Source organism: Terrabacter aeriphilus (genome assembly GCF_039542985.1).
GTDB classification, from domain to species: Bacteria; Actinomycetota; Actinomycetes; order Actinomycetales; family Dermatophilaceae; genus Terrabacter; species Terrabacter aeriphilus.
This window is the reverse complement of sequence record NZ_BAABIW010000016.1, coordinates 225,891-275,080: the sequence shown is the minus strand read 5'-3', so window position 1 is coordinate 275,080 and position 49,190 is coordinate 225,891. Positions and strand designations below refer to the sequence as shown.

General features: G+C 73.1%; 40 protein-coding genes and 1 tRNA gene (1 of these 41 only partly in view). 28 read left to right on the top strand and 13 right to left on the bottom strand.

The genetic code is table 11. The annotated features are described in order from the left end of the window. Window positions 1-68: 68 nt before the first annotated feature. From ABD979_RS13025 to ABD979_RS13010, 4 genes are all read left to right on the top strand, one after another. Window positions 69-164 (top strand) — tRNA-Sec (locus ABD979_RS13025). Between the two features lie 38 nt (window positions 165-202). Then, window positions 203-1,516, top strand: coding sequence for an L-seryl-tRNA(Sec) selenium transferase (gene selA / locus ABD979_RS13020; RefSeq protein ID WP_345507911.1), 1,314 nt, complete (start codon window positions 203-205; stop codon window positions 1,514-1,516). A 3-nt stretch (window positions 1,517-1,519) separates the two neighbouring features. Then, window positions 1,520-3,289, top strand: coding sequence for a selenocysteine-specific translation elongation factor (gene selB, locus ABD979_RS13015; protein WP_345507910.1), 1,770 nt, complete (start codon window positions 1,520-1,522; stop codon window positions 3,287-3,289). A 168-nt stretch (window positions 3,290-3,457) separates the two neighbouring features. Next, window positions 3,458-3,619 (top strand): hypothetical protein, encoded by a 162-nt coding sequence (locus tag ABD979_RS13010; RefSeq protein ID WP_345507909.1) that lies wholly within the window; start codon window positions 3,458-3,460, stop codon window positions 3,617-3,619. Between the two features lie 124 nt (window positions 3,620-3,743). On the opposite strand, the gene ABD979_RS13005 is transcribed toward ABD979_RS13010, so the two are convergent. Next, window positions 3,744-5,408, bottom strand: coding sequence for a serine/threonine-protein kinase (locus tag ABD979_RS13005; RefSeq protein ID WP_345507908.1), 1,665 nt, complete (start codon window positions 5,406-5,408; stop codon window positions 3,744-3,746). Between the two features lie 181 nt (window positions 5,409-5,589). Here ABD979_RS13005 and ABD979_RS13000 point away from each other — a divergent pair, with 181 nt between their 5' ends. Further along, window positions 5,590-6,591 (top strand): YihY/virulence factor BrkB family protein, encoded by a 1,002-nt coding sequence (locus ABD979_RS13000; RefSeq protein WP_345507907.1) that lies wholly within the window; start codon window positions 5,590-5,592, stop codon window positions 6,589-6,591. 110 nt (window positions 6,592-6,701) lie between these two features. Then, window positions 6,702-8,039, top strand: coding sequence for an FUSC family protein (locus ABD979_RS12995; RefSeq protein WP_345507906.1), 1,338 nt, complete (start codon window positions 6,702-6,704; stop codon window positions 8,037-8,039). A 14-nt stretch (window positions 8,040-8,053) separates the two neighbouring features. Here the strand turns inward: ABD979_RS12995 and ABD979_RS12990 are convergent, their stop codons facing one another. Beyond that, window positions 8,054-9,829, bottom strand: coding sequence for a hypothetical protein (locus ABD979_RS12990; protein WP_345507905.1), 1,776 nt, complete (start codon window positions 9,827-9,829; stop codon window positions 8,054-8,056). Between the two features lie 88 nt (window positions 9,830-9,917). On the opposite strand from ABD979_RS12990, the gene ABD979_RS12985 reads away from it, so the two are divergent. Genes ABD979_RS12985 through ABD979_RS12975 form a run of 3 tightly spaced genes read left to right on the top strand, consistent with a single transcriptional unit; the run spans window position 9,918 to window position 12,956 of the window. After that, complete coding sequence (locus ABD979_RS12985) at window positions 9,918-10,571, top strand: MBL fold metallo-hydrolase (protein ID WP_345507904.1); 654 nt, start codon at window positions 9,918-9,920, stop codon at window positions 10,569-10,571. A 34-nt stretch (window positions 10,572-10,605) separates the two neighbouring features. Next, on the top strand, window positions 10,606-11,412 hold the full coding sequence (locus tag ABD979_RS12980; protein ID WP_345507903.1) for an ABC transporter ATP-binding protein: 807 nt from the start codon (window positions 10,606-10,608) through the stop codon (window positions 11,410-11,412). Continuing rightward, window positions 11,388-12,956: a hypothetical protein gene (locus tag ABD979_RS12975; RefSeq protein ID WP_345507902.1), complete on the top strand. Its 1,569-nt coding sequence runs from the start codon at window positions 11,388-11,390 to the stop codon at window positions 12,954-12,956. The genes ABD979_RS12980 and ABD979_RS12975 overlap by 25 nt, the downstream gene beginning before the upstream one ends. 78 nt (window positions 12,957-13,034) lie before the next feature. Here the strand turns inward: ABD979_RS12975 and ppgK are convergent, their stop codons facing one another. Beyond that, a complete protein-coding gene (gene ppgK, locus ABD979_RS12970) occupies window positions 13,035-13,793 on the bottom strand; it encodes a polyphosphate--glucose phosphotransferase (protein ID WP_345507901.1) in 759 nt (252 codons plus the stop codon). Between the two features lie 108 nt (window positions 13,794-13,901). Next, entirely contained in the window at window positions 13,902-14,783 is an 882-nt protein-coding gene (gene map / locus ABD979_RS12965; RefSeq protein WP_345507900.1) for a type I methionyl aminopeptidase, read from the bottom strand. 79 nt (window positions 14,784-14,862) lie between these two features. On the opposite strand from map, the gene ABD979_RS12960 reads away from it, so the two are divergent. Next, on the top strand, window positions 14,863-15,066 hold the full coding sequence (locus ABD979_RS12960) for a methionine aminopeptidase (protein ID WP_345507899.1): 204 nt from the start codon (window positions 14,863-14,865) through the stop codon (window positions 15,064-15,066). A 111-nt stretch (window positions 15,067-15,177) separates the two neighbouring features. Here ABD979_RS12960 and panB read toward each other — a convergent pair whose 3' ends face one another. Continuing rightward, entirely contained in the window at window positions 15,178-16,059 is an 882-nt protein-coding gene (gene panB / locus ABD979_RS12955; RefSeq protein ID WP_345507898.1) for a 3-methyl-2-oxobutanoate hydroxymethyltransferase, read from the bottom strand. Window positions 16,060-16,432: 373 nt separating this feature from the next. Between panB and ABD979_RS12950 the strand changes: the two genes are divergently transcribed. From ABD979_RS12950 to ABD979_RS12935, 4 genes are all read left to right on the top strand, one after another. Beyond that, the gene (locus ABD979_RS12950) at window positions 16,433-18,727 is read left to right on the top strand and encodes an immune inhibitor A domain-containing protein (protein WP_345507897.1); all 2,295 of its coding nucleotides are present in this window, start codon (window positions 16,433-16,435) and stop codon (window positions 18,725-18,727) included. A gap of 204 nt (window positions 18,728-18,931) precedes the next feature. After that, window positions 18,932-20,269, top strand: a complete 1,338-nt coding sequence (locus ABD979_RS12945) for a glutamine synthetase family protein (RefSeq protein WP_345507896.1) — start codon at window positions 18,932-18,934, stop codon at window positions 20,267-20,269. Between the two features lie 26 nt (window positions 20,270-20,295). After that, a complete protein-coding gene (locus ABD979_RS12940; RefSeq protein WP_345507895.1) occupies window positions 20,296-23,328 on the top strand; it encodes a bifunctional [glutamine synthetase] adenylyltransferase/[glutamine synthetase]-adenylyl-L-tyrosine phosphorylase in 3,033 nt (1,010 codons plus the stop codon). Further along, complete coding sequence (locus tag ABD979_RS12935) at window positions 23,325-24,599, top strand: MFS transporter (protein ID WP_345507894.1); 1,275 nt, start codon at window positions 23,325-23,327, stop codon at window positions 24,597-24,599. Before ABD979_RS12940 ends, ABD979_RS12935 begins: the two co-directional genes overlap by 4 nt. A gap of 158 nt (window positions 24,600-24,757) precedes the next feature. Here ABD979_RS12935 and ABD979_RS12930 read toward each other — a convergent pair whose 3' ends face one another. Further along, window positions 24,758-25,744 (bottom strand): peptidoglycan-binding domain-containing protein, encoded by a 987-nt coding sequence (locus tag ABD979_RS12930; protein ID WP_345507893.1) that lies wholly within the window; start codon window positions 25,742-25,744, stop codon window positions 24,758-24,760. 268 nt (window positions 25,745-26,012) lie between these two features. Beyond that, window positions 26,013-26,471, bottom strand: a complete 459-nt coding sequence (locus ABD979_RS12925; RefSeq protein WP_345507892.1) for a DUF1810 domain-containing protein — start codon at window positions 26,469-26,471, stop codon at window positions 26,013-26,015. Window positions 26,472-26,688: 217 nt separating this feature from the next. Here ABD979_RS12925 and ABD979_RS12920 point away from each other — a divergent pair, with 217 nt between their 5' ends. After that, on the top strand, window positions 26,689-26,961 hold the full coding sequence (locus ABD979_RS12920) for a hypothetical protein (protein ID WP_345507891.1): 273 nt from the start codon (window positions 26,689-26,691) through the stop codon (window positions 26,959-26,961). Window positions 26,962-27,095: 134 nt separating this feature from the next. Here the strand turns inward: ABD979_RS12920 and ABD979_RS12915 are convergent, their stop codons facing one another. Then, entirely contained in the window at window positions 27,096-27,893 is a 798-nt protein-coding gene (locus ABD979_RS12915; RefSeq protein ID WP_345507890.1) for a DeoR/GlpR family DNA-binding transcription regulator, read from the bottom strand. Between the two features lie 120 nt (window positions 27,894-28,013). On the opposite strand from ABD979_RS12915, the gene ABD979_RS12910 reads away from it, so the two are divergent. From ABD979_RS12910 to ABD979_RS12855, 12 genes are all read left to right on the top strand, one after another. Then, window positions 28,014-28,955 carry a PfkB family carbohydrate kinase gene (locus ABD979_RS12910; protein WP_345507889.1) on the top strand — a complete coding sequence of 314 codons (942 nt, stop codon included), beginning with the start codon at window positions 28,014-28,016 and terminating at the stop codon, window positions 28,953-28,955. A gap of 49 nt (window positions 28,956-29,004) precedes the next feature. Beyond that, window positions 29,005-29,925 (top strand): aldolase, encoded by a 921-nt coding sequence (locus ABD979_RS12905; protein ID WP_345507888.1) that lies wholly within the window; start codon window positions 29,005-29,007, stop codon window positions 29,923-29,925. After that, window positions 29,922-31,388, top strand: coding sequence for a hypothetical protein (locus tag ABD979_RS12900; protein WP_345507887.1), 1,467 nt, complete (start codon window positions 29,922-29,924; stop codon window positions 31,386-31,388). The genes ABD979_RS12905 and ABD979_RS12900 overlap by 4 nt, the downstream gene beginning before the upstream one ends. 33 nt (window positions 31,389-31,421) lie before the next feature. Beyond that, a complete protein-coding gene (locus tag ABD979_RS12895) occupies window positions 31,422-32,750 on the top strand; it encodes an ABC transporter substrate-binding protein (protein WP_345507886.1) in 1,329 nt (442 codons plus the stop codon). 1 nt (window position 32,751) lies between these two features. Further along, complete coding sequence (locus ABD979_RS12890; protein WP_345507885.1) at window positions 32,752-33,705, top strand: carbohydrate ABC transporter permease; 954 nt, start codon at window positions 32,752-32,754, stop codon at window positions 33,703-33,705. Between the two features lie 10 nt (window positions 33,706-33,715). Beyond that, entirely contained in the window at window positions 33,716-34,531 is an 816-nt protein-coding gene (locus ABD979_RS12885) for a carbohydrate ABC transporter permease (RefSeq protein WP_345507884.1), read from the top strand. 3 nt (window positions 34,532-34,534) lie between these two features. Further along, window positions 34,535-36,811, top strand: coding sequence for a glycoside hydrolase family 31 protein (locus tag ABD979_RS12880; RefSeq protein ID WP_345507883.1), 2,277 nt, complete (start codon window positions 34,535-34,537; stop codon window positions 36,809-36,811). After that, complete coding sequence (locus tag ABD979_RS12875) at window positions 36,804-37,931, top strand: M24 family metallopeptidase (RefSeq protein ID WP_345507882.1); 1,128 nt, start codon at window positions 36,804-36,806, stop codon at window positions 37,929-37,931. Before ABD979_RS12880 ends, ABD979_RS12875 begins: the two co-directional genes overlap by 8 nt. A 104-nt stretch (window positions 37,932-38,035) precedes the next feature. Then, window positions 38,036-39,463: an NAD-dependent succinate-semialdehyde dehydrogenase gene (locus tag ABD979_RS12870; protein WP_345507881.1), complete on the top strand. Its 1,428-nt coding sequence runs from the start codon at window positions 38,036-38,038 to the stop codon at window positions 39,461-39,463. Window positions 39,464-39,482: 19 nt separating this feature from the next. Continuing rightward, window positions 39,483-40,208 carry a TSUP family transporter gene (locus ABD979_RS12865; RefSeq protein ID WP_345507880.1) on the top strand — a complete coding sequence of 242 codons (726 nt, stop codon included), beginning with the start codon at window positions 39,483-39,485 and terminating at the stop codon, window positions 40,206-40,208. After that, window positions 40,202-41,872 (top strand): glycerol kinase GlpK, encoded by a 1,671-nt coding sequence (gene glpK, locus ABD979_RS12860; RefSeq protein WP_345507879.1) that lies wholly within the window; start codon window positions 40,202-40,204, stop codon window positions 41,870-41,872. The genes ABD979_RS12865 and glpK overlap by 7 nt, the downstream gene beginning before the upstream one ends. Beyond that, window positions 41,869-43,578 carry a glycerol-3-phosphate dehydrogenase/oxidase gene (locus tag ABD979_RS12855; RefSeq protein WP_345507878.1) on the top strand — a complete coding sequence of 570 codons (1,710 nt, stop codon included), beginning with the start codon at window positions 41,869-41,871 and terminating at the stop codon, window positions 43,576-43,578. The genes glpK and ABD979_RS12855 overlap by 4 nt, the downstream gene beginning before the upstream one ends. Before the next feature lie 233 nt (window positions 43,579-43,811). On the opposite strand, the gene glnA is transcribed toward ABD979_RS12855, so the two are convergent. Further along, a complete protein-coding gene (gene glnA / locus ABD979_RS12850) occupies window positions 43,812-45,236 on the bottom strand; it encodes a type I glutamate--ammonia ligase (RefSeq protein WP_345507877.1) in 1,425 nt (474 codons plus the stop codon). A 207-nt stretch (window positions 45,237-45,443) separates the two neighbouring features. Between glnA and ABD979_RS12845 the strand changes: the two genes are divergently transcribed. After that, window positions 45,444-45,926, top strand: a complete 483-nt coding sequence (locus ABD979_RS12845; protein WP_345507876.1) for an RDD family protein — start codon at window positions 45,444-45,446, stop codon at window positions 45,924-45,926. Between the two features lie 91 nt (window positions 45,927-46,017). On the opposite strand, the gene ABD979_RS12840 is transcribed toward ABD979_RS12845, so the two are convergent. From ABD979_RS12840 to ABD979_RS12825, 4 genes are all read right to left on the bottom strand, one after another. Then, window positions 46,018-46,755: a DUF4191 domain-containing protein gene (locus ABD979_RS12840; RefSeq protein WP_345507875.1), complete on the bottom strand. Its 738-nt coding sequence runs from the start codon at window positions 46,753-46,755 to the stop codon at window positions 46,018-46,020. A 5-nt stretch (window positions 46,756-46,760) separates the two neighbouring features. Then, window positions 46,761-47,786 carry a lipoyl synthase gene (lipA, locus tag ABD979_RS12835; protein ID WP_345507873.1) on the bottom strand — a complete coding sequence of 342 codons (1,026 nt, stop codon included), beginning with the start codon at window positions 47,784-47,786 and terminating at the stop codon, window positions 46,761-46,763. A 107-nt stretch (window positions 47,787-47,893) separates the two neighbouring features. Further along, the gene (locus tag ABD979_RS12830) at window positions 47,894-48,970 is read right to left on the bottom strand and encodes an ABC transporter permease subunit (protein ID WP_345507872.1); all 1,077 of its coding nucleotides are present in this window, start codon (window positions 48,968-48,970) and stop codon (window positions 47,894-47,896) included. Further along, window positions 48,967-49,190, bottom strand: the 3' end of a protein-coding gene (locus ABD979_RS12825) for an ABC transporter ATP-binding protein (RefSeq protein WP_345507871.1). 739 nt of this gene lie beyond the right edge of the window; the window shows 224 of its 963 coding nt (coding positions 740-963); the start codon falls outside the window, past its right edge — the gene reads right to left on this strand; the stop codon is at window positions 48,967-48,969. Before ABD979_RS12825 ends, ABD979_RS12830 begins: the two co-directional genes overlap by 4 nt.

The window sequence follows — 49,190 nt, the reverse complement described above, 5'->3', positions numbered from 1 at the left end:
GGGGGGGGGGGGCGGCCCCGGGCCGGGTGGGCGCGGCCCGCGCGCGGCCACTGGGTACGGTGGCGCGTGGAGGTGTCAGGGTTCCTGGTGGTCCCCCCGGTCTTCAAAACCGGTGAGACCGAGCATCTCGGTCTGGCGGGTTCGATTCCCGTCCACCTCCGCCAAGCGCACCCGTACGACTCGCCCGAGGAGGTGGCCCGGCGTGGCCGAGGACGACCCGCGTCGCCGCATCCCCCGCACCGACCGGCTGCTCGAGACGCCGGCCCTCGCGGACGCCGTCGCCCGCCTGGGCGAGGCCACCGTCAAGCAGGCCGTCTCGAGCGCACAGGCCCGGGCCCGTGCGGGGGAGATCGCGCCCGAGGACGTCGCCCGCGTCGCCGAGGCCGGCCTTCCCGGACGCGCCACGAGCCTGCGCCCGCTCCTCAACGCCACCGGGGTCGTGGTGCACACGAACATCGGCCGCGCCCCACTCTCCGCGGCCGCGGTCGACGCGCTCGTGGCGGCCTCCGGCTACGTGGACGTCGAGTACGACACGGCCACCGGCGATCGCGCCCGGCGGGGTCGCGGCACCCTCGCGGCCCTGCGTGCGGCCGTGCCGGCGGCGGGTGACGCCCTCGTCGTCAACAACGGGGCGGCGGCGCTCGTCCTCGCGACGACGGCGCTGGCCGCCGGTCGCGAGGTGGTCGTGAGCCGCGGCGAGATGGTCGAGATCGGCGACGGTTTCAGGCTGCCCGACCTCATCGCCAGCACCGGCGCGCGGCTGCGCGAGGTCGGCACGACGAACCGGACGACGGCGCGGGACTACGCCGAGGCCGTGGGACCGGACACCGGCTGCATCCTCAAGGTGCACCCGAGCAACTTCCGTGTCGAGGGCTTCACCTCGGCGGCCGAGGTGCCCGAGCTCGTCGGGCTCGGCGTGCCTGTCGTCGTCGACATCGGCAGCGGGCTGCTCGCCCCGGACCCGCGGCTGCCCGACGAGCCGGATGCCGCCACGGCCCTCGGGCGCGGCGCCACCCTCGTCACGGCGAGCGGCGACAAGCTGCTCGGCGGCCCGCAGGCCGGTCTCGTGCTCGGTGAGGCCACGGTCGTCGAGCGGCTGCGCCGGCACCCGCTCGCACGGGCCCTGCGCGTCGACAAGCTGGCACTCGCCGCGCTCGAGGCGACGGTGCGTGGCCCCCGTCCTCCCGTCACGGCATACCTGCACGCGGACGCCGACGCGGTGCGCGCCCGTACCGAGCGCCTCGCCGACCGGCTCGGCGTGCGTGTCGTGCCCGTCGTCGGCGCGGTCGGCGGGGGCGGCGCGCCGGGCCTCGAGCTGCCGGGGTGCGCGCTCGAGCTGCCCGAGGGGTGCGCCGTGCGGCTGCGTCGGGGCGACCCGGGCGTGGTCGCCCGCCTCGAGGGGGGGCGCTGCCTCGTCGACCTGCGCTGCGTGCCGCCGCACGAGGACGAGGTGCTGGCCGGCGCCCTGGAGCGGGCGCTCTCCGACAGCCTGCGGCCCACCGGCGGGGACGGCTGAGCCGTGCACGTCCTCGCGACCGCCGGGCACGTCGACCACGGCAAGTCGGCGCTCGTGCGCGCCCTCACCGGCATCGAGCCGGACCGCTGGGAGGAGGAGCACCGGCGGGGGATGACGATCGACCTCGGCTACGCGTGGACGACGCTGCCGTCCGGGGCCGAGCTCGCGTTCGTCGACGTGCCCGGCCACCAGCGCTTCCTCGGCAACATGCTCGCCGGCCTCGGCCCCGCCCCGGCCGTGCTCGTCGTCGTCGCCGCGGACGAGGGCTGGCGCGAGCAGTCCACCGAGCACCTCGCGGCGATCGACGCGCTTGAGCTGCGCCACGGCCTGGTCGTCGTGACCCGCAGCGACCTCGCCGACCCGGGCCCGGCGGCCGCCGACGCCCGCGCCCGGGTGGCGCGCTCGAGCCTCGGCGACGTCGAGGTCGTGACGACCTCGGCCCGCACCGGGGCGGGGCTCGACCGGCTGCGGGAGGCGCTCGACGGTCTCGTCGCCGGCCTCCCGGCACCGGACACGGCGGCGCGCGTGCGTCTCTGGGTCGACCGGTCGTTCACGATCCGGGGGGCCGGCACCGTCGTCACGGGCACCCTCTCGGAGGGCACGATCACCACGGGCGACGAGCTCCAGGTGGGAGGCCAGGTCGTGCGGGTGCGCGGGCTGCAGTCGCTCGAGCAGCCGAGGGATGCCGTGCCCGCCGTCGCGCGCGTGGCCGTCAACCTGCGCGGGGTCGGCCCCGACGCCGTCGGCCGGGGCACGGCCCTGCTGACGCCCGGCGCCTGGCCGCTCACCTCGACGGTCGACGTGCGCCTGCGCGGCAGCGTGGCCACCGACCTGCCCGGCCACCTCCTGCTGCACGTCGGCACGACCACCGTCGAGGTGGGCGTGCGCCCGCTCGGCGGTGACGCCGCACGGCTGACCCTGACACGGCCGCTGCCGCTGGGGGCCGGTGACCGCGCCATCCTCCGAGACCCGGGTCTGCGACGGATGGCGGGCGGTGTGCTCGTCGTCGACACCGACCCGCCCGCCCTGACGCGGCGCGGTGCTGCCGTGCAGCGGGGCGAGCGCCTCGCGACCGAGACGGGCCGGCTCGACCTCGCCCGGGAGGTCGGGCGCCGGGGGGCGATGCGGCGCACGGATGCCGTGGCCCTCGGCATCCGCCTCGACGGCCCGGTCCCTCCGCCCGTGCGGGAGGCGGGGGACTGGCTCGTCGACCCCGCCTGCTGGCAGGGGTGGGAGTCCGCGCTGCGGACCGCCCTCGAGGCGCGCGCCGTCGCCGACCCGCTCGACCCCACCCTGTCGCTCGAGGCCGCCCGGTCGGCGGCGGGTCTGCCCGACCGGGCGCTCGTCGCGCCGGTGGCGACGGGTGCCGGTCTCGAGGTCGACGGAGGCCGGGTGTGGCTGCCCGGGGTGCGGGCCTCGCTCGGACCCGCCGCGGAGGGCGGCCTGCGAGGCGTCGAGGCCCGGCTGCGGGAGCACCCGTTCGCCGCGCCCGAGAAGGGCGAGCTCGCACAGGCCTCCCTGGGCGCCCGGGAGGTGGCCGCCGCCGTCGCCGCCGGACGGCTGCTGCGGCTCGCCGACGACGTGCTCCTGCTGCCCTCGGGGCCCGCGCAGGCCATGCGCGTGCTGGCCGGGTTGCCGCAGCCCTTCACGACGAGCGAGGCGCGCCAGGCGCTCGCCACGACCCGCAGGGTCGTCATCCCGCTCCTCGAGCACCTGGACGCGCGCGGCTGGACCCGTCGCACCGACGGGTCGCACCGCGAGGTGCGACGGTGAGCGACGTCGCGGGGCTGAACCCCCTGAAATCCCTGTTTTAGGTAAAGAAAGGACAAGTCGGACCTGCCGGGCTCCGCGCGGTGCTATTTCTGTTCCTGCAGCCCCCCAGCCGCACCCCCCACACCGGCTCGCGCCGACGCGCCGGTGGCTACCAGCAGGGAGATGAGCATGAGCGCAGTGCCCCAGGGTGACGACAACGGTGCCACGATCGGGATGACCCTGAGCGAGCGTGCCGTCGTGCTCCAGCGCCTCGTCGAGGCGTGCACGACCCGCACGGTGGCCCCCACCGGCATGCACGAGCCGGCCTGGGTGCTCCAGGGCGCGCACTGAGCCGACGGGAACCGCCGGCCCCGAGTTGGGGCCCGCGGGCCCGGGCATCGTGCGGGCCCACAGAGGTGGCCCACGGAGCTGGCCCACGGAGCTGGCCCACGGAGGTGGCCCTCAGTGGTGGCCCTCAGAGCTGCCGGCTGCTCCGCACGGTCGAGGCGTCGATCTTGAGCAGACCGCCCTCGTCGACGAAGCGGTAGGTCGTGCGTTCCTCGAAGCGCCGCCCGTCGCGGAACTCGTAGCGGATCGTCGCCTGCGCCGTGCCGGGGGCGGACCCACTCGCCTGGCGCACGTCGACGGATCGCACCGAGCCCCAGAAGGACTCGTAGGTGCCACGGTCTCGCGCGGTCGTCGAGCGGTAGCGGTCGCTGAGGCGTGACCACCCGGCCCCCGTGTCGCCGGGCAGCAGCGCGTAGTAGTCGCGCACCGCGCCCGCGAGGTCGGAGTCCGACGTGGGCGAGCCCCCGGCATCCGTGCTCGACGGCGCGGGTGAGGTCGGCTCACCAGCGGTGGTGGTCGTCCCCGATGGGGTCGCGGGCGGCGTGGTCGGGGACGTCGCCGGTGGCGCCTTCGACGCAGCGCCGGCGGGCGTGCGCGACGGCGTGGCCGACGGCGTCCTCGCCGGGGTCGTCGCGGAGGGTGCGGACGAGGTCGGCGCCGCACCGGCCCTCGACGGGCCGGCACCGGGCTCGTCGCCGCCGACGAGCGAGTAGCCGAGCACGCCGAGACCGCCTGCGAGGATCACGGCGAGGGCCGCGACCGGCGCCCGCCGGCGTCGCCGCGGCGCACCACCGGACGGGTCGGGGCCGGGCGGGGTGGCCACCGGCATCGCGCCTGTGGCGCCGGCGGCGGGTGGGGTGACCGGCGTGACCGGGGGGACGGGGGCGGCCGCACGCGTCACCGCGATGGCCTCGGTGGCCGCGCCGGCTGAGGTGGTTGCGGTGCCAGCGGTGGTCGACGGGGTCGCTCCGGCTGCAGCCGCCACGGCCGCGAGCTCGCGTGCCGCCTGCTGCATCGACGGGCGGTCCTCGGGGCTGGCGGCGAGCATCCGCAGGAGCACCGGGGCGAGCGGGCCGTCGGTCGGCGGGGTGATGGCCCCGGAGGCGACCCGGTGCAGCAGCGCCATGGCGTTCGCGGCCGTGCCGAAGGGCGGCTCGCCCTCGGTGGCGGCATACACCGTCGCGCCGAGCGAGAACACGTCGGAGGCCGGGCTCGACGACGCTCCGCGCGCCACCTCGGGGGCGAGGTAGGCGGGGGTGCCGGTCACCATGCCGGTCGAGGTGAGCGAGGCGTCGCCGAGCGCGTGCGAGATGCCGAAGTCGGTGATCCGGGCCGTGCCGTCCTCGGCGATGAGCACGTTGCCGGGCTTGACGTCGCGGTGCACGATGTCGGCCCGGTGGGCCGCCGCGAGGGCCGAGGCGACCTGGCTGCCGACGCGGGCGGCCTCCGTCGGGGGGAGGGGTCCCTCGTCGGCCAGCAGCTGCTGCAGGCTGCGCGAGGGGAGGTACTGCATGACGAGGCAGGGGCGCCCGTCGTGGTCGACGACGTCGAAGACCGGCACGGCGTTGGGGTGGTGCAGGCGCGCGGTGATCCGGGCCTCGCGCAGGGCCCGCTCGTGGGCGACCTCGGCCTCCGCCTCGGGCAGGCCGGCGAGCGAGTGCAGCTGCTTGACCGCGACGGCCCGGCTCAGCCGCTCGTCCCAGGCGTGCCACACGTGGCCCATGCCGCCGGAGCCGATGCGACCCAGCAGCCGATACCGGCCGGCGATGACCTGTGCGGGGTCGGTGCCCATCGGTCGCACTCCCTTCGGTCCCCGAGTCGGATCGCCGGGCGTCTGCCCGCACGAGCGTCCATCCTGCCACCGCCGAGGGGCGCCGGCCGCCAGGGCCTGCACCGTCGCGGGCCGCGAAGGGTGGCGCCGACCGCCCCGCTGCTCGTGGTGTGGCTGACCACCGCGAGGGTATGCGTGGGGCATGGCCCCGACACCGCACCCCTCCCGCGAAGCGGCTCCCGACAGCCCGACCGACCTGCCCAGGGACTCGCTCGTGGCGGTGCTGAAGCGCGCCAGGGCGGAGTTCAAGCGTGACAACCTGACCGACCTCGCGGCGTCGCTCACCTACTACGGGGTGCTGTCGCTCGCTCCGGCGCTCGTCGTGCTCGTCTCGGCGCTGGGCCTGCTCGGGCGCGACGCGACGGCCGAGGTCGTCGACCAGGTGCAGGCCGTGGCCCCCGGCTCGAGCGCCGACTTCGTGCGCACCCTCGTGACCCAGGCCCAGTCGAACCGCACCGGCGCCGGGATCGGGGCCGTCCTCGGCCTGCTCGTGGCGCTCTGGTCGGCCTCCGGCTACGTCTCCGCCTTCATGCGGGCCTCCAACGTCATCTACGACATCCCCGAGGGGCGTCCGATCTGGAAGACCATCCCGATCAGGGTCGGCGTCACGCTGCTCGCCGTGATCGTCATGGTCGTGAGCGCCGTCATCGTCGTCGTCAGCGGCCCGGTGGCGCAGCAGGTCGGTGGGCTCGTCGGCGCCGGCGACACCACGCTGCTCGTGTGGAGCGTGCTCAAGTGGCCCGTGCTGCTCGTGCTCGTCTCGGTGCTCTTCGCCGTGCTCTTCTGGGCGAGCCCCAACGCCAAGCAGGGCGGGGTGCGCTGGGTGAGCCCGGGCGGCGTCATCGCCGTCCTGCTCTGGCTCGTCGTGTCGGCGGTCTTCGCCGTCTACGTCGCGACCTTCTCGTCCTACGACAAGACGTACGGCTCGCTCGCCGGCGTCGTCGTCTTCCTCGTCTGGCTGTGGCTGACCAACATCGCCATCCTGCTCGGAGCGGAGGTCAACGCCGAGCTCGACCGCAGCCGGGCCATCGCCGAGGGCATGCCCGAGGACCTCGAACCGTTCGCCGAGCCGCGTGACACCCGGGCCATGGACGAGGAGGACCGCCGCGCGGCCGAGGTGGCCGCCGAACGGCGCTCCGGCTGAGGGCCGCCCCCGGCGCCGGGACGGCTCCCGGCCCACAGCCGCTCACCGAGAAACCCCCACGACCCTTCCAGAACCCATCCCACGACCGACCGGACGCGACCCCTCTCGCCATGACCCCCGCACCCACGCCCCCACCCCCGCCGACGCCGACCTCGGCGTCCGCCCCCGCCGCGACGCCGGCCCCGGCGCCGACCTCCCCGACGCTGCGCCGATGGCGCGACGACACGCGGACGCGGCTCGTCGCCCTGCGCACGGCGGCCACGCGGCCGGGTCCCGAGCGCGACGCCCTGATGCTCCTCGTCAAGGCGGCCGTCGCCACGGTGCTGGCCTGGCAGTTCGCGCTGCGGGTGCTGCACAGCCCCGTGCCGTTCTACGCCCCGATGGCCGCCCTGCTCGTCGTCGACCGCACGCTCGTGCGCTCGCTGTCGGCGAGCGTGCAGCGCATCGCCGCCGTCGTGCTCGGGCTCAGCGTCGCGTGGGTCGTCGCGACCGTCGTCGGGGTCACGTGGTGGACGGTCGCGCCGGTGCTGCTCGTGGCGCTCGTCATCGGACGGTGGTCGCGCCTCGGCGACCACGGCATCCAGGTGCCCACGATGGTCCTGCTCGCGCTCATCACGGCCAAGGGCACCGACGAGCAGTTCACGGTGCTCACCATCGTCGAGACGGTGGCGGGAGGCGTGATCGGTGTCGTGGTCAACGCGGTGGTCCTCGCACCCCTGCACCTCACGCAGCCCCGCCAGCGGGTGCGGGCGCTGACGCGCCAGGCCGCCGAGCTGCTCGAGGCCATGGCGCAGGGGCTCTCCGGCGACTGGGACGAGGAGCTCGCCGGCCGGTGGCACCGCTCGGCCGACGAGATCGCCGAGCGCGCCCCGCTCGTGCTCGACGACGTGCGCACGGGCCGGGAGAGCACCCGCTTCAACCCGCGCGACAACCTCCGGCCGGCCGACGTCGACTGGGACGGCTACGAACGGACCGTGACCGCCGTGCGCCGCACGGTGTGGCACGTCACGGGCATCGGTCGCACGCTCGTCGACGCCGCGCGGGAGGGGCACCGCCGGCCCGCGCCGTCACCCGACTTCCTCGCGCGCTACGCCGACGCGCTCGGCTCCATGGGGCTCGCCGTGCACCAGCTCGGGCGCCACGACGACGACTCCCGTCGAGCCTTCCGGGAGGCCCTGGCCGACGCCCTCGAGGTGCTCGGGGAGCTCGGCGAGCAGGTGCGCGCGACGCCGTTCGACGACACCGAGCAGTGGACCGTCTACGGCGCGCTGCTCAGCGACTCGGTGCGGGCCGTGCACGAGCTCGAGCTCGCGGGGGAGTCGGCCGTCGTGCCCGCCGCGGCCGCGCCCGTGCGCCTCCCACCGACGTCGTCGACCCTCTGGGGCCGCGTGCGCCGACTCCGGTCGCACCGGCGCCCGGCCGGGACGCCGCGCCGTCGCCCCGGCTGAGGCGGGGGCACGCCTCAGGGCCGGAGGGCGTCCTTGAGGTTGACGACGAGGATCAGCACCGCTGCGCCGACGAGGGTCCAGTACGTCACGGGCTGCCAGCTGCCGGCGAACGCCACCGCGAGCGCGACGAGGCCGACGACGACGGCGACGCGGACGGCATACGCGAGGAAGTAGCCGCGGGCGAACGCCTCGACACCGAGGAGGGTCGCGAGCAGCACGACCGCGCCGAGCGGTCGGTCGGTCATCCCCGGCTTGAAGAGGCCGGCGACGAGGTAGAGCACGATCGGCGTGCTGACGACGGCCCAGGCGCCGAGGAGGCGGTCGCGTGAACGCTCGCTCGCCCCGATCGGCGTGCGTCGGTGCGAGAGGTGCGCGTGGGGCGACGGCGTGGGCAGGCCGTCGCGGAGCACGCGCTCCATGCGCGCGCGCTCGTCGCGGAGTCGCACGGCGTCGAGCCGCAGGGTCGTCAGCTCGTCCTCCGCGGGGCGCAGTCGGCGCACGTCGGGGCTGTCGGGGCCGAGGCCCGCCGCCCGTGTCGCGAGGTCGCGCGCCAGCTCGTCGGAGCGCGATGCCATGACGGCCAGCTGGCCGTCGATGTCGCCGATGCGCTCGGCGACGAGCGTCGCCTCGGCGTCGGGGCCGGGGGCGACCTTGGCGAGGGCGGCCCACCCGACGGGGTCCCCCCACGAGGCGCGCACCGTGGCGGACCGCTCGTAGCGCGGGCCGGCCGGGCCGCGCTCACCACCGAGGCGGTCCTTGGTGTCGTGACCCCAGAGGCCCCGGTAGTCCCGCACCCAGGGGGTGTCGTCGTCGACGACGACGGGGTGCCACTCCCGGTCGGTGCCGGGCCCGATCGCCGCACCGTCGCCCCGCGCGTAGTCGATGTAGGGGATGCCGAGCCCGCTGCCCTGCGCGGCCCGGCCCCACGGCGCGAGCAGCTTGGCGGCGCGTCGCACGGCCGGGATGATCCCGCCCCACGAGGGAGGCACGACGGTGATGAGGTAGTCGCCGGGCAGGTAGGCGCCGGAGTGCGAACCGGCTCCCGCGTGGACGACGGGATGTCGGCCCGCCACCCGCTCGAGGTCCGGGTCGTCCCACCGGCGCCGCAGGTCGTCGCCGGTCTCGTCGTGCGCGCTGAAGACGACCCATCGCGCCGGCGGCAGGCCGTCGTCCTCGACCGCACCGCTGCCGTCGAGGAAGACCGTCACCTGCTCCCAGTCGCCCTCGTGCTCGTTGACGCCCGAGAAGCCGGAGCGCCAGTTGTTGAAGGCGTAGAAGAACCAGTACTGGCAGACCACCCAGCCGGCGCCGCGCACGACGCGGCCGTAGTAGGTGGGCCGCTCGGGGTGCAGGTGCGCCTCCTGCACCGCGTAGGCGGCCGCCGCGCTGCCGCCCGGCACCGAGCCGCGCAGGAGGAGGGAGAGGCGGCTCAGGGTGTCGACCATGCGGCCGAGGAGGCCGACCTGCGCGAGCCGGCTGCCGGCGTGGAAGCTCGGCCGGGCGCCGGGCAGCAGCTGGCGCAGGCGGTCGAGCCAGGTGCTCGGCCCGGCGATGCCCGACAGCGAGAGCCCGGGCCCGTCGTGCCGCGCCCCGAGCGCGGCGAGCAGGTCGAGGTCGAGGGTGCCGGGGCTCGCCAGCACGGAGGTCGTGCCCGCCTCGTCACGCACGAGGCTCGCGTGGGCGACGAAGGCGTCGACGGCGACCGGCACGAAGTACTCGCCCTTCGTGAGGCGCACGACCGGCTCGTGCGCCCGCAGCAGGGTGAGGTCGTCAGGTCCGGCACCGTCCACGCGTCGTCCTCCGATGCGCCCCGGGCGGCGCCGGTCGCGCCGCGTCCTGCTCGCGAGTCTGTCACCGCACTCGTGGTTAGGTGGAGGCATGCGCGTGACTCACCTCGGACATGCCTGCCTGCTCGTCGAGCTGGCCGACCGCCGCGTCCTGCTCGACCCCGGCTCCTTCTCGTCGGGCTTCGAGCAGCTGCGTGACCTCGACGCGGTGCTCGTCACCCACAACCACGCCGACCACTTCGACCCCGAGCGGGTGGCGGCGCTGCTGCGCGACAACCCGCGGGCGAGCGTGCACACCGACCCGCTGACGGCCGAGAAGCTGCGCGGAGAGGGGCTGGAGGCGGTGCCGACCCGACACGGCGAGGACTTCGCGGTCGGTGACGTCACGGTGTCGCCCGTCGGCGAGCTGCACGCGTTCAACCACCCGGACATGCCGCGCATCCCCAACGTCGGGGTCGTGCTCCGGGCGGCGGGCGAGCCCTCCATCTTCCACCCCGGTGACGCCTACGACGGGGAGCCCGGGGCGGTCGACGTGCTCGCCCACCCGCTGAGCGCCCCGTGGGCCGCGAGCCGCGACTCGATCGCCTTCGTCTCCCGCATCGCCCCCAAGGTCTTCATCCCGATCCACGACGCCCTGCTGAGCGAGGTGGGGCACCGGATGTATGCCGGCCACGTCGAGCAGTTCTCCGGCGTGGATGGACTGACCTACGTGCCGCTGCGCGACGCGGAGTCGGCGACGTTCTGACGTCCCATCCATCGACGGGACCAACGGGGGAACCATGACTGAGATGACGGATCTACCTGCGCCGCAGGGTGTTCCGACCGATGGGCCCGCCATCGCGGTGCGTGGGCTCGGCAAGCGCTTCGGCGAGGTCATCGCCGTCAAGGGCATCGACCTCGACGTCCCGAGGGGGTCGTTCTTCGGTCTCGTGGGGCCGAACGGCGCCGGCAAGACGACGACGCTGTCGATGGTCACGGGCCTGCTGCGACCCGACGCGGGCCAGGCCTTCGTGCTCGGCCACGACGTGTGGGCCGATCCCCTCGCCGCCAAGCGGCTGCTCGGCGTGCTGCCCGACGGCCTCAAGCTCTTCGACCGCCTCACCGGCATCCAGCTCATCACGTATGCCGGCCTGCTGCGCGGTCTCTCGCGTGACCTCGCCGCCGAGCGGGCCACCGAGCTCGTGGCGGCCCTCGGCCTCACGGAGGCGCAGGGCAAGCTCGTCGTCGACTACTCGGCGGGCATGACGAAGAAGGTGACCCTCGCGACGGCGCTCGTCCACGCGCCGCGCGTGCTCGTGCTCGACGAGCCCTTCGAGGCGGTCGACCCGGTCTCCGCGGCGACGATCCGGCGCATCCTCGCCGGCTTCGTCGACTCCGGCGGCACGGTCGTGCTCTCGAGCCACGTCATGGACCTCGTCGAGCGCATCTGCTCGCACGTCGCGGTCATCGCCGACGGCACGGTGCTGGCGGCCGGCGGGCTCGACGACGTGCGCGCCGGCCGGTCGCTCGAGGAGCGCTTCGTCGACCTCGTCGGCGGCTCGACCGAGGTGGTGGGGCTGTCGTGGTTGCGCACCTCGTCCGACTGAAGCTCGGGCTGCTGCGCAACACCTTCCGGCGCAGCCGGGCCCAGGCCGTCGGGGCCGTCATCGGCATCATCTACTTCACGGGCCTCGTCGTCGCCGTGGCGGTCGGTCTCGGCGCCCTGCGCGGGACGCCCGACGCGGTGCGGGTCGTCGTGCCCCTGGCCGGGGCGGCCGGCACGGTGCTGTGGACCGTGGTGCCCCTCCTGTCGTTCGGCTCGGACCCGACCCTCGACCCGGGGCGCTTCGCGACCTTCGCGATCCCGCACCGCGACCTGGCCGTCGGCCTGCTCGCCGCGGCGCTCGTCGGGTTGCCCGCCATCGCCTCGACGGTGCTCTGCGTCGGTGTCGTCGTCGGTTCGTCGCAGACCCTCACCTCGACCCTCGTCGCGCTCGTCGGGGCCGCCATCGGTCTGCTCACGGCCGTCACGACGAGCCGTTGGGTGTCGGCCCGGATGACGCGGATCATCTCCAGCCGCAGGGGTCGTGACGCCGTCGGCGTCATCGGGCTGCTGCTCCTCGTGCTCGTCGGGCCCGCGTTCTCGCTCCTCGGAAACCTCGGCAGCGACCTCGTGGGGCTCGCCACCACGGCCGCGCGCGTCGTCGCCTGGACCCCGCTCGGGTGGGCCTGGGCCGCCTCCGGCGACGTCGCGGCCGGCGACGTCGGCGTCGGGGTCGTGCGGCTCGTGCTCGCCGCCGCCCTGCTCGCCCTCGTCGGGTGGGCCTGGGCGACGGCGATCCGCGAGCAGGTCGAGAACCCCACGGGGGGAACGCGCTCCGACGCGTCGGTCTCCACGGGCTCGGACCTCGGGCTCCTCGCCCGACTGCCCGGCACGCCGCGGGGAGCCGTCGCCGCCCGCGCCCTCACCTCCTGGCGCCGTGACCCGCGCTACCAGGTGAGCCTCGCCATGACGCCCGTGCTACCTCTCGTGCTGCTCATCCCGTTCGTCACGAGCGACCTCACCTGGACGCCGCTGCTCATGGCGCCCCTGCTCGCGTTCCTGCTCGGCTGGAGCGAGCACAACGCGGTGGCCTACGAGGGTGATGCCCTCTGGCTGCACCTCGTCGCCGGGCTCTCGGGTCGTGACGACCGCGTCGGGCGGCTCGTGCCCGGCGCGCTGCTCTCCGCGGTGCTGCTGCCGGTCTACGCCGGCGTCGGGGTCGCGCTCGCCGGCCGCTGGGACCTCCTGCCGGCCGTCGTCGGGCTCTCCGTCGGGGTGCTCGGGGCCGGGTTCGGCGTCTCGAGCGTGATGAGCGTCGTGCTGCCCTACCCGGTGCCGGCGTCGGGCGAGAGCCCGTTCAGCGCGCCCCCGGGCGCGGCCGGCATCACCCTGGGCGCGCAGTCGCTCGCGAGCCTCTGCACGGTCGTGCTGGCCGCGCCGACCCTCGTGCTCGCCTGGTTCGCCTGGCAGGACGGCGGGGCCTTCGTCTGGCTCACGGGCGTGGCCGGGGTCGTCCTGGGAGCGGTGGGCGGCCTCGCCGGCCTGCGGCTCGGCGCGCGGCTCTACGACCGCCGCGCGCCCGAGCTGCTCGCGGCCCTCCAGCGCTGACCCGTCGTGGGCCCGGGGACCCGGCTCTGACCCTGCCGGGTCAGGGCCGGGTCAGGGCCGGGTCAGCGGCCGGTCGGCTCAGGCGAGGTCGACGGCGAGGTGCGCGGCGCCGATGATGCCGGCCTGGTTGCGCAGCTGGGCCGGCACGATGGGGCAGCGCAGCTTGAGCTTCGGCAGGAAGTCGTCGCTGTCCTTGGAGATGCCGCCGCCGACGATGATGAGGTCGGGCGAGAAGAGCTTCTCGATCGTGTCGTAGTAGGTCTGCAGACGCTCGGCGTACGCGTCCCACGAGAGGTCCTCGGCGTCCTTGACCGACGACGCGGCGCGGTCCTCGGCGTCGTAGCCGTCGATCTCGAGGTGGCCGAGCTCGGAGTTCGGCACGAGACGGCCGTCGTGGATGATGGCGCTGCCGATGCCCGTGCCGAGCGTCGTGAGGATGACGAGCCCGTGCACGCCCTTCGCGGCGCCGTAGTAGAGCTCGGCGAGGCCGGCGGCGTCGGCGTCGTTGACGACCGTGACCGAGCGCCCGGTGTGCTCCTGGATGAGCGCCTCGGCGTCCGTGTCGATCCACGTCGGGTCGATGTTGGCGGCCGAGAGCACGGTGCCGCGGATGACGACGGCGGGCACGGTGACGCCGATGGGGGAGTCGCCCGTCACGTCGGCGAAGTGGTCGACGATCTGGTCGACGACCTCGGCGACGGCATCCGGCGTGGCCGGCTTCGGCGTCAGGATCTTGAGCCGCTTGCCGGCGAGCTCGCCCTTCTTGAGGTCGACGGGGGCGCCCTTGATGCCGCTGCCGCCGATGTCGATGCCGAGGGGCGTGCCCTGCTTGGCCATGGTCCCTGCTTCCGTGTCGAGGACGTGGTCGATCGTGCTGTCGTGCTGTGGTGTCGGTGCCGTCGTGCCGGCACCGGAGGCCGCCGCGTCGCGCGGCGCAGCCGAAGCCTACGGGGCCGCGACACCCTCCGGGAGGGTGAGGATCTCGTAGCCGTCCTCGGTGACGAGGATGGTGTGCTCGAACTGGGCAGAGCGGCGCCCGTCACGGGTCACGACGGTCCAGCGGTCGTCCCACATGTCCCACTCGGGCGTGCCGAGGTTGAGCATCGGCTCGACGGTGAACGTCATGCCCGGCTCGATGACGGTGTCGTAGTGCGGCGCCGCGTCGTAGTGGGGCACGATGAGCCCGTTGTGGAACTCGAGCCCGATGCCGTGGCCCGTGAAGTCGCGCACGACGCCGTAGCCGAAACGCTTGGCGTAGCTCTCGATGACGCGTCCGACGACGTTGATCTGGCGACCCGGGCGCGCCGCGCGGATGCCGCGCATCATCGCCTCGTGGGTGCGCTCGACGAGCAGCCGCGACTCCTCGTCGACGTCGCCGACGAGGTAGGTGGCGTCCGTGTCGCCGTGCACGCCGTGGATGTAGGCCGTCACGTCGATGTTGACGATGTCGCCGTCCTCGAGCGGGCGCGCGTCGGGGATGCCGTGGCAGATGACCTCGTTGACGCTGGTGCACACCGACTTCGGGAACGCCTTGTAGCCCAGGGGGGAGGGGTAGGCGCCGTGGTCGAGCATGTACTCGTGGGCGATCGCGTCGAGCTCGTCGGTGGTGACCCCGGGCGCGACGGCCTTCGACGCCTCGACCATCGCGGTCGCCGCGATGCGCGAGGCGATCCGCATCTTCTCGATCGTCTCGGCGTCCTTGAGGTGCACGTCGCCGTCCTCGCGCGGGCTGGGCACGTCGACGTAGTGCGGCCGCTCGATCGAGGCGGGCACCGGTCGGCGTGGGCTGAGGGGGTGCGGCGACACCCGCGGCGAGAGCAACGGCATACGGTGGAGTCTAGGTCGTCCGCGGGTGCCGTCCGAGAGGGGCGTTCACGACGCGGACCCGGCGACAAGGAGAGCGCACGTGAGCTTCTGGTACAACGTCGACACGGGTCAGGTCGAGACCGACGAGACCCGCAGCAGGGGTGAGCAGGTGCTCGGCCCGTACGCCAGCGAGGCCGAGGCCAGGGCCGCGCTCGACACGGCGCACAAGAAGACCGAGCAGTGGGACTCCGACGACCGTGACTGGAACGAGCGCGGCACCACCGGCAGCGCCACCACCGACTGAGCGCACCACCGACTGCGGGCACCGGCCCGACGGACCGCCACGAGACGGCATACGCCCACGCCCTGAGCGTGGCGGGCCGCGCTCGTGGCGGTCTGCCGGTGCACCGGCGGCTCAGGAGTCGAAGGAGTGGCCCGCGTCGGGGAAGGCCCCGGACTCGACCTCGGCGGCATACGTGCGCGCGGCGTCGAGGAGCGTGCCACGCAGGTCGGCGTACTTCTTGACGAAGCGCGGCGCCTTGCCGCTGCGCAGGCCGGCGAAGTCGCTCCACACCAGCACCTGGGCATCGGTGGCGTTGCCGGCGCCGATGCCGATCGTCGGGATCGCGAGGACCTCGGTCACGCGCGCGGCGACGGGGGCCGGCACCATCTCGAGCACGACAGCGAAGGCGCCCGCGTCCTGCAGCGCCCGGGCCTCGTCGACGAGCGCGTCGGCGGCGTCGCCGCGACCCTGCACGCGGTAGCCACCGAGCTGGTGCTCGCTCTGCGGCGTGAAGCCGAGGTGGGCCATGACCGGGATGCCCGCGCCCGTGAGCGCCTGGACGAGCGGCACCATGGGGCGGCCGCCCTCGAGCTTGACGGCGTGGGCGAGACCCTCCTTCATGAGGCGCACCGCGCTGGTGAAGCCCTGTTCGACCGACGCGCCGTAGGAGCCGAACGGGAGGTCGGCGACGACGAGTGCCCGGCGCGCAGCGGTCGCCACCGAGCGCACGAGGGGGACCATCTCGTCGAGCGTGACCGGCACGGTGGTCTCGTAGCCGAGCACGTTGTTGCCGGCCGAGTCGCCGACGAGCAGCACCGGGATGCCGGCCTCGTCGAAGATCTGCGCGGCGTACATGTCGTATGCCGTCAGCATCGCCCAGCGCCGGCCCTCGGCCTTCATCGCGTGCAGGTGGGGGATGCGCACCCGACGGGGGCTCGGGGCACCCTCCGGCGTGGCCGGCGTGCGGTTCCCGCTGCCGTAGGGGGCGGTCTCCTCGGGGGCGTCAGCGCTCATCCGGCGAGCATAACGGGGGCCCGGATCGTGGGGTGGGGGAGGCGGAAGTGGCGGAAAGGCCTTTACGTCCCTTTTGTCTCGTCCAGTATCCCGAATGGACTACGCACGCCTAGGTCTGGGCCTCGACCTTTACGAAGAATTTACGTTCTTTGCCGCGAATTGCCTTGGAGCACAAGTTTTTTCGATTCGCCTGTGCCTCGGCGTCATATCTCCTGACATCTGTGCTGTCATACGGAAGGCGCCGGGAGAACGGCGTCTGCGACCAGGAGGACTGATCTTGAACAAGCGTCATTGGAGTGCTGTCTCGGGGTTGGCCGTGGGGGCGCTCGTCGTCACCGGCCTGACCGCCCCGGCACAGGCTCAGGCAACGCCGGTGGCCAAGGCCCCCACGAGCGGAGACCCCGCCGCGAACCAGGCATCCCGGCACGACAACCTGCCGAACCCGCTGGCCGAGGCTGCTGCGACCGAGCGGCAGGACGCCATCACCAAGCTCGTGACCGGCGAGGCCACCACGCGCACCATCAACGGCAACCGCGTCATCGAGGTGAAGTCGCGGGCCAAGGACAAGAACGGCCGTTCGGTCGCCAAGTCCAAGTACGTGAACTACCCGGTCGACCGCGAGGAGGACATCTTCACGATCCTCACCGACTTCGGCACCCGGACGAAGCCGACGCAGGGCGGCGCGGCCGGTCCGGTGCACAACTCGATCCCGGCGCCCGACCGCAAGTGGGACGGCAACGCGACCGACAACAACTCCACGTACTGGCTCAAGGACTTCAACCGCGACCACTACCTGCAGATGATGTTCGGGGCCACGGACTCGTTCCGCGACTTCTACCTCAAGCAGAGCAACGGCCGCTTCCTCGCCAAGGGTGACGTCTCCGACTGGGTCACCGTGCCCTACAACGAGGCCCGCTACGGTCACAACCCCGTGGCCGGCGACGGCACGAGCGAGGCCGAGGGCTACTGGAGCTACATCCAGGACACCGCGACCGCGTGGTACGACGCGCAGAAGGCCGCCGGCAAGACCGACGCGCAGATCAAGACCTACCTCGCGCAGTTCGACAAGGTCGACCGCTACGACTACGACGGCGACGGCGACTTCAACGAGCCCGACGGGTACATCGACCACTTCCAGGCGATCCACGCCGGTGAGGGCGAGGAGGCCGGCGGCGGCGCCGAGGGCGAGGACGCCATCTGGTCGCACCGCTGGTACGCCTACTCCAACAACGCCGGCAAGACCGGCCCGGCGGACAACAAGGCCGGTGGCGTGCAGCTCGGCACCTCCGGCATCTGGATCGGTGACTACACCACCGAGCCGGAGAACGGCGGCCTCGGCGTCTTCGCGCACGAGTTCGGCCACGACCTCGGTCTGCCCGACCTCTACGACACCGCGGGTGGCGACAACGGCACCGGCTACTGGACGCTCATGAGCGGTGGCTCGTGGATGAGCAAGAGCAAGACCGACATCGGCACCCGCCCGTCCTACATGGGCGCGTGGGAGAAGCTGCAGCTCGGCTGGCTCGACTACGCCGTGGTCAAGCCCGGCCAGAAGAAGAACGTCGACCTGGGCCCGGCCTCGAAGGTCGTGCTCGACAAGAAGAGCACGTGGGAGACCTCCTACGGCGTCAAGCCGCAGGCGACCATCGTCCCGCTGCCCGAGCGCCCCGTGGTCACGAAGCGCAACACGCCGCACTCCGGCGCGGCTGAGTGGTGGAGCGGCTTCGGCGACAACCTCAACTCGACGCTGGCCCGCACCGTCGACCTGAGCGGTGCCACGAGCTCCGCCTCGGTCGACGCCTGGGTCCAGGGCAACCTCGAGAAGGAGTACGACTTCCTCTACGGCGAGGTCTCCACCGACGGTGGCGCCACGTGGACGCAGGTCGGCTCGCCGATCGACGGCAAGTTCGCCTGGGCCAAGAAGTCGTGGGACCTCTCGGCGTACAAGGGCCAGTCGGTCCAGTTCCGCTTCCGCGTCTCGACCGACGGTGGTGTCTCGAGCGAGGCCTTCATCGACGACGTCACCGTGACCAAGGACGGCGTGGCCGGCCCGGTCGACGACGTCGAGTCGGGTGCCGGCTCGTGGGTCGCGAAGGGCTTCACGGTCTCGAGCGGCACGACGTCGCGCATGGTGCAGGACTACTACATCGCCGAGAACCGGACCTACACCGGCTACGACGAGACGCTGAAGACCGGCCCGTACAACTTCGGCTGGAGCGACACGCGCCCCGACTGGGTCGAGAAGTTCCCCTACCAGAACGGCCTGCTCGTCTGGTTCTCCAACGGTGAGGTCACGAACAACAACACGTCGGCCCACCCCGGCGCCGGCCTCATCCTGCCGGTCGACGCGCGGCCGAAGGCGATCAAGTTCCCGGGCACCAACGGCGGCTCCGCCGTCCTGCTCGGCAACCGTCGCCAGCCGTTCGACGCGACGTTCGGCCAGGAGCGCACCGACGCGGTGACCTTCCACCGCAACGGCTACGGCGTCTACGTCAAGTCGAGCCCGGCGATCCCGACCTTCGACGACTCCGACCCGCTGCGCTACTGGGACTCCGCGAACCCGATGGGTTCGACCGCAGTGGCCGGCGCCGGCGTCACCATGACGGTCACGAAGACGTCGCACCAGGGCGAGAACATGACGGTTCGCGTCACCAACCCGGCCCCGTGAGGCGCCGGAACGGCTGACACGCTCCACGCACGACGCGCGGGCCCCCGGGAGAGCATCCCCGGGGGCCTGCGCCGTGCTCGGTGCCCAGCCGCGGAGCAGCGCGGTGCCCTCCCGCCGGCCCGGACGGCATACGTCGGCGGGCGACCCCGTCCGAAACGCGTGTGTCGTGACATGCGCGAAACACCGATGCGGCAGGATCGACACATGAACCGTCAGGAAGAGTTCGTGCTCCGCACGATCGAAGAGCGCGACATCCGATTCGTCCGGCTGTGGTTCACCGACGTGCTCGGGCAGCTGAAGTCCGTGGCCATCGCCCCGGCCGAGCTCGAGGGCGCCTTCGCCGAGGGCATCGGCTTCGACGGCTCGGCCATCGAGGGCTTCGCCCGCGTCTACGAGGCCGACATGCTCGCCAAGCCGGACCCCTCGACCTTCCAGATCCTCCCGTGGCGCGGTGACCCGCCCGGCACCGCCCGGATGTTCTGCGACCTCCAGCTGCCCGACGGCACGCCGAGCTTCGCCGACCCGCGCCACGTGCTCCAGCGCGCCCTGGGCAAGGCCGCCGACCTCGGCTTCACCTTCTACACCCACCCCGAGATCGAGTTCTTCCTGCTCGAGCAGGGTCGTGACCCGCAGGGCCGGCCGATCCCGGTCGACGACGCCGGCTACTTCGACCACGTGCCGCACGGCACCGGGCACGACTTCCGCCGTGCCGCGATCACGATGCTCGAGAACATGGGCATCAGCGTCGAGTTCAGCCACCACGAGGGCGCGCCGGGGCAGAACGAGATCGACCTGCGCTACGCCGACGCGCTGAGCACCGCCGACAACATCCAGACCTTCCGCACGGTCGTCAAGGAGGTCGCCCTGACGCAGGGCATCTACGCGACCTTCATGCCCAAGCCGTTCTCGGAGCACCCCGGCTCGGGCATGCACACGCACCTCTCGCTCTTCGAGGGTGACTCGAACGCCTTCTACGAGGCCGGGGCGCCCTACCAGCTGAGCCGGGTCGGGCGGCAGTTCATCGCCGGCCTGCTGCGCCACGGCGCCGAGATCGCGGCCGTGACGAACCAGTGGGTCAACTCCTACAAGCGCCTCTGGGGCGGGGGAGAGGCCCCGGCCCACCTGACGTGGGGCCACAACAACCGCTCGGCGCTCGTGCGTGTGCCGATGCACAAGCCCAACAAGGGCCAGTCGACGCGCGTCGAGGTGCGCTCGCTCGACGCCGCGTGCAACCCCTACCTCGCCTTCGCGGTCCTGCTCGGCGCCGGGCTCAAGGGCATCGAGGAGGGCTACGAGCTGCCCCCCGAGACCGAGGACGACGTCTGGAGCCTCACCGACGGCGAGCGCCGCGCCATGGGCATCAAGCCGCTGCCCTCCTCGCTCGGGCGCGCGCTCGAGGTGATGGAGGAGAGCGAGCTCGTCGCCGACGTGCTCGGCGAGCACGTCTTCGACTTCTTCCTGCGCAACAAGCGCCAGGAGTGGCTCGACTACCGCCGCGAGGTCAGCCGGTTCGAGCTCGAGCGCTACCTGCCGCGGCTCTGACGACGACCACCCCCGACCGGCACCCGATGTCATCCCGCACCACGACCACCGAGGGCGCGCTCGCGCGGCTCGGCTTCGCCGACCCCGACCGGGCGGTGACGCTCGTCGACGACCGCGCCCTGCTGCCCGTGCGGGCGGCCGTGCCCGGGGGGCAGCTCGACGAGCTCGCGGCCGTCATGGGCGACACGGCCGACCCCGACCAGGCCCTGCTCGGTCTCGTACGGGTCTGCGAGTCCCTCGCGGAACAGGGCGATCCGACCGACTGGGGCATGACCGCGTTCTGCGCCGAGCTGGCCCGGCCCGGGATCGCGCGCGAGCGGGTCATCGGCGTGCTCGGCGCCTCGACCGCGCTCGTCGACGAGCTCGTGCGCCACCCCGAGCACTGGCTCGACGCGGCCCGAGCCGAGCGGCGCCCGGGGGAGCAGGTCCGTGCCGACCTCGTGCACGCGGTGACGGAGGGGCGCGGCGAGCACTCGCCGCTCGATGCGCTGCGCATCGCCTACCGGCGCGGGCTGCTGCAGATCGCGGCGCTCGACGTGACGGCGCGTGACCCCCTCTCCGAGATGCCGTGGGTCGGCGAGGCGCTCGCCGAGCTCGCCGAGGCCGCTCTGGAGGCCGCGCTCGCCATCGCCCGCGAGGAGTACGGCGAGGGCCACGAAGCCTGCCGGCTCGCCGTCATCGGGATGGGCAAGACGGGCGGCGGCGAGCTCAACTACGTCAGTGACGTCGACGTCATCTTCGTCGCCGAGCCGGCCGACGGCGTCGACGAGGACACGGCGCTGCGCGTCGGGACCGCCCTCGCCACGGCGACGATGCGCGCCTGCTCGACGCCCACGGCCGAGGGCAGCCTCTGGCCGGTCGACGCCGCGCTGCGTCCCGAGGGCAAGCAGGGCCCGCTCGTGCGCACCATCCGCAGCCACGTGGCCTACTACGAGCGCTGGGCCAAGACGTGGGAGTTCCAGGCGCTCCTCAAGGCCTGGGTCTCGGCCGGCGACAAGGAGGTCGGGCTGCGCTACAAGGCCGAGATCGCCCCCCTCGTGTGGGAGGCGGCCGGCCGCGAGAAGTTCGTCGAGGACGTGCAGGCCATGCGGCGGCGCGTGGAGCAGCACGTGCCCGCCAACGAGGCCGCCCGCCAGCTCAAGCTCGGCCCGGGCGGGCTGCGCGACGTCGAGTTCAGCGTCCAGCTGCTCCAGCTCGTCCACGGCCGCACCGACCCCAGCCTGCGGTCGGCGACGACGCTCGAGGCGCTCTCGGCGCTCGCCCGCGGCGGCTACGTCGGGCGCGACGACGCGGCGGTGCTCGACCGCGCCTACCGCCACCTGCGCTGCCTCGAGCACCGCATCCAGCTCCACCGCCTGCGGCGGACCCACCTGATGCCCGTCGCCGAGGCCGACCTGCGCCGGCTCGGCCGGGCCATGGGGCACCGGACCCACCCCGAGCGGGCCGTCGAGGCCGACCGCCAGGCCTCCTCGCGCGAGGTGCGCCGGCTGCACGAGCGGCTCTTCTACCGGCCGCTGCTCGCGGCCGCCGCCAAGCTCAGCCCCACCGAGGCGCGCCTCAGCCCGGAGGCGGCCCGGCAGCGCCTGCTCGCGCTCGGCTTCCACGACCCCGCGGGCGCGCTGCGCCACATCGAGGCCCTGACGACGGGCGTGAGCCGACGCGCGGCGATCCAGCGCACCCTGCTCCCGGTCATGCTCGGCTGGTTCGCCGACGAGGCCGACGCCGACGCCGGGCTGCTCTCCTTCCGCCGGGTCTCGGACGAGCTCGGCACGACGCACTGGTACCTCAAGATGCTCCGCGACGAGGGGCGGGCCGCCGACCGGCTCGCGCACTGCCTCGCCCGCAGCCGGTATGCCGCCGACCTGCTCGTGCGCTCGCCCGAGAGCGTGTCGATCCTCGGCGACGACACCGGGCTGACGCCGCGCTCGCGCGAGAGCATCACCGCGCGCATGCAGTCCGCGGCCGGGCGGCGCGACAGCGCCGCCGATGCGGTCGCCGCCGTGCGGGCGATCCGCCGGCACGAGCTGCTCCGCATCGTCATGGCCGACCTCGTCGGCACCATCGACCTCGCCGGGGTCGGGGCGGCCCTGACCGACCTCACGGGCGCGACGATCCAGGTCGTGCTCGACACGGCCGTGCGCCAGGTGGAGGAGCGCGAGGGCGCACCGATCGGCGGTGACCTGCTCGTCGTCGCCATGGGCAGCCTCGGCGGCCGCGAGCTCGGCTACGCCTCGGACGCCGACGTCATGTTCGTCCACCGGCCCCACCCGGGCGCCGACGACGCGGAGGTGCAGGCGCGGGTCACGCTCGTGGTCCAGGAGCTGCGCAAGCTGCTCTCCGGCGCCGGGCCCGACCCCGCCCTGGGGCTCGACGCCGACCTGCGCCCCGAGGGCAAGGCCGGACCGCTCGTGCGCAGCCTCGACGGCTACCGCACGTACTACGAGCGGTGGGCCCTCACGTGGGAGTTCCAGGCGCTGCTGCGGGCCACGCCGATCGCGGGCCCGGCCGACCTCGCCGACGCCTTTCGCGAGCTCATCGACCCGCTGCGCTGGCCCGAGGGCGGGCTCGACGCGAAGCAGGTGCGCGAGATCCGCACCCTCAAGGCGAGGGTCGAGAGCGAGCGGCTGCCGCGCGGGGCCGACCCGCGCACCCACCTCAAGCTCGGCCGCGGTGGCCTCACCGACGTCGAGTGGGTCGTGCAGCTGCACCAGCTCCGGCACGCCCACGCGCACCCGGCGCTGCGGGTGACCGGCACGATGGCCGGGCTCGACGCGCTCGAGGCCGAGGGCATCCTCGCCGGCGAGGACGTCGCGGCCCTGCGGGAGGCCTGGCGCCTCGGGGCACGCATGCGCAACGCCGGCGTGCTGTGGCGCGGACGCCCCATCGACAGCGTGCCGTCCGACCTGCGCGACCTCGACGGCATCGGGCGGATCATGGGCCGGGCGGCCGGCGAGGGCGCCGCCCTCGCCGAGCTGTGGCGCCGGGTGGCGCGCCGGGCCCGCCACGCAACCGATTTCAACTTTTACGACTCGACGCCCCGGGGTAGCGTCATCCCGTGAGCCAGACCCAGGCGCCCGCCGGCAGCGTGCCGACGTACGCCGCCGTCCTCCGGGTGCCGCGATACCTCCCGATCTTCCTCGCCAGCGCCCTGTCGATGTGGGGCGACTACATCGCGCGGGTCACGATCGCGGCGGTCGTCTACGCCCGGACGAACTCACCGCTCGCCACCGCGACGACGCTCGCCGTCAGCCTCGTGCCGACCTTCTTCGGGCGCAGCCTCGTCGGGCCCGTCGTCGACCGGTTCCCCTACAAGTGGGTGCTCATCTGGTCGCACCTGCTGCGCGCGACGTGCGTGCTCGGCCTCATGTGGCTCGTCCTCAGCGGGTCGTCGGTCTACGTCATGTTCGCGGTGCTCTGCGTGCTCGAGCTCATCGGTGGGGCGTCGAGCGCGTCGAACATGGTGCTGCTCACCGACCTCTTCGAGGACCGGCACCTCTATGCACGGGCCGTCGGCCTGGGCGCCATGTCCGAGCAGTTCAACCAGGCCATCGGGCTCGCCGTCGGCGGCGGCCTCGTCGCCCTCGTCGGCTACGAGACGGGCCTGCTCATCGACCTGCTCACCTTCGTCGTGGCGGCCGTCGTCATCCTCTTCGTCGTGCAGGCGCGCCCGGTCACGGGTCGGCGCGGGCGCGGCGTGCGCGGCTTCGTCGGCGACCTCTCGACGGCTGCCGGCGACCTCGCGCGGCACCCGGTGCTCGCCCGGCTCGTGCTGCTCAGCGCGTTCGCGAGCCTGGGCATCGCGGCCCCCGAGGCGCTCGCGATCCCGATCGCCGGCACGAGGGGCTGGGGTGGCGCGCTCATGGCCGCGCCGATCGTCGGGGCCGTCGTCGGCATCGTGCTCATCGGCCGGCGCGACGTGCAGAGCCAGAACCGCTCCATCGTGCCGCTCGCGCTCGCGATGCCGCTGCCGCTGCTCGTCACGGCCCTGCACCCCCCGATCATCGTGGTGGCGGCGTGCTTCTTCGTCTCCGGCATGATGCAGGCGTTCATGGTGCCGCTGCAGGCGACCTTCGCACTCGTCACCGAGCCCGAGCTGCGCGGCCGCATCTTCAGCCTCGCCGGCGCGGTCTCCATCGCCGCCGCCGGCCTCTCCTTCCTCGTCGCGGGCTGGCTCGGTGCGCACACGAGCCCGTATGCCGGTGTCGCCTGGTGCGCCCTGGGCTGCCTCGGCCTCGTGGCCGCGTTGGCGGTCACCTGGCCGCACCGCCGGGTGCGCAGCGCCGTCGACCGGGCGTACGCGACGCCCTCCACGACCTCGCACGCCGCCTGAGCGCTGGTGCGGGTCCCGGGTCCCAGGTCCCGAGGGGCAGCGGGGCCCGGACCGCCCCGTCAGGTGGTCCCGGGGACCAGTGAGGCCCGGCGCACCCCGCGGGGGTGCGCCGGGCCTCGGCCGGGAGCGCGGGCGCCGGTCGACCCGGCGCGGGGTGGTCAGGCGGGCTTCATGCCGTGCGCGGCCAGCAGGGCACGCCACGTCGACGGGTACGCGATGCCGTAGGCGGGCACGTGGCGGGCCTGCTGCCAGCTGATGAGGCGCGACTTCGTCGTCGAGGAGAAGCTGCCCGTCGCCGGGATGCCGATGGCCTTCTGCAGCGTCATGACGGCAGGACCGCTCATGCCCGGGCGCAGCACCATGCCGGAGCGCGGCACCATCTCACGCAGCAGCGCGCTCGCTCCCGCCGGGGCCTTGACGGTCGGGTAGCTGGCGCAGCGACGGGGGTTCGGTGCCGCATCGCCCGCCGACCAGTTGAGGTCGGCGGGGCGGCAGGGGCCCCAGTCGACCGGGGCGACCTGCTTGCTCCAGAAGGAGGTGCGGCCGAGGGCGCCCTCCCACGAGAGGCTGATGTGGATGTGGTTGCGGTGGCACGCGGTGTCGTAGCCGGTCGAGGTCGTCGTGGCGCACCCGTTGTACGGCCGCCAGCCCTCGGCGGAGCGGTAGGAGCTCCAGATCTGGTTGTTCCAGATGACGTACATGACGCCCAGCCGACGGGCGTTCGCGTAGCGGTTGCCGGCGGCGTCGGTCTTGAGCATCCACGTCAGCAGGGCGCTGGCGTTGGCCCTCTCCGTCGTGTTGCGGACGTTGAAGAAGGTGTCGACCGAGCGGCCGTCGAAGTGCTCGGAGGACGGCGACGTGGCTGACGTGCAGGTTCGGGCGAGGCCGTAGGTCGCGCCGTAGGTGGCGCGGATGAGGTTGCCGAGCTTGGCCGAGCCCGCCCGCGTGCGCAGGTCGCAGCCGGTGGCCGGGACGTAGGGCGACAGGCCCTCCACGGCGACCGGCAGGCCGGTCGGGGTCGGCGGCACCGGCGCGTTGCCGCCGGCCTGGGCCGGGGGAGCGGCCGTGACGATGGCGAGCGAGGCGAGCGCCGACAGGACGAGACCGGCGGCGCGCAGGCGTCGCCGGATGAGCAGTGTTGACATGTGGGGTCTCCCAGAAGGGTGCGGACGAGAGCCGTCCCGGTGGGGGCCGGGGGGCAGAGCGCGAGGGGTCTGGAACGGGCGCCCGGGCGCGGGCCGGATGGCCGGCGTCAACTGCCGCACGCGGATGGGGAACTTTAACCCTTTTGTCCGTTTAAGGCATAGGGAACTGCCGAAGTGGGGGACCGACACGCCGTCATTCCGTCCCGGCCCCGCCAGGACACCGCCGCGGCTCCGCGGCGCCCGCGTGAACCCCGCCAGCCGGCCGACCTCACCGGCCGAGGATGCCCACCGTCAGTCTGTCCCGTCGGCCACCGAAGAAGTGCTCGAGCACCCGGGCGAACGGGCGCGCCGCCTCGGGACCCTCGGCGTGCGCCGCGAGCTCGAAGAGGGTCATCGACGAGCGCAGCTTCGTCGCGTCGACGGGGCCGAGCACGGCGGCTGCGTCGGTCTCGGCGAGTCCGTCGAGCGCGGCCACGCACTCGAGCAGACGGGGACCGAGCACGGGATGCCGGAGGTAGGCCCGCGCCTCCGGCAGCCCCGTCACCGCGAAGTGCCGGGCCGTTGGGCTCTGACCCAGACCGGCCACCTGTGGGAGCACGAACCACATCCAGTGCCCCTGCTTGCGCCCGTCCCGCAGCTCCGCGAGCGCCGCGGCGAAGCTGCCGCCGGCGTCCTGCGCCTGCACGAAGCGGGTGAGCGAGAAGGGGTCGGGGGCCGCGTCCGTCACGAGTGGCTCCTACCCAGCAGCCGCCCGGCGCACGCACCCACCCACCCGTGGTGCACCGCACCGGCGGGCGAACGAGCCACACGGCATACGCGAACCGCCGTGGTGGGCAATCTTGCGCAAACCTTGCGGCCTGCGGCGGACTGCCTTGCAGTTCTGTCTGCACGATGAAACACATACCGGACGAACCGTCCGGCCAGGGGGATCGAAAGGGACTGACATGACTGCCGCAACCGCCATCGCCACCGCACCGAGCGTCATGTGGCCGCTGCTCGTGCTCTTCCCGATCCTCGGCTTCGTCGTCGGCGTGGCGTGCCACCGGTCGAGCCGCAAGGCTCCCGAGGCGCCGGTCGCCTACCAGCCGTGCCGCGCCACGGGCCACCGTTACCAGCCCTGGGCCGAGGGCTGGCGCTGCAGCACCTGTGACGAGGTCGTCGTCAGCATCGCCGTCACCCCGGCCCGTCCGCGGGAGCTCGCCCTCAGCTCGCACTGACCCACCAGCTCGCGCGGTCCACGACCGCACCTCAGGCCGCTCCCGACGGGGGCGGCCTGAGTCGTTCCCGGGGGCCGGTCGGCCGACGACGCGACGACGGGACCCCCGGGTGAACCGACGACCGGGACGACGGCTCAGCGCGCGAGGCGCACCCGCGTCCCCGCCGCCTGCAGCCGCTCGGTCAGGGCCGGCGGCGGGGTGGTGTCGGTGACGACCTCGGTGATCCGGTCCCACGCGCAGAGCAGGACCGGCGCGGGGGCGGAGAACTTCGTCGCGTCGACGAGCAGGACGACCCGCTCGGCGATGTCCATGAGGGCGAGCTTGGTCGGTCGCTCGTTGTCGGTCGAGACGTAGATCCCGCGCTCGTCGGCCGCGGCCGCCCCGAGCAGGAGGGTCCCGACGCGCAGGCCGGCGGTCGCCTCGACGGTGCGCGGCCCGACGAAGGCCTGGCTCTCGGCGAGCAGCTCGCCCCCGAGGCCGACGACCCGGCCGAGGTCGCGCGTCAGCGCGAGCTGCATGACCGGCACCGAGTGCGTCACGAGCGTGCCGCGGAAGTCGTCCGCGAGCGCCTGCACGGCGGCATACGTCGTCGTGCCCGCGTCGACGGCCACGGTGCCGGTCGCCGGGAGCCCGCGCACCGCGGCCTCGCCGATGGCGCGCTTGGCGTCGGCGTTCTCGTCGGCCCGGCCGGTGAACTCGGGGGAGTGCAGCGCCGGGCGCAGGGCGCTGACGCCGCCGTGCACGATGCGCACGCCACCGCTCTCGGCGAGCTTGCGCAGGTCGCGGCGCACCGTCATGTCGGAGACCCCGAGCCGACGAGTCAGCTCGGTGACGGACACGAAGCCGGCCTCCTCCACGGCGTCGAGGATGCTGCGTCGCCGATCGGGTGCGCTGTCGTAGCGCATCGTCGATGGCGCGGAGTCGGTCGTCATCGCTTCACCACGGTCCGAGCATACGTGAGCAAGTTGCTCATGAGTGTTGACTATCCAACATTCACTGTTAACCTAGCAACATCAGCACGGACCCGGACCGCCCGAAGGAGTGCGCCCCCCATGGCCCCAGCCCGCGACGACCTCGCCGCCGTCTTCGTCGGTGTCGCCACGCTCGACGCCATCGCCCTCGTCGCCCGCTACCCCGGCGCCGACGAGCGCGTGCTGGCCGACGCAGTGGTGTACGCCGGCGGTGGCCCCGCCGCGACGTCCGCGGTCGCCGCCGCGCGGCTCGGCGTCCCCTGCGCCTTCGTCGGCGCGGTGGGCGACGACGCGAACGGCCACGCCATCGTCGCGGGCCTCGAGGCCGAGGGCGTCGACGTCAGCGGCGTCACCCTGTTGCCCGGGGAGACGTCGGCCGCCAGCGTCGTCGTCGTCGACCGCGGCCGCGGCACCCGCGCCATCAGCAACCGCCCCGCGCCCCGGGTGGAGGTCGCCGCCGGCGCCGGCCTCATCGCGGCGGCGCCCGTCGTGCACGTCGACCACGCGGGCTGGGCGCCGGTGCACGCCTCCGGACTGGTGCGCGCCGGCCAGCTGCTGTCGGTGGACGCCGGCAACGACATCCCGAACTTCGACACCCGCAGCGCCGGCCTCTACGTCCCGACCGTCGAGGCGTTGCAGCGTCTCCACGGCGGGCTCGAGGTCGACGAGCTCCTGGCGCGGGCTGTCGCCGACGGCGCCGGCACCGTCGTGGCCACGGCGGGCCCGCGGGGCTCGTGGGCGCTTACGGCCCAGGGCGAGCGCACCCACGCCCCGGCGCACCGCGTCGACGTGCTCAGCACCCTCGGCGCCGGCGACGTGTTCCACGGCGCGCTCGTGGCCGCGGTCGTCGACGGCCTCCCGCTCCACGACCAGCTCACCGTCGCCAACCTCACCGCCGCCCTCTCCTGCCGGGGCCTCGACGGACGCTCCGCCATCCCGCGGGCCACGAGCGCCTCGGCCCTGCTCGCCACGTCCTCACACCCGACGCGGGCCCCGATGCCCACGTCCACCAGGTCCGTCTGACCATCCCGACTCCACTGCTGCCGCCCCCACCCCGAACGAGGAGCACCCGATGACCGACCCGTCCGTCACCACCGTCCCGAACGGCACGAGCCCCAGTGCCGGCCTCAGTGCGGGCCTGGCGCGCATCGCCCGCCCCAGCGGTGCCTTCGCCATGCTCGCCGTCGACCAGCGCGAGGCGATGCGGGCCATGTTCGCCGAGCACCGCAGCGAGCCGGTCACCGACGCCGTGCTGACCGACTTCAAGGTGACCGCCACGCGGGTGCTGTCGCCGTACGCGTCCGGCGTGCTCGTCGACAAGCAGTTCGCCTTCGACGCCGTGGTCGACCAGGGCGTCGTGGACCCCTCGTGCGGTCTCATCGCCGCCGCCGACCACTTCATCGCCGGCAACGGCGAGTTCGTGACCGCCGTCGAGATCGACCGCGCGGTCGACGCGGCGACGGTGCGCGACCAGGGGGCCGTCGCGATGAAGCTGCTCGTCATCCACCGCCCCGACGAGGCGGCCGCCCAGCGCATCGAGATGGTCGAGGAGTTCGTCGACCGCTGCCACGGCGCCGGCCTCGTCAGCATCATCGAGCCGGTCGCCAAGGCGCCCCGCGGCGGGGGCGCGTGGGACTGGGACGAGTGCGTCGTCGAGGCGGCACGCGAGCTCGGTGGCCTCGGTGCCGACCTCTACAAGGCCGAGGTACCGCTCAAGGGGCAGGGCGACAAGGACGAGATCCGTCGCCGCTGCGCGCAGATCACCGAGGCCGTCGACTCGCCCTGGGTCGTGCTCTCCTCGGGCGTGCCGGCCGAGCGCTTCGCGCACGCCGTCGAGCTCGCCTGCCGTGAGGGTGCCTCGGGCTTCCTCGCCGGCCGCGCCGTGTGGGCCTCGGTCATCGGCAGCGACGACGTGGAGCGCGACCTCCACGAGGTCTCCGTCCCACGCCTGCAGCGCCTCGGCGCCCTCGTCGACGAGGTCGTGCAGCGATGACGGGGACGCTCGACCAGCCGCTCGCCGCACGCACCGACGGGGCTGCCCCGGTGCGCGTGCTCCTCGTGCCGACGGCCCGCCCGACCTTCGCCGTCGACGTCGCCCGAACGCTGGCCGCCGAGGCCCGCGCGCTGCTCGTCGAGCTCGGCGCCGAGGTCGTCGGGCCCGATGACCTCGTGATGACCCCCGAGGACGTCGTGGCCGCCCGGCCGTTCGTCGACGCCGGCGCCGACCTCGTCGTCAACGTCTGCGCCTCGTTCTCCGACGCGACGCCCGCCCTCGAGCTCTACGGTGACCTCGAGCAGCCGGTGCTGCTCTGGTCGTTCCGCGAGCCGGGCCCTGTCGGCGACCGGCTGTGGCTCAACTCGATGTGCGGGGCGAACCTCTTCGGGCACGCGCTCGTCGTGCATGCCGGGCGGACGCCGCGGTTTCTCTACGGCGATCCCGGCGAGCCGGGCACCCGCGCGACGCTCCGGGACGCGCTCGCGGGCGACCTGCCGCCGGTGGTGCCGCTGCCCGCGACGCGCGGCGACCGTGCCGAGGCCTCCGAGGGCTCCGACGTCGTGCGCGGGCTCGAGTCCCTGCGCGGACGACGCCTCGGCCTCGTCGGCGACGCGCCGCCCGGCTTCACACCGAGCCAGTACGACGGCGACCTCCTCCAGCGCCTCTTCGGCATCGAGGTGGAGCAGGTCGACGTGGACGCGATGTTCGGCCAGGTCGCGGCGGTGTCCGACGACACCGCCCGCACCGAGCACGCCGCCGCGCTGGCCGCGCAGCCCTCCCTCGCGCAGGTGGACGGTGACCAGGCGCTGACCTCGGCTCGCATCACCTCGGCCATGCGCGACTGGCGCGACCGGGACTCCTTGTCGGGCATGGCGATCCGCTGCTGGCCGGAGTTCCCGACGCAGCTCGGGGCCTGCCCGTGCTCGTCGCTGTCGCGCGTGGCCGACGACGGCACGCCGACCGCGTGCGAGCGCGACGTCTACGGCGCCGTCACGATGCTGCTCATGGAGGCGCTCGGGTCGGGCACGACCTACCTCGTCGACACCGTCGACCTCGAGGCCGCCGACAACGTCGTCCGGCTCTGGCACTGCGGCGCCGCCGCCACCTCCCTGGCCGCGGACCCCGAGGCCGCGACGCAGTCCACGCACTGCAACCGCAAGCTCGGCGTGGCAGGCAACTTCCCGCTGCGCACCGGTCGCGTCGTCATGGCGCGACTGACCGAGGACCCGTCCCGCCCCGGCGGGCTGCGCCTGCTGCTCGCCGCGGGGGAGTCCCTGCCGGAGCCGAACCGCTTCCAGGGCAACACCGCCGCCGTGCGGGTCGACGGCGACGCGTCCGCGCTCGTCACCGGCCTCGTGACCGGCGGTTTCCCGCACCACACCGTCCTCGCCTGGACCGACGTGCGCCCGCAGTTGCGGGCCGCGGCGGACCGCTTGGGCATCACCGTCGTCGACTGGTAAGACCCCGATCGCAGGACCCGAGGAGAGACAACGATGTCTGACACCCCCACCTTCGCCCGCCGTCGGTTCCTCACCGGGATCGGCGCCGTCGGCCTCGGCGCGTCGCTCAGCGCGTGCGTCGGCCCGACCATCACCGCCCGTGGTGGCCGCAGCACCGCCGCCGGCGCCGGGGCCGCGGTCCTCGACCGCGTCGGCACCGGGAAGGCCACGGGCACCGTGTCCTTCGCCCACTGGCGTGCCGAGGACAAGGCCGTCTTCGACACGCTCATCGCCTCGTTCGTCAAGGACAACCCCGACGTGCGGGTCACCCAGGACATCGCGCCGTCGAACGACTACCAGAGCACGGCGCTGCAGAAGGTCAAGGGCGGCAAGATCGGCAACGCCTTCGCGGCCTTCCGCGGTGCCCAGTTCGTCACGATGGACAAGGCGGGCCTCTTCGCCGGGCTCGGCGCGCAGCCGTTCGTCGACAACTACTTCGCCGAGCTGATCAAGTCCGGCCAGGCCACGAGCCGGGCCCAGATGGGGCTGCCCTACCAGCTCGTCTTCAACATGCCGATCTTCAACGAGGCGGCCTTCGAGTCGGCCGGCGTCTCCGAGGCGCCTCGCGACTGGGACGGCTTCCTCGCCCTTTGCGAGAAGCTCAAGGGCGCGGGCCTCGTGCCGATCGCCTGGCCCGGCGGTGAGCCCGCCAATTCGGGCCAGTTCCTCAACCCCATGGTGATGAACAACATGCCGAGCGACACCGCGTTCGCCGAGATCGAGGCGGGCACCCGCACGGTGACCGACGACTGGTTCCTCGCCACGCTGAAGCAGTACCAGCAGCTCGCTCCGTACTTCGAGCCGAACTCCACCGGCACGAGCTCCGAGCCGCTCCAGCAGCTCTTCGCGAGCGGCAAGGCCGGCATGCTGGCGACCGGGTCGTTCCACATCAGCGCCGTGCGCGCGCTGGGCGCCACGTTCCCCATCGACCTCATCGCCCCCATCACGGTCGCGGCCGACAAGGCGAAGTACGAAGGCATCTACAACGCGACATTCATCCTCGGTGTCAACACGGCAGGCACCGCCCAGGAGGCCTCGCTCAAGTGGCTGCAGTTCCTCTCAGAGCCGGCCAACGCGAGCGTCTACGCCAACGGCACCGCACAACACCTCACGGTCAAGGACGTCGACTACACCAACCCCGACCTCAAGCGCACGGCGCCGTGGCTGGAGAAGAAGACGCTCCTCGCGCCGCGATTCCAGTTCAACAACCTCGACATCCGCGCAGCGGTCGAGGCCGCGTGCGTCGCCGTCGTGGGCGGCACCTCGCCCGACGAGGCCGCGGCCACCGCGCAGGCCGTCGTCGACCAGAAGCGGAGCCGCTGACATGTCGACGACGCTCGCCCCCAGCCGGGCGGCGGAGGCCGGGACCGGTGACCAGGGTGGTCGCCGCCGGCGGCGCAGCCCGATGGCCGCCCACCCGGCGCTGTGGCTCTTCCCCGCTCCGGCCGTGCTGCTCTACACCGTGTTCTTCGTCGTGCCGACCATCCAGGGCGTGCTCTACTCGGTCACCGACTGGGACGGTTTCAGCCCGACGGCGCAGTTCGTCGGCTTCGACAACTTCGTGACGATCTTCACGGGCGACGACCTCTTCCGGAACGCGCTCGGCAACAACATCAAGTTCATGCTCGTCGTCGTCGTCTTCCAGACGCTGCTCAGCCTCGCGTTCGCCGTCTTCCTCGTGCGCAACACCAAGGCGTCGGTCGCGCTCCGGTCGATCTACTTCCTCCCCACGATCCTCTCGAGCGTCTCGGTCGCCTTCATCTGGAAGTTCGTCTACGACCCCAACTTCGGCCTCATCAACACGGTGCTCGGGGCCCTCGGGCTCGAGCGCTTCCAGGGGGCGTTCCTCGGCAACGACAACCAGGCCATCTACTGGGTCGCCATCACCCAGGTGTGGTTCCACGTCGGCCAGATGATGATCATCTACATCGCCGGCCTGCAGTCGATCCCGACCGAGCTCTACGAGTCGGCGCGCATCGACGGCGCGAGCCGGTGGCAGCAGTTCCGCAACGTCACGCTCCCGATGGTGGCGCCGGCGACGGCGATCGTCATGGCCTACACGACCGTGCAGAGCTTCAAGGCCTTCGACCTCATCCTCGGCCTCGGCGGCAACCCGCCGAAGGGCTCGCTCGACATCCTTTCGACCCGCATCTACGCCGGGTTCGCCAACTCCCAGTTCGGCTATGCCGCAGCGGAGTCCATCGTCTTCATGGCCCTCATCGCGGTGATCACCTGGGTCCAGCGACGTGCTGTCAAGGCCACGAACCCGGACGTGTGAGGAGACCACCATGAGATACCAGCTCACCCGACGTGTCGTCCTCGGCGTGTACGCCGTGCTCATCGTCGTGCCGATCCTCGTCGTCGTGCTCGGCTCGTTCAAGACGAGCGCGGGACTCTTCGACTCGCCCTTCGGGCTGCCCACCGACTGGCAGGGCGGCAACTACTCCACGATCGTGGGCGACTCTGGTCTCGGCGTCGCGTTCCGCAACAGCGTCGTCGTCACGGGGCTCTCCGTGCCGATCACGCTCTTCCTCGCCAGCCTGGCCTCCTACGGCATCGCCCGTACGACGGGGTGGAGGAGCGGCCTGCTCTTCGGCTTCATCGTGCTCGGCATGGCGGTGCCGGCCCAGGCGAACATGATCCCGCAGTACGTCCAGTTCGAGACGTTCGGGCTGACCGACTCGCTGCTCGGGCTCGTCCTCATCAACGTCGTCGTCACGATGCCGATCGCGGTGTTCATCATGACGGGCTTCCTCAAGACCCTGCCGAAGGAGCTCTTCGAGGCGGCCGCCGTCGACGGCTCGGGCCCGTGGCGCACGTACCGCTCCGTCGTCGTGCCGGTCTCGGTGCCGTCGCTGTCGGCCACCGCCATCTTCCTCTTCGTCATCCACTGGAACGACCTGCTCTACCCGCTCCTGTTCATCCAGGACCCCGACAAGCGGACGATCCCCGTCGCCCTCCTGTCGTTCCAGGGCGAGTTCCTGACCAACTACCCGCTGCTCTTCACGGGCGTCGTCGTCGCGTCCGCGCCGATCGTCATCGCCTACGTGTTCCTGCAGCGCTACTTCGTCGCCGGCATCACCGCCGGCGCGGTGAAGGGCTGAACCGTGACCGATCCGTCGCCCACCCTGCTGCTGCGTCGCGTCCGCGCGACCGCCGCCGACGCCGCCGGCGTGACCCTCGACCTCGACGCCCTGCCGGGCGTGCAGCTCGGCGTCATGCCCGGCTGGCTCACGGGTGAGCCCCTCGCCGCCCAGGGCGTCGAGACCGAGATGCCCAACCTGCCGACTATCGACCTGCCCCCGGCCGACGTCACGCCGTGGGTCCTGCGCGTCACCGCGCCGCAGCCGGACTGCCTGCGGCTCGTCCTCGCACCGGCCGGCCACCCCGACCTCGTCGACGACGGCACCGGTCGCGGCATCGTCGTCGACCCTGCGCCGGCGCCCGTCGCGCTCGGCGCCGAGGAGGCCGAGGCGCACGTGGCCGTCACGGCCGGCCACCTGAGCCTCGAGGTGGGCCGAGCGCCCTTCACGCTGCTGCTCCGCGACACGCGGACGGGCGCCGTCGTGCTGCGTACCTCCGACCGGTTGCGCCAGGTGGCCGGGCTGCTGACCGCGCCGTCGGCCCTCACCGACGGCGAGGGGACGACGCTCAACCTCGAGCTCGGACCGGACGAGGACATCCTCGGCTTCGGCGAGCAGTTCGGCCGCCTCGTCAAGAACGGCCAGCTGCTGCGCCTGCGCAGCGAGGACGCCTGCGGCACCGGCACCGGCCTCGCCTACAAGCCGGTGCCCGTGTGGCACTCGTCGCGGGGCTACACCGGGTTCGTCAACACCGGGGCGGTCGTCACGGCCGACGTGGGGCACTCGCGGCCGTCGGTGCTCTCGCTCGGGGTGGCCGGCGACGCCGTCGACCTCTACGTGATGACGGGGCCGGACCCCGCGGCACGGCTGTCGGCCTACACAGCCCTCACGGGGCGGCCGGACGTGCCGGCGCCGTGGGCGTTCGGCTACTGGATGGGTCGCTGCCGCTACCACTCGAGTGCCGAGATGCTCGAGGTGGCGCGGACGATGCGCGAGCACGAGGTGCCTGCCGACGTGCTGCACCTGGACCCCGACTGGCTCGTCGTCGACCGCCTCAACACCGACTTCATCTGGAACACCGAGCGGTTCGGCGACCGCAAGCAGTTCGTCACCGACCTCGCGGACGAGGGCTTCCGCCTCTCGGTCTGGGAGCTGCCCTACCTCGACCCGGCATCGCCCGTGTTCGAGCACGCCGAGCGCGAGGGCTACCTCGTGCGGCGCACCGACGGCTCGCTGGCCGGCATCCAGAAGACGCCGACGCCCGACGGGCGGATGCGGGCCCTGCTCGACTTCACCAACCCGGATGCACGCCGGTGGTGGCAGGAGCAGCACCGGGCCTTCCTCGACGACGGCGTCGCCGTGTTCAAGACCGACTTCGGCGAGGCGCTGCCCGACGACGTCGCCCTCTTCGACGGCACCCCTGCGAACGAGGCGCACAACCTCTACCCGCTGCGCTACAACGGCGCCGTCTCCGACGCCATCCGCGAGTTCACCGGCCGGACACCCCTCGTCTGGGGGCGCAGCGGGTGGGCCGGTTCGCACCGCTACCCGGGCCAGTGGGGTGGCGACGCCGAGTCGACGGTCGCCGGCATGCAGGCCACGGTGCGCGGCGGGCTGTCCTACGCGATGAGCGCGCCCGGCTTCTGGAGCCACGACATCGGCGGCTTCTTCGGTCCCGAGCTCACCCCCGCCCTCTACGTGCGTTGGACGCAGCTGGGCGCGCTCTCACCCCTCATGCGGGCCCACGGGCTGCGCCCCCGCGAGCCCTGGGCGTTCGGCGCCGACGCCCTCGGGATCTGCCGCGACTGGGTGCGGTTGCGCTACTCGCTGCTGCCCTACCTCTGGCAGGTCGCCGTCGAGTCCGCCACCAACGGCTGGCCGGTGATGCGGCCGCTCGGGTTCCACTTCCCGCTCGACCGGGTGGCCCGCACCGTCGACGACAGCTTCCTGCTCGGCTCCGACCTGCTCGTCGTGCCGGTCTTCGACGACGCGGACGCACCCGTCGAGCGCACCTTCTACGTGCCCGAGGGGGAGTGGTTCGACCTCCAGGACGACACATGCTTCGTCGGGCCCGGGTTCCACACGGTGACCGTCCCGCTCGACCGCGTGCCGGTGCTCGTCCGGGCCGGAGCCGTGCTGCCGCGCGTCGACGTCGACCCCTCCGTGCGCTCGACCGACGACCTGCTGGACCGCCCGTGGCGGCTGCACGCCTACGGCTCGGCCGCGGCGGAAAGGCGGTCGTTCGTCGGCTTCGACGCCCAGCCGTGCACCGTCGACGGGGAGGTCGTGCGCCATGGCTGACGACAGCGCCCGGCGCGCGGACCTGCGCGACAAGGTCGCCCGGCTCGCCGAGCTCGCCGCACGGCGTGGGGTGGACACGATCGTGCTGCGCGACCCCGCAGCGCTGACGTGGCTGCTCGGCTGCCGCGTCAACGTGCCGCAGACCCTCGACGCGGCCTGCCTGGACGTCGTCGTCCACCTCACCGACGGGCCGAGGCTCCGGATCGTCACGAACGCCATCGAGGCGCCCCGCCTGCGCGACACCGAGCTCGCGTGGCTGGACGGTGACGGCGTCGACGCACCCGGGACGAGCTGGAGCGTGGTGCCCTGGTGGGAGGCCCGCGACGCGGCGCTGCCCACGACGTCGGGTGCGTCCGTCGGCACGGACCGCCCGCTCGACGGTGCGCGTGACCTCTCCGCAGACCTCAGGGCCCTGCGCCGCACCCTGACGCCGCACCAGGCCGTGCAGCTGCGCGACGTGGCCGCCGACACGGCCGCCGCGGCCTCGGAGGCGGCTCTCGGTCTCGAGCCGACGACGAGCGAGTACGCCGCCGCGGGCCTGCTCGCCTCCGCCCTGCTCCGCCGTGGACTCGACCCCGTCGTGCTCCTCGTCGGGGGCGTCGACCGCCTCGACGCCCACCGTCACCCGCTGCCGACGGCAGCCGCCCTCGGTCGTCGCGGGATGCTCGTCGCCTGCGGCCGCCGGCACGGCCTCGTCGCGAGCGTCACCCGCATCGTCTCGTTCGCGCCCCTGACCACCGCGGAGCAGGACGGCTACCGACGCCTGCTCGCCGTCGAGCAGGCGTTCCTCGACGCGACCCGGCCCGGGGCCCGACTCGGTGACGTCGTGGCGACCGGCACCGCCGCCTACTCCGCCCACGACTTCGACCCGCACGAGTGGCACCGCCACCACCAGGGGGGCCCGACCGGCTGGCAGCCGCGGGAGTTCCCCGCCGACCCGGGCAGCGACGTCGTGCTCGACGCCGGGCAGGTCGTGGCCTGGAACCCGAGCGGCGGCGGCTGGAAGGTCGAGGACACGACGCTCGTCACGCCGTCGGGCTGCGAGCCGCTCGTTCACGACCCCACCTGGCCCACCCTCGCGGTCGCGGGACGACTCCGCCCCGACGTCCTCGTCCGCTGACCGCGGCCCGCAGCCGGCGGCATACGTCCACCCACGCCCCACCGCGCCCGCACGCACCGCACGCACCGCACGCCCCGCACGCCCCGCACGCCAAGGAGATTCCCGTGACCTCGACCGCCCACCACCTCATCGACGGCACCTGGGAGAGCGGGAGCGCCGTGCTGCCCGTCACGAACCCGGCCGACTGCACCCCCGCGGGCGACGTCGCCTGGGGTGACGCCTCGACCGCGACCCGTGCGGCCGACGCGGCTGCCCGCGCCTTCGGTGACTGGTCCGGGCTGCCCGCCCGCCGCCGCGCCGACGTGCTGCTCGAGGCCTCCCGCCTGCTCGCGGAGCGGTCCGCCGACATCGGCCGCCTGCTCGCCGTCGAGGCCGGCAAGCGGCTGCCAGAGGCGGTCGGGGAGGTCGCCTTCAGCGCGGAGTACTTCCGCTGGTTCGCCGAGCAGGCGAGGCGACCGCACGGCGAGGTCATCCCGCACGAGCTGCCCGACCGGCGACACCTGACGCTGCGACGCCCCGTCGGGGTCGTCGCGTCGCTGACGCCCTGGAACTTCCCCTGCTCCATCCAGGCCCGCAAGCTCGCCCCGGCCCTGGCGGCCGGCTGCACCGTCGTCGCGCGCGTGTCGGAGAAGGCACCGCTTGCCGTGACCGAGATGTTCCGGGCGCTGACGGATGCCGGGCTGCCCCCGGGCGTCGTCAACCTCGTGCACGGCCCGGCGCGGGAGGTGACGCAGACGCTGCTCGACCACGACGCGGTGCGGGCCGTGACGTTCACCGGCTCGACCGGCGTCGGCCGCGAGATCATGGCGGGCGCTTCCCGGCGGATCGTGCGCCCACTGCTCGAGCTCGGCGGCGACGCGGCCTTCGTCGTGCTCGAGGACGCCGACGTCGACGCCGCCGTGGAGGGCGCCCTGCTCGCGAAGTTCCGCAACACCGGGCAGTCGTGCATCGCGGCGAACCGCTTCGTCGTGCACGAGGTGGTGCACGACGAGTTCGTCGAGAAGTTCGTCGCCCGCGTCGACGCCATGACCGTCGGTGACGGTCTCGCCGACCCGTGCCCCGACCTGGGGCCCGTCATCGACGACTCGCGCGTCGAGGCCGTCACCACGATGGTCGACGAGGCGCTGGCGCTCGGGGCCCGGCGCCTCACCGCCGATCGGCAGCTGCCGACCGGCGGCACCTACCTCGCGCCGACCCTGCTCGCCGACGTCCCGGACACGGCCGCGCTGGCGAGCGAGGAGGTGTTCGGCCCGGCCGCCGCCGTGTTCCGCTTCTCCGACACGGACGAGGCGGTCGCGCGCGCGAACCGCACCGAGATGGGTCTCGCCGCCTACGTCTGGTCGCGCGACGTCTCGCGCTGCTGGCGCACGGCCGAGGCGCTCGAGGCCGGCATCGTCGGCGTCAACAACGCCCTGCCGTCGGTCGCCTTCGCGCCGATGGGCGGCGTCAAGCAGTCGGGCCTCGGGCGCGAGGGCGCCGCCCTCGGTCTCGAGGAGTTCGAGGACGTCCGCTACCTCGCGCTCGGCCTGTGACGGGGACGGTGACCGGCTCGTGACGACGGAGCTCGTGCTGCTGCCGCTCGGCGTCGTGGCGGGCGCGTTGACGCAGCGGGTGACGGGCATCGGTTTCGCGCTCGTCTGCGCGCCCCTGCTCGTGCTCGTCGCCGGCCCGTTCGACGGGGTCGTCCTCGCGAACCTGCTCGGCCTCATCGTCAGCCTCGTCGTCTTCGTCGCGCACTGGCGCGACACGGAATGGCGTCGCGGCCTTCTCCTGGCCGTGCCTGCGCTCGTCGCGATCCCGTTGGGGGCGTGGGTCGCCCGCACGGTGGCGCCCGCGCCGCTCATGGTCGTCATCGGCTCGCTCGTCATCGTCGCGCTCGGCGCGGTCGTGCTCAGCACGCGAGCGCGTGTGCTGAAGGGCACCCGCGGTGCGGTCGTCGCCGGCGGCGCGAGCGGCTTCATGAACGTCACCGCCGGCGTCGGCGGGCCCGCCATCGTGCTGTATGCCGTCAGCACCGACTGGGAGCACCGCAAGTTCGTCGCGACGTTCCAGTTCTACTCGATCTTCACGAACGTCGCCTCGCTCGTCGCCAAGGGCGGGCTGCCGCACATCGGCACGACGGCGCTGCTCGTCTCGCTCGGCGCGCTCGCCGTCGGGCTGCTCGGCGGTGAGGTGCTCTCCCGCCACGTCGACCACGCTGCCGCGCGGCGGCTCGCCATCGGGCTCGCCCTGACCGGCGCGTGCTTCACGGTGGTCAAGGGGGTGCTCTCGTGGTGACCCCGCCGAGCGCGCCCCGGCCGGGTCGGGACCGGTTCGTAGCCGCCATCGACCAGGGCACGACGAGCACCCGCTGCCTCGTGCTCGACGAGCACGCCGTCGTGCGGGGCAGTGCCCAGCTCGAGCACGCCCAGCACTACCCGCAGCCGGGGTGGGTCGAGCACGACCCCCTCGAGATCTGGGCCAACACCGCGGCCGTCGTCGGTCGAGCCCTCGCCACCGCGGGTGTGGAGGCGAGTGACCTCGTGGCCTGTGGTGTCGCCAACCAGCGCGAGACCGCGGTCGTCTGGGAGCATGCGACCGGTCGTCCGGTGCATCCGGCCGTCGTCTGGCAGGACACCCGCACCGAGGCGCGGTGCCGGCGTCTCGCCCCGACGCCCGAGGCCGTGGAGCGGTGGCGCGCGGTGACCGGCCTGCCGCCCTCGACGTACTTCGCCGGACCCAAGATCGCGTGGATCCTCGACCACGTCGACGGCGCGCGTGAGCGGGCCGAGGCCGGCGAGCTGCTCGCGGGCACCGTGGACTCGTGGCTGGTCTGGAACCTCACGGGAGGGGTGGACGGCGGCGTGCACGTGACCGACGTGACCAATGCCTCCCGCACCCTGCTCATGGACCTACGCTCGCTCTCCTGGAGCGCGGAGCTCGCCGACGAGACGGGCGTCCCGCTCCGGGTGCTGCCCGAGATCCGCAGCTCGGCCGAGGTCTACGGGCACGGGCACCGGACCGGACCCCTGGCCGGGGTGCCGGTCGCCGCCGCGCTGGGTGACCAGCACGCTGCCCTGGTCGGGCAGGCCTGCTTCGAGCCCGGCTCGTCGAAGTGCACGTACGGCACGGGCGGGTTCCTGCTGACGAACACCGGCGACCGTCCCGTCCGCAGCCGGCACGGCCTGCTCACGACGGTGGCCTACCAGCTCGGTGCCGAGCCCCCGACCTACGCCCTCGAGGGCTCGGTGGCCGTCGCCGGCTCACTCATCCACTGGCTGCGGGACCGGCTCGAGCTCGTGCGCGACGTCAGCGAGGTGGAGAGCCTCGCCGGCTCGGTCGACGACAGCGGCGGCGCCTACTTCGTGCCGGCGTTCTCGGGGCTCTACGCGCCGCGGTGGCGGCCCGACGCGAGAGGCACCATCACCGGGCTCACGGCCTACACGGGCCGGGCGCACCTCGTACGCGCAGCCCTCGAGGCGACGTGCTTCCAGACGCGAGAGGTGGCCGACGCGATGGCGTCCGACACGGGCGCCGTCAGCGGCGCCGGCAGCGGCCCCGGGCCCGGGGCCGCTGCCGGAGCGGGCTCGGCTCTGGGCCTGCGCGAGCTGAGGGTCGACGGCGGCATGGTCGCCAACTCGCTGCTCATGCAGCTGCAGGCCGACACGCTGCAGGTCCCGGTGGTCGCGCCGGAGGTCGTGGAGACGACGGCGGTCGGCGCCGCCTTCGCCGCCGGTCTCGCGGTCGGGCTGTGGCGCGACCGCGACGAGCTGCGGGAGCTGTGGCGCACGGGGCGACGCTGGGAGCCACGAACCGACAGCGACCTGCCCACCACCCGGTGGCGTGAGTGGCACCGCGCGGTCGACCGCTCCCTCGGCTGGGTGGCCACCGAGCAGCATCCGGCCGCGGACGACGACACGGCCGGACCAACGGTCGACGACCTGGCGAAGGAGAGAGTGTGAGCACGCAGGAGACCATCGACGCGGCGCACCGGGAAGCGAGCTGGGCTGCGCTGCAGCAGGATCCGTTCGACGTGCTCGTCATCGGCGGCGGCGTCACCGGCGCCGGCGTGGCGCTCGACGCGGCCACGCGCGGGCTGCGCACCGCGCTCGTCGAGATGCGCGACCTCGCGAGCGGCACGTCGTCGCGCTCGAGCAAGCTCTTCCACGGCGGGCTGCGCTACCTCGAGCAGCTGAACGTCGGGCTGGTGCGCGAGGCCCTTCACGAGCGCGAGCTCATGCTGACGCGCCTCGCGCCGCACCTCGTGCACCCCGTGCCCTTCCTCTACCCACTGCGGCACCGCGGGTGGGAGCGGCCGTACGTCGGAGCCGGGCTGCTGCTCTACGACGCCCTCGCGGGGCGCTCGAGCGTGCCGCGGCACCGCCACCTCAGCCGCACCGGCGCCCGTGCGCTGTGCCCGGCGCTGCGCCCGGACGCGCTCGTCGGCGCCCTGCAGTACTACGACGCCCAGGCCGACGACGCCCGGCACACCCTCACCGTGGCGCGCACGGCGGCTCACTACGGCGCCACGGTGCGCACGTCGACCAAGGTCGTGGCGCTGGAGCGTGACGGTGGACGGGTCGTCGGGGCGCAGCTGCTCGACGTCGAGACGGGCCTAACGGCATCCGTCCGCGCCTCGGTCGTCGTCAACTGCACCGGCGTCTGGACCGACGACGTGCAGGAACTGGCCGGCACGCGTGGCCGGTTCCGCGTGCGCGCCTCGAAGGGCGTGCACCTCGTCGTACCGCGCGACCGGATCAACTCCGAGACCGGACTCATCCTGCGCACCGAGACGTCGGTGCTCTTCGTCATCCCGTGGGGCAACCAGTGGCTCGTCGGCACGACCGACACCGACTGGGCCCTCGACAAGGCGCACCCCGCGGCGAGCAGTTCGGACATCGACTACGTCCTGGCACAGGTGAACTCGGTCCTCCTCACGCCGTTGACGCGGGACGACATCCTCGGCGTCTACGCCGGCCTGCGGCCGCTGCTCGAGGGGGAGTCGGAGCAGACGAGCCAGCTCTCGCGCGAGCACGCCGTCGCCCGGCCGTCGCCGGGCCTGGTCAGCGTCGCGGGTGGGAAGTACACGACGTACCGCGTCATGGCGCGCGACGCCGTCGACGCCGCCGTGCTCGACCTCGACCGGCAGGTGCCGCCGTCGGTCACCGACCGCACGCCGATCCTCGGGGCGGAGGGGTACGCGGCGCTCGTCAACAGCCTCGATGCGCTGGCGCGCGACTGGGGGCTGCCGACGTGGCGCGTGCGGCGCCTGCTCGACCGCTACGGCAGCCTCGTGCACGAGGTGCTCGAGCCCACCCGGTCGGACGCCGGGCTGTTGCGGCCGGTCGACGGCGCCGACGACTACCTGCTCGCCGAGATCCGGTATGCCGTGACGCACGAGGGCGCGCTCCACCTCGACGACGTGCTGACCCGCCGCACGCGCATCTCCATCGAGGTGGCCGACCGCGGACTCACCGCCGCCGAGCCGGTGGCCGCCGTGATGGCCGACGTGCTCGGCTGGGACGAGGCGACGCGCGCGGGGGAGCTCGCGGCATACGGCGACCGGGTGCGCGCCGAGCGGGACTCGCAGACGCACGCCGAGGACCGCGCGGCCGACGCCGCCCGGCGAGCGGCCGCGGACCCGCGCGAGGCTCGCGCCGCCATCTGACGCCGCGCGCGGGCGACTGGGATGAAGCTGCGCATGGAGCTGCCGATGATCCTGCAGCAAATGGGGTGATCACCCCACCTGGCGCAGGATCATCCGCAGGATCATCCGTCGGCCCATCCCGGACGGCAGCAGCCCGGCGGGATGACCTCCCGGCCGGGCTGCTGCTGTTCGCTCGTCAGGTCCTGTCAGATGTCACTGAGCCTTTGTTCGACATCTGACTCCGCTTCGCTCCGTCAGATGTCGAAGTACATCTCGAACTCGTGCGGGTGCGGGCGGAAGCGGATCGGGTCGACCTCGTTCTTGCGCTTGTACTCGATCCAGGCCTCGATGAGGTCCTGCGTGAACACGTCGCCTTCGAGGAGGTAGTCGTGGTCGGCCTCGAGCGCGTCGAGGACGGCGGGCAGCGAGCCCGGGACCTGCTCGATCGCCGCGTGCTCCTCGGGTGGCAGCTCGTAGAGGTCCTTGTCGACCGGCTCCGGCGGCTCGATGCGGTTCTTGATGCCGTCGAGGCCGGCCATCAGCTGCGCCGCGAAGCACAGGTACGGGTTGGCCGACGGGTCGGGCACGCGGAACTCGATGCGCTTCGCCTTGGGCGAGGTGCCGGTGATCGGGATGCGCACGCAGGCCGAGCGGTTGCGGGCGGAGTAGACGAGGTTGACCGGAGCCTCGTAGCCCGGCACCAGGCGGTGGTAGGAGTTGACCGTCGGGTTCGTGAACGCGAGCAGCGACGGGGCGTGCTTGAGCAGGCCACCGATGTACCAGCGGGCGAGGTCCGACAGGCCGCCGTAGCCGCGCTCGTCGTAGAAGAGCGGCTCGCCACCCTTCCAGAGCGACTGGTGCGTGTGCATGCCCGAGCCGTTGTCGCCGAAGAGCGGCTTCGGCATGAAGGTGGCCGTGTGGCCCTGCTTCCACGCCGAGTTCTTGACGACGTACTTGAACTTCATCAGGTCGTCGCCCGAGTGGAGCAGCGTGTTGAAGCGGTAGTTGATCTCCATCTGGCCCGCGGTGCCGACCTCGTGGTGGCTGCGCTCGACGTTGAGACCGACCTGCTTGAGCTCGAGGCAGATCTTGTCGCGGAAGTCCGCGAAGTGGTCGACGGGGGAGACGGGGAAGTAGCCGCCCTTGTAGCGGGTCTTGTAGCCCTTGTTGCCGCCCTCCTCCTCGCGGCCGGTGTTCCACGCGGCCTCGATGGAGTCGAGGTAGTAGTACGACGCGTTCGACTTCGTCTCGAACCGCACGTCGTCGAAGATGTAGAACTCGGCCTCGGCACCGAAGTACGCGGTGTCGGCGATGCCGGTCGACTTGAGGTACTCCTCGGCCTTGCTCGCGATGTTGCGCGGGTCGCGGCTGTAGCGCTCGTCCGTGAAGGGGTCGAGGATCGAGAAGTTCATCACGAGCGTCTTCTCGGCGCGGTACGGGTCGAGGAACGCCGTCTGGACGTCCGGCACGAGCTTCATGTCGGACTCGTGGATGGCCTGGAAGCCGCGGATCGAGGACCCGTCGAACATCTGACCAACGGTGAAGAAGTCCTCGTCGACCGACTCAGCCGGCACGTTGAAGTGCTGCATGACACCGGGCAGATCGCAGAACCGAATGTCGACGAACTTGACGTCTTCGTCCTTGATGAACGCGAGGACCTCGTCAGCTGAGCTGAACATCCAACCTCCTGATGTGGGGCGAGACCGGCTCCGGCCCGGCTCCGGGGAGCGCGGCGGATCGTGGGACGGCCTCGTGCTGTCGGTGTCGACCCTACCGACCCCCGATTTCTCGGCCATGACCCGCATGTTTCGCGGGTGTTACGGCCGGGTCTGGCGCAGGCAAGGGCCGGGCAGGGAACGCGCCGCGGATCTCGTTACGCTGGACCCGTGGTGGACCGCAGAGACTTCAGCTCGTGGCTCGAGGGCCCGCGCGCCCGCACGAACACTGACGGGCAGTGGCGCGGCCGTGACCTCGGCCTGCCCCCGAGCGGTCCCGGGTCGGTGGCGGGCTTCGGCATCCGGCTCGTCGGCGTGCTCATCGACTGGGGGATCGCGGCGCTGATCGCCCGGGGCCTGTTCGCGGTGCCGCTCCCGTTCTCGCAGCCGCCGGCCACGGGCAGCCAGAACTTCGTCGTGCTCGGCGTCTTCGCCGTCATGCACCTGCTGCTCGTCGGCACGGTCGGCTTCACGATCGGCCACCGCATCATGGGCCTGCAGGTGCGCTCGCTCGGCAGCGGGCGCGTGCTGCCGCTCCAGGCCTTCGCGCGCACGCTGCTCCTCGCCCTCTTCCTGCCCGCGGTCGTCTGGGACCGCGACGGCCGCGGCCTGCACGACAAGGTGCCCAACACCGTCATCGTGCGCACCCGCTGATCGAACGCCCCGAGCAGGTATGCCGGAAGGCCAGGTTCGTCACGAACCTGGCCTTCCAGCATACCTGAGCTGGGTGCCCTTGCGGGCGGGATCACTTGCCGCGCAGGGCCTTCCGGTCCATCCGCGCGCGCATCGGGTCGACGCCCGGCGGCAGCGGGGCGCGCAGGCCACCGAGCGCCTTGAGGCGCTTGTTGACCATCGCCATCTCGTCCTTGGTGATCTGCGGCTTGAGGCGCTGCACCTTGCTGGCGAGCTTCGGCAGCGACACCTCGCCGTCGCCGGAGCCCACGCGCAGGGTGATCACCGGAACTCCGGGGGCCACGCGCTCGACGCGCTTCTTCTCGGCGGCGAGCAGCTTCTGCACGCGCGCGGTCGGGCCCTCGCCGACGAGGACGACGCCGGGGCGACCGAGGGCGCGGTAGACCATGGCGGCCGAGTTGATGTCACCCGGACGGGCGACGTCCGCGGCGACGGGCTCACGGTCGGTGTACCACCCGCGGCGGATCGAGGTCAGCGCGGCGCCAGCGGCGCCGGCCTGGCCCTCGATCTGGCTGTAGGCGGCGCGCTCGGCGCGGCGGCTCATGATGATCGTCGCGGCGAGGATGCCGAAGAGCACGCCGAAGATGCCGAAGATCCAGGGCAGCTTCACGAGGAAGCCGACGACGAGCAGGACCCCGAACACCACGAGGAACGCGAGCAGCATGAACCAGCCGATGGCCGGGTCCGCCTGCTTCGAGACGCGGTAGACGTCGCGGATCTGGGACAGTCGTCCCTGCTTCTTCTCCTGGGGCGCGCTCGTCGCGTCGCCCTCCTTCTTGTTGCGTGCCATGGGGCTCAGGATACGGCGCTCTGAGCGCGGGCCACCAACGACGCCGCCTCCTGGCGGGCCGGGGACTCGGCGGCCTCGGCGAGGTGCGACAGGTGGGCCGGGATCTCACGGCCCCACTTGCGCATCGCGGTCGCCCACAGGCGCCCCGCGCGGTACGACGAGCGCACGAGCGGGCCGGCCATGACGCCCTTGAAGCCGATCTCCTCGGCGACCTCGGACCAGTGCACGAACTCCTCCGGCTTGACCCACCGGTCGATCGGGTGGTGCAGCTTGGAGGGGCGGAGGTACTGCGTGATGGTGAGGATGTCGCAGCCGGCCTCGTGCAGGTCGCGGATGGCCTCCTCGATCTCGGCGTCGGTCTCGCCCATGCCGAGGATGAGGTTGCTCTTCGTGACGAGCTCGGCCTCACGGGCCATGGTCAGCACCTTGAGCGACTTCTCGTAGGTGAACGCGGGCCGGATCCGCTTGAAGATGCGCGGCACGGTCTCGAGGTTGTGCGCGAAGACCTCGGGGCGCGCGTCGAAGACCTGGCTCACGAGCTCGGGCTTGGCGCCGAAGTCGGGCGGGAGGATCTCGACGCCGGTGTTGGGGTTGAGCAGGTGGATCTGGCGGATCGTCTCGGCGTAGAGTCCGGCCGCGCCGTCGGGCTGGTCGTCGCGGGCCACACCGGTCACGGTCGAGTAGCGCAGGCCCATGCGGGCGACCGACTCGGCCACGCGGCGGGGCTCGTCGAGGTCGAGCGTCGTGGGGCGACCCGTCGCGATGTCGCAGAAGTCGCAGCGGCGGGTGCAGACGTCACCGCCGATGAGGAAGGTCGCCTCCTTGTCCTCCCAGCACTCGAAGATGTTGGGGCAGCCGGCCTCCTGGCACACCGTGTGCAGGCCCTCGGACTTCACCATCGAGTGCAGCGCGGTGTACTCCGGGCCCATCTTCGCCGTCGTCCTGATCCAGGACGGCTTGCGCTCGATGGGGGTCTCGGAGTTGCGCGCCTCGACGCGCAGCAGACGACGGCCGTCGGGAACGACAGACACACGGGCTCCTTGGTCGGGATCTACGACTCCGCACAGGTTACGCCCCGGCACCGCCAACCCTCGACACGGCCGTGCCCGGGGTCGGCTCGCGAGCCGGCCGGGGTGGGTCAGCTGACGTCGCGGCGGCGGAAGGCCACCAGGGCGGCGCCGACGCCGACCACGGCGATGACGAGCAGGTAGACCCAGCCGTGCGTGTAGGAGAGCGGCAGCCGGGTCGAGGAGCAGCCGTCCGGGCCACACGTCGTGGCGAAGTACGTCGTCCCGTTCTGGACGAACGCGTCGAGGTTGGCGCGTACGAGCCACGGCTGCAGGCGGCCGTTCGCCAGCCCCTGCGCGACGAGACCCTCCATGACGACGGCCCAGCCGAGCACGGCACCGACGACGCCGGCCGTCGACCGCAGCAGCAGGCCGATCGCGGCGCCGCCGAGACCGCCCAGCGCGATGGCCGCGCTGATCCTCAGCAGCTCCTGCACGAGCGATCCGTCGCTGGGCGCGTCGGCGAGCGGGAGGTCGGCACCGGGCCGGTTGACCGTCGTGATCATCGCCGCCAGAGCCGTCGACAGGGCCGTCACGAGGGCGGCGACGGCGAGCCCGCCGATGGTCGCGGCGACGAGCTTGGCCGACGCCACGCGCAGCCGCCGCGGCTGGAACGTCAGCCAGTTGCCCATGGAGCCGCTCGCGAACTCCGCGGCGACGAAGCTCGCCCCGAGGATGAAGGCGAGGAAGCCGAAGACGTAGAAGCCCTCCACGACGATGCTGCGCACGACCGCGTCACGCGTCGTGTTGATGAGGCCGAAGTCCGCCGGGGACGGCGGAGCGAAGATGCTCTCGCAGTCGAAGTCGGACAGCCCGCCGTCCTGCTGCGACTTCGCCTGGTCCGCCTTGCACGCGGCGATCTGCTCGGCCCGCTGCTCGGGCGTCACGTTCGCCTGGTCGGCCTCGATCTGCTTGACCGTCTGGCTGTACGCGTCGAGGCGCTCGGCGAGGCTCTCAGGGGAGGTGTCCTTGTAGATCGAGAAGCCGGCGACGCCGATGACGACGACGATCGCCACGAGCACGGCCTTCGTGAGCCGGCGCCACCACAGGCGGCGCAGCTCGACGCCGACGAGGCCGACGAACGACGTGCCGCGGGGTCGACGCTCGGTACGCGGCCGCGAGTCGGGCGAGACGAGGGTGCTGCTCATGCTGCGCCTCCCGTCGACCGGCCGCCGGCGAGCCGGTCGGCATCACTGCCGAGCCCCTCGTCGGCGGTGAGGGCGAGGAAGGCCGACTCGAGGTCGGGGCGCACGGGCACGAGCTCGCTGACGTAGAGCCCGTGCCCCGCCAGCGACCGGGTGATCGCGGCGGGGTCGTCGGTGCCGACGACCAGCAGCCCTCCGTCGCGCGTGACGCCGAACCCCTCGG

What these genes read in the sequence shown, in the direction of transcription:
- ABD979_RS13010 (WP_345507909.1), top strand. Translation starts at nt 3,458, where the DNA reads ATGAGCGCAGTGCCCCAGGGTGACGACAACGGTGCCACGATCGGGATG.
- ABD979_RS13005 (WP_345507908.1), bottom strand. Translation starts at nt 5,408, where the DNA reads ATGGGCACCGACCCCGCACAGGTCATCGCCGGCCGGTATCGGCTGCTG.
- ABD979_RS13000 (WP_345507907.1), top strand. Translation starts at nt 5,590, where the DNA reads ATGGCCCCGACACCGCACCCCTCCCGCGAAGCGGCTCCCGACAGCCCG.
- ABD979_RS12995 (WP_345507906.1), top strand. Translation starts at nt 6,702, where the DNA reads ATGACCCCCGCACCCACGCCCCCACCCCCGCCGACGCCGACCTCGGCG.
- ABD979_RS12985 (WP_345507904.1), top strand. Translation starts at nt 9,918, where the DNA reads ATGCGCGTGACTCACCTCGGACATGCCTGCCTGCTCGTCGAGCTGGCC.
- ABD979_RS12980 (WP_345507903.1), top strand. Translation starts at nt 10,606, where the DNA reads ATGACTGAGATGACGGATCTACCTGCGCCGCAGGGTGTTCCGACCGAT.
- ppgK (WP_345507901.1), bottom strand. Translation starts at nt 13,793, where the DNA reads ATGGCCAAGCAGGGCACGCCCCTCGGCATCGACATCGGCGGCAGCGGC.
- map (WP_345507900.1), bottom strand. Translation starts at nt 14,783, where the DNA reads ATGCCGTTGCTCTCGCCGCGGGTGTCGCCGCACCCCCTCAGCCCACGC.
- panB (WP_345507898.1), bottom strand. Translation starts at nt 16,059, where the DNA reads ATGAGCGCTGACGCCCCCGAGGAGACCGCCCCCTACGGCAGCGGGAAC.
- ABD979_RS12945 (WP_345507896.1), top strand. Translation starts at nt 18,932, where the DNA reads ATGAACCGTCAGGAAGAGTTCGTGCTCCGCACGATCGAAGAGCGCGAC.
- ABD979_RS12940 (WP_345507895.1), top strand. Translation starts at nt 20,296, where the DNA reads ATGTCATCCCGCACCACGACCACCGAGGGCGCGCTCGCGCGGCTCGGC.
- ABD979_RS12930 (WP_345507893.1), bottom strand. Translation starts at nt 25,744, where the DNA reads ATGTCAACACTGCTCATCCGGCGACGCCTGCGCGCCGCCGGTCTCGTC.
- ABD979_RS12920 (WP_345507891.1), top strand. Translation starts at nt 26,689, where the DNA reads ATGACTGCCGCAACCGCCATCGCCACCGCACCGAGCGTCATGTGGCCG.
- ABD979_RS12915 (WP_345507890.1), bottom strand. Translation starts at nt 27,893, where the DNA reads ATGACGACCGACTCCGCGCCATCGACGATGCGCTACGACAGCGCACCC.
- ABD979_RS12910 (WP_345507889.1), top strand. Translation starts at nt 28,014, where the DNA reads ATGGCCCCAGCCCGCGACGACCTCGCCGCCGTCTTCGTCGGTGTCGCC.
- ABD979_RS12905 (WP_345507888.1), top strand. Translation starts at nt 29,005, where the DNA reads ATGACCGACCCGTCCGTCACCACCGTCCCGAACGGCACGAGCCCCAGT.
- ABD979_RS12900 (WP_345507887.1), top strand. Translation starts at nt 29,922, where the DNA reads ATGACGGGGACGCTCGACCAGCCGCTCGCCGCACGCACCGACGGGGCT.
- ABD979_RS12895 (WP_345507886.1), top strand. Translation starts at nt 31,422, where the DNA reads ATGTCTGACACCCCCACCTTCGCCCGCCGTCGGTTCCTCACCGGGATC.
- ABD979_RS12890 (WP_345507885.1), top strand. Translation starts at nt 32,752, where the DNA reads ATGTCGACGACGCTCGCCCCCAGCCGGGCGGCGGAGGCCGGGACCGGT.
- ABD979_RS12885 (WP_345507884.1), top strand. Translation starts at nt 33,716, where the DNA reads ATGAGATACCAGCTCACCCGACGTGTCGTCCTCGGCGTGTACGCCGTG.
- ABD979_RS12875 (WP_345507882.1), top strand. Translation starts at nt 36,804, where the DNA reads ATGGCTGACGACAGCGCCCGGCGCGCGGACCTGCGCGACAAGGTCGCC.
- glnA (WP_345507877.1), bottom strand. Translation starts at nt 45,236, where the DNA reads ATGTTCAGCTCAGCTGACGAGGTCCTCGCGTTCATCAAGGACGAAGAC.
- ABD979_RS12840 (WP_345507875.1), bottom strand. Translation starts at nt 46,755, where the DNA reads ATGGCACGCAACAAGAAGGAGGGCGACGCGACGAGCGCGCCCCAGGAG.
- ABD979_RS12830 (WP_345507872.1), bottom strand. Translation starts at nt 48,970, where the DNA reads ATGAGCAGCACCCTCGTCTCGCCCGACTCGCGGCCGCGTACCGAGCGT.